Source organism: Paenirhodobacter sp., assembly GCF_041916475.1.
Taxonomy (GTDB): Bacteria; Pseudomonadota; Alphaproteobacteria; order Rhodobacterales; family Rhodobacteraceae; genus Rhodobacter.
This window is the reverse complement of record NZ_JAYRZN010000009.1, coordinates 1-54,661: the sequence shown is the minus strand read 5'-3', so window position 1 is coordinate 54,661 and position 54,661 is coordinate 1. Positions and strand designations below refer to the sequence as shown.

Sequence of the window (54,661 nt, the reverse complement as noted above, 5' to 3'; positions counted from 1 at the left end):
CGCGCAATGGAGGATCATGGCCGCACCCGTTCGAGCGGCTGGAAGATCACGCCTTCCGGGGTGATGCCCAGATGCGCGCGGATGCCGAAGACGCCGGACAGGAGCTCCGGCGTGAGCACCGCGCGCGGCGCGCCATCGGCCACGATCCGGCCGCCATGGAGCACCACCAGCCGGGTGCAGAAGCGCGCGGCCAGCCCCAGATCGTGCAGCGAGACGAGGACCGAGCGCCCCTCGCGCGCAAGCTCGGCGAACAGCCCCATCACCGCCAGCTGCTGCGCCGGATCGAGCCCCGCGGTAGGCTCGTCGGCGATCAGGAGCGGCGTTTCCTGCGCGAGGGCGCGCGCGATCAGCACCCGCGCCTGTTCGCCGCCCGAAAGCGCGGTGGCGGGCCGGTCGCGGTAGGCCTCGAGCCCGAGCCGCGCGATGGCGCGCTCCACCGCGGCGCGGTCCTCGGCGCGGGCGGCGCCGGTATGCGGGATCCGGCCGAGCGCCACCACCGCCGCCACCGGCATCGGCCAGGCGATCTCGCGGCCCTGGGGCACGAAGGCCACCGCGCGGGCGCGCCCGGCGGCGGGGAGGGCTGCGAGGCTCGCATAGCCGCTGGCCCGGATCAGGCCCTGCGCCGCGCGCAGAAGCGTGGTCTTGCCCGCGCCATTCGGCCCAAGCAGCCCCACGCATTCGCCGGGGCCAATCCGGAGGTCGATCCCCTCCAGCACCTGCCGGGCGCCCAGGCGCGCGCCGAACTGCCGCAGCTCCAGCATCAGATCCCCTCCTTGCGGGTGCGCAGGATCATGTGCAGGAAGAAGGGCGTACCGACAAGGGCGGTGAGCACGCCGAGCTTCAGGTCCCTGTCGGGCGCGATCAGCCGCACCGCCACATCGGCCGCGAGCACCATCGCGGCGCCGCCCATTGCGGAGGCCGCCATCAGCCGCCCCGGCCGCGCCGCCACCGCCCGGCGCAGCAGATGCGGCACCACCAGGCCCACGAAGCCGATCGCGCCCGCCATTGCCGTAGACGTGCCGACCAGCGCCGCGCAGGAGAGCACCGCCAGGATCCGCACCCGCCGCACATCCACCCCCATGGAGGCCGCGGCATCTTCGCCGAGCGTCAGGGCATCGAGGCTGCGCCCGACGGGCCAGGCGAGCAGCGCGCCCGCGGCGAGGAAGGGCGCCGCCAGCCAGACCTGCGGCATCGAGCGATCCGCGAGCGAGCCCATCAGCCAGAACACGATCTCGCTCGCGGCGAAGGGGTTGGGCGAGAGGTTCAGCACCAGCGCAGTAACGGCCGAGGCCAGCGCCGAGATCGCCACCCCGGCGAGGATCAGCGTGAGGGTGGTGCCGCGCGGGCCTGCCAGCACGAGGATCAGCACGACCGAAACCGCCGCGCCCGAAAGCCCCGCCAGCGGCAGCGCCAGCGCGAAGGCCGCGGCCAGCCCGCTTTGCAGCGCCAGCACCGCGCCGAGCGCGGCCGAGGCCGAGGTGCCGATCAGGCCCGGCTCCGCCAGCGGGTTGCGCAGGAGGCCCTGCATCATCGCGCCCGCGAGCCCGAGCGCGCCGCCCACCGCCGCACCCAGGAGCGCGCGCGGCAGGCGGATTTCGCGCATCACCAGCGTAACGGCCTCGCCGCGGCCTTCGAGCAGCGCGTGGAGGCTCTCGCCAAGCCCGATCGCCGCCGGGCCGATCAGCAGCGAGGCGCAGATGAGCAGCGCCACCAGCGCCCCGAGCAGGGCAAGCAGGAGGGGATTGGGCAGGTGTCTCACGGCGTCAGCGCTCTCAGCTCTTGCAGCGCCCTGAGAACATAGGGCGTGCCGCAAATCCAGTCCCGATCCGCCATCGCGGCGCGGCGCGGCGCGGCCAGCCCAAGCGCGGGATGGCTCAGAACCTCCTCCGAGCGCGCGGCGCCGGGATAGGGCTGGCCCTCCACGATCAGGTCCGGGCGCGCCATCACCAGCACTTCGAGCGGCAAGGTGCCGCCGCTGCGCAGCCCGGCTTCCGCGGCCACGTTGCGATAGCCCGCGGCGGCGAGGATCTGGCCGGAAAGGGTCGCGTCGCCGAGGCTGTAGCTGTTGGCATAATAGAGTGCTGCGCGCGGCCCGGCGGCCGGATCGCGGCGCAGCCGGGCGAGATCGGCCTCAAAAGCCCGCGCCATCGCCTCCGCTTCGGCCGCGCGCCCGAGCGCCCGGCCCACGGCGCGCATTTCGGCGGCCACATCGGCCATGCTCTGCGCGGGGGCGAAGGTCTCCACCGGCACGCCCAGCCGGCGCAGGAGCGCCACCGTGGCCGGGCTGGTGTAGGTGCCGGCCAGAACCAGATCGGGGCGGAGCGCAAAGACCTCCTCGGCCTGGCCGTGGTTCTCGGGCCAGGCCCGCGCCTCTCCGGCCATGGCCGAAGAGAGCGGGTCGCGCGCCACATGCGAGACCGACAGGAGCTGCCCCGGCGCTGCCAGCAGCATCGCCAGCTGATCGGTGCACAGGTTGATCGACACCACCCGCCCGGGGCCAGCCCAGGCGGGGGCGCAGAGCATCAGCCCCGCAAGCAGCAGGCTAGAAAGCCGTGCGCAGGCCGACATAGAGCGAGCGCCCGGGCTGGCGGTAGTTGCGCACCGTCTGGTAATCCTCGTCGAACAGGTTCTCCACCCGCAGATAGGCCTGGGTCGCATCGCTCACGGCATAGGTGAGCGACACATCCACCACCGTATAATCGGGCATCGGCGTCGGGCCGTCCGGATAGGTGGTATCCACCCGGTCCGCCGCATATGTGGCGGCGAGCCGGCCCGTCCATTGCGGCGCAAGCACCCCCTCCACCCCAGCGTTCAGGCTCTGCCGCGGCACCCGGATCAGGCGCCCGTCGGGGCCCTTCGCATCGGTGTAGGTGTAATTGCCGAACAGGCTCCAGCCGGGGCGGAGCTCGGCGGTGCCGCTCAGCTCCAGCCCGCGGGTTTTCGCGGTGCCGTCGATCTGCTCGTAGCAGTAATAGCCCTCGATGCAGGAAAACCCGGTCGCCTGGATCAGGTTCTCGATCCGGGTGTCGAACAGGGTCGCCTGCACCGAGCCGCCCGCGAACAGCCGCTCCACGCCCAGCTCGTAGCTGCGCGAGGTCTCGGGGCGCAGGTCCGGGTCGCCGTAGCTGCTGTGCAGCTCATAGAGCGAGGGCGCGCGGAAGCCGGTCGCGGCCACGGCGCGCAGCACCCAGTCCTCGGCCGGGCGCCAGGCGGCGGCGAGCCGCCCCGTGGTGCGCGCGCCGAAATCGCTGTGCACGTCATGGCGCAGCGCGAAGGACAGGTCCACCGCCCCGGCCGGCGCATAGCGCAGCTCGCCGAAGACGGAGTTGGTGCTGGCCGCGCCCGAGGCGTCGCTGTGATACGCGCCCCAGACCGGATCGACACTGTCGTAGCTGGTGGCGAAATCCTCGCGCGTGCGCTCGGCGCCCCAGTCCAGCTGCAGCTGCTCCGAAGTGGCCCAGCTGCCCGCATAGCGGTAATGGGTGCGGGTGCCGTCGAAGGGGCTGAAGGCGTTGCTGGCGGGGTAGGTATAGGCGCGCTCGGTCTTGCTGCGGCCGAGGCTGATCTCGTGGCTGACGGCGCCGGTCTCGAATTGCGCGAACAGGCGGGCGCCGCGCAGGGTGCTGTCGCTGTCGTTCGCGGCATCGGCGGTGCTGTCGTCGAATTCGGCGTGGCTCTGGCGCCAGAAGCCGTTGGCGCCGATGCGGAAAGTCTCGGTCAGGTCGTAGGCGCCGTAGAAGTTCAGCGCATTGCTGCGCAGGCCGTCGGCCTCGCGCCCGTCGGCATAGGCGGAGAAGCCGCTTGTCACGGTGCGGCTCGCGGTCAGGGCGAATTCGCCGCGCGCGCCCTTCACCCCGGCCGAGGCCTGGCCGCTGAGCGTGCCATAGGTGCCGGCCTCCACCGCGGCGGTGCCACTGCTGCCTTCGCGCGTGGGGCGCCAGGTGGCGATGTCGATCACGCCGCCCACGGCATTCGCGCCGTAGAGCGCCGATTGCGCCCCGCGCAGCACCTCCACCCGCGACAGGCCGGAGGTGCTCAGGGGGCCGAAATCGAGCTGGGTCTGGGTGCTGGAGGGGTCGGTGATGTCGATCCCGTCCATGCGCACGCCGATATAGGCGCCGCCAAGGCCGCGCAGCCGCAGGGCGGCCGTCTGCCCGAGTCCGCCGTTGCGGGTAAATGAGACGCCGGGCGCGCGGGCCAGCTGCTCGGCAAGCGAGAGCCCGCCTGCGGATTGCAGATCCTGTGCGGTGAGGACGCTGACGCTCGCCCCGGTGCGGCTGAGCGCGACGGGGGTGCTGCTGGCCGAGACGGTCATGGTCTCGAGCTCGATTTCTTCCTGCGCATGGGCGGGCAGGGCGGCGAGCGCGGTGGAAAGAAGGATGAGTGCGCGGAACGGGCGCATGATGGGTATCCTGAACTGCCGGATGGGCTCCGGATGTGGCGGTGGGCCGGGGTATGCGCCCGGTCTGCGAAATCACCACTGCGGAAGGCCGCTGCCCTGGCGCGCCCCGCACCGGACAAGGGTGAGCGCCACGGCAGGTCTCCTGGCTCGCGGGTCGTCGCTCTGGCAGGCCTTCCCGGTTTCCCAGTGGCACCGATCCGCCATCGCTCGCCGCCTACAGTTGCGGGGGCAGCCGCGGCATTGCCCGAAGGCGCACCGCATTCCCTATTGTCCGGAGGTCCGGAACCGGGGCGCGTTCTCTGTGCGGGGCCGGGCGCCCTTCTGTCAAGCCCGGAGCCTGCCCACCCATGCAAAAAGCCGCATGAAGGGCCGGGCGCGCAGGAAAATTCAGCCGCAGCGCAGAAAGGGGATTCACACCCCGAATCACCCATGTTAGGGAAGGGGCAATCAAGGGCCACAAGGCTCCTACCTGCAAAGACAGGTTCATACAGGCAAGCACAGGATACGGGCCCTTCGGGGCCCGTTTCGCTTTGCGGGGCCGGCTCCGGCGGCCTGTGTGGATGCGGCGTTGACACCGGCGCGCGGCTCTGTATAAGCCCGCCATCCCGGGGTTCGCGCCCCGGTTTGGTGTTGGTGGCCCCCGCAAGGGGAAGCCTGTCGCCCCTCGGGGAAAGGACAACGCCCTTCGCCGGGCATCCGCCCAGACAAGAACGGCCGCAAGGCCAACGAAGGAGATCAGCCGTGACCAAACGCACGTCTGCCAAGTACAAGATCGACCGCCGCATGGGCGAGAACATCTGGGGCCGCGCCAAGTCGCCGCTCAACAAGCGTGAATACGGCCCGGGCCAGCACGGCCAGCGCCGCAAGAACAAGCTGTCGGACTTCGGTACCCAGCTGCGCGCCAAGCAGAAGCTCAAGGGCTACTATGGCGACCTGACCGAAAAGCAGTTCCGCCGCATCTACGCCGAAGCCGAACGGGTGAAGGGCGACACCGGCGAGAACCTGATCGGCCTGCTGGAGCGCCGGCTGGACGCGATCGTGTATCGCGCGAAATTCGTGCCGACCATCTTTGCCGCCCGTCAGTTCGTGAACCACGGCCACGTGACCGTGAACGGCCAGCGCGTGAACATCGCGTCCTACCGCGTCAAGGAAGGCGACGTCGTCGCGATCCGCGACAAGTCGCGTCAGCTGGCGCTGGTGCTCGAAGCCGCGCAATCGGGCGAGCGTGACGTTCCGGATTACCTGGAAGTCGACCATGGCAAGATGACCGCGACCTTCGTGCGCACCCCGGCTCTGGGCGACGTGCCCTATCCGGTGGTGATGGAGCCGAACCTGGTCGTCGAATTCTACGCGAAGAACTGATTTCAGACTGAAATCATGCAAAGGGCCGGGGTTTCCCGGCCCTTTTGTCATACCGGCAAGATCATGCTGGCCAAGTTCCTGCCCGCCCGCTAGAAAGCCCGCGAACTGTGAGGACATGGCCCATGAACGACTTCATCCGTCCGCAGCCCGGCATTCTGGAGATTGCGCTCTATGAGGGCGGGCAGTCGCATGTGGCGGGTCTGAGCGACGCGATCAAGCTCAGCTCCAACGAAAATCCTTTCGGCCCCTCGGACAAGGCGAAGGAAGCCTTCTCCCGCGCCGTGCACAAGCTGCACCGCTATCCGTCCACCGACCATGCCGCGCTGCGCCAGGCGATCGGCGAGGTGCATGGCCTCGATCCGGACCGGATCATCTGTGGCGTGGGCTCGGATGAGATCATCAATTTCCTCTGCCAGGCCTATGCCGGGCCGAAGGACGAGGTCGTGTTCACCGAGCATGGCTTCCTGATGTACCGCATCTATACCCATGCGGCGGGGGCGGTTCCGGTGCAGGTGCCCGAGCGCGAGCGCACCACCGATGTGGATGCGATCCTGAAGGCCTGCACCAAGAAGACGAAGCTCGTGTTCCTGGCCAATCCGAACAACCCGACCGGCACGATGATCGGCCTGTCGGAACTGGAGCGGCTGGCGGCGGGCCTGCCGAAGCAGGCGCTGCTGGTGATCGACGGGGCCTATGCCGAATATGTGGAGGGCTATGACGGGGGCGCGGAGCTCGCGACCCGGTTGCCCAACGTGTTCATGACCCGGACCTTCTCCAAGATCTACGGTCTGGGCGGGCTGCGCATCGGCTGGGGCTATGGGCCGCGCGCGATCATCGACGTGCTGAACCGGGTGCGGGGGCCGTTCAACCTCTCGACCGCGCAACTGGAGACCGCCGAAGCCGCCGTGCGCGACCAGGACTGGATCGCGCGGTGCCGCACGGACAATGCCCGCCTGCGCGGATGGCTCGCGGATTCTCTGGCGGAAAAGGGTGTTCCGTCAGATGTTTCCACGGCGAACTTCATCCTTGCGCGGTTCGGCTCCGAAGAAGAGGCCGTGGCCTGTGACGAGTTCCTGAAGAAGGACGGGCTGATCGTGCGCCGGGTGGCGGGCTATGGCTTGCCGAACTGCCTGCGGATCACGGTGGGCGATGAGCCCTCCTGCCGTCGCGTGGCGCATCTGATCGGGCTGTTCAAATCGGGTGGCGGCCAATGACCGGCTACAAGCGTGTGGCGCTGATCGGGCTCGGCCTGATCGCGTCGTCGATGGCCCATGCCATCCGCCAGCATCGGCTCGCGGACGAGATCGTCGGCCATGCGAAATCGGCCGGGACCCGGGAGACCGCGCTGGAGATCCGTCTCGTCGACCGGGTTTGTGAAACTGCGGCCGAGGCGGTGCAGGGCGCCGATCTGGTGGTGCTCTGTGTGCCGGTGGGGGCGATGGGCGCGATTGCGGCCGAAATCGCCCCGCATCTGGAGCCGGGCGCCACGGTGACCGATGTGGGCTCGGTCAAGCAGGCGGTGATCGCGGCGGTCGCGCCGCATCTGCCGGGCCATGTGCATTTCATCCCCGGCCACCCGCTGGCGGGGACCGAGCATTCCGGCCCGCGCTCGGGCTTTGCCACGCTGTTCGTGAACCGCTGGTGGCTGCTCACGCCGCTGGAGGCCACGCCGCCGGAGCCGGTGGCGCGGCTGCGCGGCTTCCTTGAAACACTGGGCGCGAATGTCGATCTGATGGATGCGCACCGCCACGATCTGGTGCTGGCGGTGGTGTCGCATACGCCGCACCTGATCGCCTATACGATGGTGGGGGTGGCGGATCATCTTCGCCGCGTAACGCACGAGGAAGTCATCAAATATTCCGCATCCGGGTTTCGCGATTTCACCCGGATCGCGGCCTCCGACCCGACCATGTGGCGCGACGTCTTCCTGACCAACAAGGAAGCGACGCTCGATATTCTCGGCCGCTTCACCGAGGAGCTGTTCATCCTGCAGCGGGCGATCCGGATGGGCGATGGCGATCAGCTGTTCGATTATTTCACCCGCACCCGTGCGATCCGGCGCGGCATCATCGAAGCCGGCCAGGACACGGCGGCGCCCGATTTCGGGCGCGGCGGGCCGGAGCGCGGCTGATGCGGGCGGGGCTGGCTGCCATCCTGATCGCGCTCGCCGCCACCGCGCAGGCGGCGCCGATGGAGGAATCGCCGCGCCCACAGGCCCGCCCCGATGCGCTCGCGGGCAGCCTGGCGCCACTGCTTCCCCCGGGCCGCGCCACCGCGCAGCCCCGTGCCGATGTTCTGGCGCAGATGGTGCCTGCGGTGCCGGTTGGCGCGGGTGTGATGCCGCGCGGCGATGCGCGTCTGGCCGGTGTCCGGCCGGTGCCGCGCCCGGCCCAGCCCGAGGCGGTGCTGCGCGTGGCCGCGGCGCCGGCGCCGCGCCTTGCCGCTCCGGGCAAGCTGGCCAAGGGCTCGGTCTGCGGTATTCCCGGGCTCACGGGCCATCCGATCCCGGCCATTTCGTCGCGTGTGGCGGGCTGCGGGCTGGCGGACGGGGTGGAGATCACCCATGTCTCGGGGATCCCGCTCTCGCTCCCGGCGCAGGTGGATTGCGGCACGGCGGCGGCGCTGAAAAGCTGGGTCGATGGAGGCATCCTGCCCGCCGTCGGCAATCGCGGCGGCGGTGTGGCGCAGCTGCAGATCGCGGGCTCCTATGCCTGCCGCCCGCGCAACAATCAGAAGGGATCGCAGGTCTCCGAACACGGCCGCGGCCGGGCGGTGGACCTCTCGGGGATCCGCCTGCGCTCGGGAGAGGTGATCACCGTCGCCCAGGGGTGGGGCTCACGCGCCGGCGGGCCGATCCTGGAGCGGATCCACCGCGCCGCCTGCGGCCCCTTCGGCACGGTTCTGGGCCCGCGGTCGGATCGGTTCCATCAGGACCATATCCACGTCGATACCGCGCGCAACCGGGGCGGCGCCTATTGCCGCTAGGCGCTAGCGCAGCCGCGGCGCCGGCCCGAGCGGCACTGGCCCGAGGCTCATCATCCCCTCGTTGAAGCTCAGCGGCAGCTGCAGCGACCCGTCGGACGACTGCGCCGCCAGATAGGTCGCGAAGCTGGTCATCACCTGCTCGAGATCGGGGGCGACGATGCCGGAGCCGATCAGGAAATCCAGCCAGTTGCGCCAGTCCTTGGTGCTCAGGAGGATGCGCCCCTGCGGCTGGCCGTTGGCATCCAGCGTGACGGTGCCGGAGGCGGTCAGCCCGCTGTCACCCCAGATGATGCGGCTCGGCGTCAGCGTGATTTCCCGCAAATCCGCCGGGGCGCCCGCCAGGCTCGGCGCCGGATCGAAGGCCAGATCCGCGCTGAGCAGGATGTCCTCGATCGTATCCGGCAGGCCGGAGCGCGGTGCCAGCGCCGCGGCAACCCCCTGCGGCAAGGTCAGGCCCGTGATCCGGAGTGTCATACGGTACGTCTGCGCCTTCCCTGCATCGAGGCTCGCGGAAACGGCGCGCGCGTTCAGCACGGTGGCGCCGGTCGCATCATAGCTCAGCGCCGGGGCTTCCAGCTGAGCCGCCGCAGCCTGCAGCGGCAGGACCGGGCGCGACGCCAGCGAGACCGCGCCCGCGGCCTTTGCGGCGGTGAGGGTGAAATGCATGCCTCCGAGCGTCAGCTGCTGCGGCAGGCTAGGCGCCAGCGTCCAGTGCAGCGGCGCCCGGAGCGGAGCCGAGGCGCGCAGCTCCGGGGCGAACCAATGGCCCTCAGCGCCGATCGGCACCATCAGATGGCCGATATCGAGCCCGAACCGGGCCGGGAAGCCCGCCGCCTCCACGGTTTCGGCCCGGGCAAATCCTGCGCCCGAAAGAGCCAGCCGGGCCCTTTGCGCCATGACCTGTCCGAGCCCCCAGCCGGCCGCCGGGACCGCCAGTGCCGCAACTACAACCCAGCCCACAAACCGCATGGCAACCCCTTCCCCGAAACACCCGCCCGATGTAATCCCTCCGGGACAGGAGGGCCAGAGCATGCGCCGACCACTTTGGATCTTTGGCTATGGTTCGCTGATCTGGGACCCCGGTTTCGTTCCGGCCGAGCGTCGCCGGGCCACGCTGGCGGGATGGCGGCGCAGCTTCTGCATGCGCTCGATCCATTTCCGCGGGACCGAGGCCGCGCCCGGGCTGGTGCTGGCGCTGGACGCAGAGGCCGGGGCGGAGTGTGCCGGACTGGCGCTGCGGGTGCCGGAGGCTGAGGCCGAGCGCGTGCTGGCCGAGGTGCGCGCGCGTGAGCTGATTTCCTATGCCTATCTGGAGCAGACGGTGACGCTGCGCTGCGAGCGCGGCGAGCGGATCGAGGCGCTGGCCTATGTCATCAACCGCGAGGGGCCGCAGTATTGCGCGCTTGGGGCCGAGGAGCAGGCGCGCATCATCGCCGCGGCCAGCGGCGCGCGCGGGCCGAACCGGGACTACCTGTGGAACACCGCGCAGCATCTGGCCGATCTCGGCCTCGCCGATCCGGAACTCGATGCACTCGCCGTCCGCGTGCGCGAATTGACCGCCGGGGGCTTCACACAGGCGCTGGCGCCGCCTATCGTGGCGCATAACAACAAACGATGAGGCAGCCCATGCGCGCGCCGGTCCGGCAGCCCGAACCGCATTTCTCCCAGCCGGTCCGTCAGATCGTGATGATGCTGATCGTTCTGGGCTTCGTGGTGGCAGGCGGCGTGCTCGCCTATGCGCCGATCTATTCCATCTTCCATATCAACCCATGGTTGAATGGCGCGATCTTCACGGTGTTCGTGCTCGGCGTGCTGGCCTGCTTCTGGCAGGTGGTGCAGCTGATCCGCGCAGTGGTCTGGATCGAGAATTTCGCGGCCGACCGGCCGGGGCGGCCGCAGTACCGCGCGCCGGTGCTGCTCGCGCCGCTGGCGGCGCTGCTGGGGGCGCGGGGCGGGCGGCGCACGATCGCGACCTCGGCGGGGCGATCGATCCTCGAATCCGTCGCGACCCGGATCGACGAGGGGCGCGACATTACCCGCTACCTCTCGAGCCTCCTTATCTTCCTCGGGCTGCTGGGCACGTTTTATGGCCTGGCCACCACGGTGCCGGGGGTGGTCGATACCATCCGCGCGCTGGCGCCGAAGAACGGAGAAAGCGCGGCGGAGGTGTTCTCCAACCTGATGACCGGGCTTGAATCCCAGCTGGGCGGCATGGGCACGGCCTTCTCCTCCTCGCTGATCGGCCTCGCCGGATCGCTGGTGGTGGGCCTGCTGGAGCTGTTTGCCAGCCATGGCCAGAACCGGTTCTACCGCGAGCTGGAGGAATGGATCTCCTCGATCTCCCGGCTCAGCTTCGCGGCCGGGGATGGCGAGGGCGGGGAATCTTCGGCCATGGTCGGGATCCTTGACCATATGGCCGAGCAGATGGACGAGCTGAAGATGCTGTTCGCGCAATCCGAAGCCGCGCGCAGCCAGACCGAGGCGCGGCTGTCGCAGCTCGCGCAGGCCTTCGAGGGCTTCGCGAACCGCGCCGCCGCCGCCGACGAGGATCGCGCCCGGCAGATCAGCACCTTCGCGCATCTGGCCGCCGGGCAGGACCGGCTGGTGAGCGTGCTCGATGCGCTCAATGACCGGATTGCCATGCGCGAGGCCAGCGAGACCGAGGCCGAGGTGCGCATGCGCCTGCGCTCGATCGACGTGCAGCTGCCGCGCCTGCTGGAGGAAATCTCCGCCGGGCGACAGGAGAGCATGGCCGAGATGCGCACCGGCCTTGCGGCGCTGACCCGGGCGGTGCTCGCCGGGAAGCAGCAGCGCGGGGAGGGCTGAGATGGGCCTCGCGCGCCGCGGATCCAACCGCTTCGCGGTCAATGTCTGGCCGGGGTTCGTCGATGCCATGGGCGCGCTGCTGATGGTGCTGATCTTCGTGCTGTCGATCTTCATGATCGTGCAGTCGGTGATGCGCGATACGCTCTCGAGCAAGGATCAGGAGCTGACCGACCTGCATGGGCAGCTTTCGAGCCTCGCGCAGGCGCTCTCGCTCGAACGCGCCAAGACCGACAGCCTCACCGGCGCGCTCGATAGCGCCAAGGCGCAGGCGGATGCGCAGCAGGCGCTGATCGCCTCGCTGGGCGCGCAGCTGAGCGAACGGCAGGCGGCGCTCGACAGCGCGAACCAGAAGATCACCGCCTTCGAGGCGCAGGTGGCCTCGCTCGTGGGCGAAGCGAGCCTGCGCACGGACGAGATCCGCCTCGACAAGCAGACGATCGAGGAGCTGCGCGCGAAGCTTTCCAGTTCGGGCGATGAGCTTGCCGCGATGACGCTGCAGCTGGAGGCGGCGCGCAAGCGGGCCGATGAAACGCTGCTGCTGCTGGCGGCGGCCGAGGCTGCGAAGCAGGGCATGCAGCAGCAGCTGGCTGAGCAGATGAGCGAGGCCGAACGCGCGGCGCTGCTGAAAAGCACGGCGCAGAAGGCGCTGGAGAACCAGAAGCAGATCTCCGACCGCAATGCCGAGAAGGTCGCGCTGCTGAACCAGCAGGTGCTGGCGCTGCGCGCGCAGCTCAACGAGCTGCAGGCGATCCTCGATGCCGCGCAATCGCGCGATGCCGATGCCAAGGTGCAGGTGGAGGCGATGGGCGCGCAGCTGAACGCCGCGCTGGCGCAGGTCGCGGCGGAGCAGAAGCGCCGCGCGCAGCTGGAGGAGGCGGCGCGCCGGAAGGCCGAGGCCGAGAAGCAGGACCTGGAGAAATACCGCTCCGAATTCTTCGGCCGGATGTCGGAGCTCCTGAGCGGGAGGGCAGGGGTGCGGGTGGTCGGGGACCGCTTCGTATTCTCCTCCGAAGTGCTGTTCCAGCCCGGCAATGCGGATCTGTCCGCCGAAGGCCGGGCGCAGATCGCGCGCGTGGCGCAGACCTTCCGCGACCTGTCGTCCGAGATCCCGCGCGAGATCGACTGGGTGCTGGAGGTCGATGGCTTCACCGACGACACGCCGCTGTCCGGCACCGGGCTCTACCGCGACAACTGGGAGCTGAGCCAGGCGCGCGCGCTTTCGGTGGTGCGGTTCATGATTTCCGATCTGGGCTTCCCGCCCACCCGGCTGAAAGCCGCGGGCTTCGGCGAATTCAGCCCCGTGGCCGCAGGCAGCAGCGCCGAGGCCCGCGCCGCGAACCGCCGCATCGAGCTGAAGCTCACAGAGCGCTGAGCACCTGCGCCGCGATCCGGCCGAGCTGCTCGGACAGCGGGTTGGATTTGCGCCAGACCATGCCGATGGTGCGGCGCGGCTGGGGCGCGGGCAGGCGGGCGACGGAGACCTCGGCCGAGCGGGTCTCGATCCCGATCGCCATCTCCGGGATCAGGGTGACGCCGATGCCCGCGCCCACCATCTGCACCAGGGTGGTGAGCGAGCTGCCCTCCATCATGTCGCGCGCGACGGCAGGGGACATGTGGCAGAAGGACAGCGCCTGATCGCGGAAGCAATGGCCCTCCTCGAGCAGCAGGAGCCGCATCGCGCGCAGCCCTTCGGCCCCCGGAACCGGCTTGTCGGCATCGCGCGCGGGCCGCACCAGCAGGAATTCCTCCTCGAACAGCGGCTGCTCCGCCAGCCCCGGCTCCGATACCGGCAGCGCCACCAGAGCCGCATCCAGCGCGCCTTCCATCAGCCCCTCGATCAGCTTGCCCGTCACCGCCTCGCGCGGGCGCAGGTCCAGCCCCGGGTCGCTCTCGCCCAGCACTCGGATCAGCCGCGGCAAGAGATAGGGCGCGACCGTCGGGATCACCCCGATCCGCAGCGGGCCGCTGAAGCTGCCGCCGGCGATGCGGGCCAGATCGGCGAGCTCATCGACCGAGCGCAGGATCGCGCGCGCACGCTGCGCGAGCTCCTCTCCGAGTGCGGTGAGCCGGATCTGCCGCGGGCCGCGCTCGATCAGCGGTGCGCCGAGGATCTCCTCCAGCTCCTTCATCTGCAGCGAGAGCGCCGGCTGCGAAATCGCCGAAGCCTCGGCCGCGCGTCCGAAGTGCCGGTGCCGGGCCAAAGCCTCGAAATAGCGCAGATGTTTCATCGAGATGTTCGTCATAAGCCCGTCATATCACCGCAATTGGAAAATGAAAATTTATCTTATGAAGTGCTTCGGCTACCCTGATCCGGACCCGACGTGACGGCCGCGGCCGCCGCGTCACATGCAGCCGAGTGAGGAGAGCGACATGGACGGAAATGATGTGAGGGGCGCGGGCAAATGCCCGGTCATGCACGGCGCCAATACCGCGATGGGCAAGGGGGTGATGGACTGGTGGCCGAATGCCCTGAACCTCGACATCCTGCACCAGCACGACACCAAGACCAATCCGCTCGGGCCAGCGTTCAGCTACCGCGAGGAGTTCCGCAAGCTGGACGTGGAGGCGCTGAAGGCCGATCTGCGCGCGCTGCTGGCCGATAGCCAGGACTGGTGGCCCGCGGACTGGGGCACCTATATGGGGATGATGGCGCGCGTGTCCTGGCATGCGGCCGGGTCCTATCGCAACACCGATGGCCGCGGCGGCGGCAGCACCGGCAACCAGCGCTTCGCGCCACTGAACAGCTGGCCCGACAACGTCAACACCGACAAGGGCCGCCGCCTGCTGTGGCCGATCAAGAAGAAATACGGCAACAAGATCAGCTGGGCCGATCTGCTGCAGCTCGCGGGCACCATCGGCTATGAGCAGGCCGGGCTGAAGACCTTCGGCTTCGCCTTCGGGCGCGAGGATATCTGGGCGCCGGAGAAAGACACCTATTGGGGCGACGAGAAGGAATGGCTCGCGCCTTCTGATGCGCGCTATGGCGATGTGAACGATCCGGCGACGCTGGAAAACCCGCTGGCGGCGGTGCAGATGGGGCTGATCTATGTGAACCCCGAAGGGGTGAACGGCCAGCCCGACCCGCTGAAGACCGCCCAGCAGATGCGCGAGACCTTCGCCCGCATGGGCATGAACGACGAGGAGACCGTGGCCCTGACTGCGGGCGGTCACACCATCGGCAAGTGCCACGGCAACGGCAATCCGGCCGACCTGAGCCCCGATCCGGAGGCCGCGGGGCCGGAGTATCAGGGCCTGGGCTGGTTCAACACCCAGCATCGCGGCATCGGGCGCAACACGCTGGTGGGCGGCCCCGAAGGCGCCTGGACCACGAACCCGACGAAATGGGACAATGGCTTCTTCGAGATGCTGTTCGGCCATGAGTGGCATCTGGTGAAATCGCCCGCGGGTGCGAACCAGTGGGCGCCGGTTTCGATTGCCGAGGCCGACAAGCCGGTGGATGTGGAGGATCCGTCGATCCGCACCATGCCGATGATGACCGATGCCGATATGGCGCTGAAGGTGGACCCGGGCTACCGCGAGATTGCGCTGCGCTTCCGCGATGATTTCGAGGCCTTCTCCGATGCGTTTGCCCGCGCCTGGTTCAAGCTGACGCACCGCGATATGGGGCCGAAATCCGTCTATCTCGGCCCGGATATCCCGCAAGAAGACCTGATCTGGCAAGATCCGATCCCGGCGGGCAGCACGGGCTACGATGTGGCGGCGCTGAAGGCGGCGATCGCGGCCTCGGGGCTGAGCATCGCCGACAGGGTGGCCACCGCCTGGGACAGCGCGCGCACCTTCCGCGGCTCCGACAAGCGCGGCGGTGCGAATGGCGCCCGGATCCGGCTGACGCCGCAGAAGGACTGGGCTGGCAACGAGCCCGAGCGTCTGGCGCGGGTGCTGTCGGTGCTGGAGCCGCTGGCGGCGGCTGCGGGGGCGAGCATTGCCGATACCATCGTGCTGGCGGGCAGCCTCGGGGTAGAGCAGGCGGCGCAGGCCGCGGGTGTGGCGATCGAGGTACCCTTCGCTCCGGGGTGTGGCGATGCGCTGCCGGAGATGACCGATGTGCATGGCCTTTCCGTGCTGGAGCCGATCCACGATGGCTACCGGAACTGGCTGAAGAAGGACTATGCCGTCAGCCCGGAGGAGCTGATGCTCGACCGCACGCAGCTGATGGGCCTGACCGCGCCGGAGATGACGGTTCTGGTCGGGGGGATGCGGGTGCTCGGGACGAACCATGGCGGCGCCGCGCATGGGGTGTTCACCGACCGGGTCGGCGTGCTGAGCACGGATTTCTTCACCACGCTGACCGATATGGCCTATCGCTGGGTGCCGAAGGCCGGCGGGCTCTATGATATCGTGGAGCGCAAGACCGGCGCGGTGAAATATGCCGCGACGCGGGTGGATCTGGTGTTCGGCTCGAACTCCATCCTGCGGGCCTATGCCGAAGTCTATGCCCAGGACGATGCGCAGGAGAAATTCGTGCGCGATTTCGTTGCCGCCTGGACCAAGGTGATGAACGCGGATCGCTTCGATCTGCTCTGAGCATAAGACATCAGGCCCGCAACCGCGGGCCTGATGGTGTATTTTCAGTGACTTATGCGATGATCCTCGCCTGATGGGTGAGGTTCTGGCGCGGGGTGGCGCCTGATTAGCCTCACTGGTTCGGCGTGATCACGAATTCCACACGGCGGTTTTTCGCGCGGCCTTCCGGGGTCAGGTTCGAGGCGATCGGCTGGTCCTCGCCGCGCCCGACCGGCACCAGCCGGTATTCCGGCACGCCTGCGCCGATCAGCACCTGCGTGACCGAATTCGCGCGCTGGCGCGAGAGGTTCTGGTTGTAGCTGGCGGTGCCGGTATTGTCGGTGTGGCCCACGACCTGCACCGTGGTGTTGGGGTAGCGGTTCAGGCTGCCCGCGAGGGTCTGCAGGTCGCGCTGCAGATCGGCGCGCACGACGGCGCTGTCGGTGGCGAAGAGCACGTCCTGCGGCATGGTCACGACGAGGTTGGTTCCGTTGTTCACGACCGAGACCCCGTTCGTGGTCAGGTCGCGCTGCAGCTCCTGAGCCTGGCGGTCCAGCTGGGTGCCGATGGCGCCGCCGAGCAGGCCGCCGATGACGGCCCCGGCCGCGGCCTTGGTGAGGCGCTCGTCTCCGCCGCTGGTTGCGCCGAGCACGCCGCCGAGGATGGCGCCGGTGGCGGCACCCGCATTGCGCCGCGCGTTGGGCTCCGTTCCGAAGGAGCCGTTCGGGTCGGCGCAAGCCGTCAGCCCGATCACGCCCGTCATCGCCAGCAGCAGGGGAATGTTCTTTTTCATGACCAATTGCTCTCGTCAGTGCCCCGGTGCCCGGGTGGTTCGCCCCTCTTCTACGCGAAGGCGGGGGCATTGTTCCATCCCTCGCGCGCTTTGGGCGACGCTCCGCCCATCACAACTGGGCGAGAGGTGCCATGCCGGCCTGTGCGTACGCGGTGTGTGGAATGGCGTGGGGCGCCTGAGGCGAAGAATGCCAGAAAAGGCCCCGGAGATGCCCAAAGGGCCCCGGGGTGCCGGAGCCCTTTGCAGGCGAGGGAAAGACAGTATCGCTTCTTGGCGTGCAGCGATCGCCGCGCGCACAGGCCGCACCGGGGTGGACCGGGCGGCTTGTGCGAAGGGTCAGCTTCCGGAGACGATCCGGAACAGAGCCCGCCGGGCCTCGGGGCTCGGGGCGGCTTCGAAGGCGGCGGCCTTTTCGGCGAAGCCCTGGGCCAATGCGAATTCATCGCCGGGCTCGGCAATGCGAATGGCATCGCGTCCGATCGGGCAGACGGTGAGCGCGCGGACATCGAAGCGCCGCGGCACCCGGCAGACCGCGCCTTCGGCCACCAGGCAGCCGAGCGCGCGGGTGATATCTCCAAGGTCCGAACGCAGCGGCAGGAGCAGCAGGCGCGCCGTCAGCTCCGGCCGGCCGGGGCCGGGCTCGGAGACGAGCTCCGCCTCCACGATGGCCGGCTCGCGGAACATCTCCTCGCAGCCATCGGCGATGGTCTTGCGGGCGGCGGAGGTGAAGAAGGCCGTCAGCGGCATTCCGCGGACTTCCATGCCCATCAGGTCGTTCAGGTGCATGCCCGCCAACCGGAAGCGCCCCATGCCGGGGGCGACCCGCTCCAGCACGAAGGAAAATTCGAGGGCGCGTTCGATCCCGCGCGGATCGATCTCGGAGCGGGCGGGCACCAGGCGGTTACGCCGGACGCCATCCCAGTAGGCCCGCAGCTCGGAGGCCACACGCAGGCCGAGACCCGCGCGTTTTTCCATGCTGACGACCTTGTCCATCTTACCGTCTTCGCGTTCCATACTGTCCATCCGTGGCGGATTTACCCGCCTTTAAACTCACTACCAAAACGGGTGCCGGAGAGATTGGGTTCCTGGGCGATTGACCCGGCAGCCAAATAATTCTTAGTGACCCCTTAATACTGCAGTTTTGTCCCTTACAGAGAATTAAGTGATCAAATGGTTAAGCCCCTGACCTCCCTCCGAACGATCTCCATGACCGGCTTCGCGGCACGCCAGGGGGCGGGCGCCGGGCACAGCTGGACCTGGGACATGCGCGCGGTCAATGGCCGCGGACTGGACCTGCGCTTGCGTCTGCCGGAGATAGAGGGGCTGGAAGCGCCGGTGCGCGCGGCCGTGGCGAAGGCCGTAAGCCGCGGAAACATCACGCTTTCCCTGAGGCTGACCGGCGCCGAGCGGGGCGAAGGGCTGCGCCTGTCGTCGCCGGGGCTGGGGGCGGCGCTGGTCGCCTTGCGCGAGGTGGAGGCGGCGGCCCAGGCGGCCGGGCTCACGCTGGCCCCGACCCGCGCCTCCGACATTCTGGCGCTGCGCTCCGTTACGGAACAGGTGCTGACCGAGTCGGCCGATATGGCCGATTTGCGCGCCCTGCTGCTGCGCGATCTCGATCTCCTTCTGCGCGAGTTCGCGGCGATGCGGCAGGCCGAAGGGGCGCAGATCGGCGCGGTGGTGGCGGCGCAGGCCGCGCTGATGGCCGCGCTCGGGAGGGTGATGGGGGGCGCGGCCGGAGCCGATCCGCAGCGCGTCGCGCAGGAGCTGGCCCTGCTCGCGGTGAAGGCCGACGTGACCGAGGAGATCGACCGGCTGCGCGCCCATGCCGTCGCGGCGCGGGCGCTGCTGGCGGCGGAGGGGCCGGTGGGCCGCAAGCTCGATTTCCTGACCCAGGAATTCGTGCGCGAGGCCAATACGCTGTGCTCGAAATCCGGCTCGGCCCGGTTGACCGCGATCGGGCTTGACCTCAAGCATGTCATCGACCAGATGCGCGAACAGGTCCAGAACTTGGAGTAACCCATGTCCATTCGCCGCCGCGGCTTGCTGATCATCCTGTCCTCGCCCTCGGGAGCGGGCAAGTCGACGCTCTCGAAGCGGCTGATGAACTGGGATCCGACGCTGCGCTTCTCCGTCTCCGCGACGACGCGCGCGCCGCGCCCCGGCGAGGAGCATGGGCGCGACTATTACTTCTCCACCCCCGAGGAATTCCGCGGCCTCGTCGGCGCGGGGCAGATGCTGGAGCATGCCGAGGTCTTCGGCAATTTCTACGGCACGCCGCGGGCCCCGGTGGAGGCCGCAATGGCGGAGGGCCGCGATACGCTCTTTGACGTGGACTGGCAGGGCGGCCAGCAGATCCGCCGCTCCGCCCTGGGCAAGGATGTGGTCTCGATCTTCATCCTGCCGCCCTCCATCGCCGCGCTGGAGAGCCGCCTGCGCGGCCGGGGCCAGGACAGCGAGGAGGTGATCGCGAAGCGCATGGCGAAATCGCGTGACGAGATCAGCCATTGGGCCGAATATGATTATGTCGTGGTCAATCATGATCTGGACCGGGCGGAGGCGGAGTTGCGCACGATCCTGACGGCGGAGCGCGCCCGGGCGGACCGGCAGCCGGGCCTGAACGACATCGTGCGCGGGCTGAACGAGGAGTTTGAGGCCAGATGATTTACGAACTGGACGGCATTGCGCCAGTGCTGGGGCAGGGCGCATGGGTCGCGCCCGATGCGAACCTGATCGGCAAGGTGGTGTTGGAGGATGCGGCATCGGTCTGGTTCGGGGCGACGCTGCGCGGCGACAACGAGGAGATCCGGGTCGGCCGCGGCTCCAACATCCAGGAGAATGTGATCTGCCACACCGACATGGGCTATCCGCTGGTGATCGGCCCGGACTGCACCATCGGGCACAAGGCGATGCTGCATGGCTGCATCATCGGTGCGGGCACGCTGATCGGCATGGGGGCGACGGTGCTGAACGGCGCCCGGATCGGGGCGGGCTGCCTGATCGGCGCGGGGGCGCTGATCACCGAGGGCAAGGAGATCCCTGATGGTTCGCTGGTGATGGGCGCGCCGGGCAAGGTCGTGCGCGTGCTCGATGCCGAGGCGCGCGAGCGGCTGCTGAAATCGGCCGCGCATTACCGGGCGAATGCCGCCCGCTTCGCGCGGGGCCTGCGCGCGGTCTAGGAGGCGCCGGGGCATTGGCGGGCCTCGTCCTGAAGGATTTCGAAGGGGCGCGGCGCCCAGACGGCATGCACCTCGCGCAGGACCATCTCCAGCCGCGGGAGCGGTGCCGAGAGCGCGATCAGCGGTCCGGCATAGCCGAGCCGGATCAGCCGCTGCGCCACATCCAGAATGTCGTGGCGCTCCGCGACCAGCGGGGTCACCACGACGTCCGGCCGGGTGCGCAAAAGCAGCTCCGCGGTGAGCGCAGGCAGGGCGGCATGGAAGAGGGAGGCGGTATCGGGCAGTGCGCGCAGCGCCTCCGGGGGCGCCGGGGCGGGATCGACGAGCAGGATCCGCCGTCCCGCAAGCCCTGCGCATGCGTCCTCCTTGCCCGCGCAACCGCGGCCTGTCGAGGGGGTGCTGTCCATGCCATCATCCTGATACAGCGACGGAGGTGTGAGCTAAATCGTGGTGTACAATTTATTATAGTAAGAACGATTGACACATTAACTGTGGACAATGCTCAGGGCAACGCTTTCCTGACACGTCATCAGAACTTTACATGGACGTGGTCCTCAGACCATGTGATCGGACCGTCTGGATCAACGCTATGCCCGAAACCTTGACAACTGCCCTGCTCGACGCCCTTCCTTTCGCCATTTTGCTGGTCAACCGGATGGAGAAGGTCGCCTGGGCCAATCCTGTGGCCCGTTCGATGTTCGGCCCGGACCTGCCGGGGCGCCCCTTCGTGACGGTGCTGCGACAGCCCTCGATCGGCGAAGCGCTCGAAGCGGCGCTCGCTCAGGGCGCGCCGGGGCAGGTGCGCGCGCGGTTGACGGCGGGCGGGCGCGAGATCGCGGCGCTGGCCACGGTAGCCCCCTTGCCGCAGGATGCGGATCTGCGGATGCCCGAGGGCGGCGCGATGGTGGTGATCGAGGATGTCACGGCCGTCGAGGATGCGGAGGCGATGCGGCGCGATTTCGTCGCGAATGTCAGCCACGAGCTGCGCACGCCGCTGACCGCATTGATGGGTTTCATCGAGACGCTGCGCGGCGCGGCGCGCGACGACCCCGCCGCGCGGGACCGGTTCTTGTCGATCATGGAGCGCGAGGCCGCGCGGATGAACCGCCTGGTGGGCGATCTGCTGTCGCTGAGCCGGGTGGAGGCCGAGGAGCGGCGCCGGCCGACGGCGGAGGTCGATCTGACGGCGGTGCTGAAAGGGGCGGTCCAGACCCTGCAACCGGCTGCGGAGGCGCAGAAGGTGGCGCTGATCCGCGAGGGCGCCGAGGGCCGCCTGCCGGTACAGGGCGACCCCGATCAGCTGACCCAGGTCTTTGCCAACCTCGTGGAAAACGCGATCAAATACGGCGGCGCCGGGGGCGAGGTGCGCATCAATGTCTCGCGGATCGCGCATGAGCCGGTGTTGCGGGGGGCGGCGCTGAAGGTCGAGGTGATCGACCGGGGCGAGGGGATCGAGGAGATCCACCTGCCGCGCCTGACCGAGCGCTTCTACCGGGTGGATACCCACCGCTCGCGCGAGCAGGGGGGCACGGGGCTGGGGCTTGCCATTGTGAAACACATCGTCGCGCGCCATCGCGGCCGGCTGAAGATCGAGAGCGAGAAGGGCAAGGGGTCGCGCTTCATCGTCCTGCTGCCGGCGATCTGAGGATCAGTTCGACGCGGTCCGGTAGATGAAGCCATAGGTCGGGTAGACGTCGCCGAGCGTATTCGGCAGCGTTTCCACGCGCACGGCCGACCAGTCGTTCTTGGCCGAGACATCGACCACGGCCATGTTCTGCGAGACCTTGTTGCGGTGCCAGTTCGCATGGTCGATCAGGATCTTGCGCGGGCTGACCACGCGCGACACAACGGCGACATGGCCCATCGGCATCTTGCGGGTGCCGCGGAAATTCAGCACCGAGCCGACCACGGGCCGCTTGCCCTTGGCATAGACGCCCTCTGCCTTGTCCCACCAGGTCTTGGCATTGCCGCTCAGGTTGATGCCGCTGACTTCACGGGCGAAGGGCACGCACCAGATGCGGCCGCTGCGCTGGTTCACGGCGGAGCTGCGCGCGACGGCGGCTTTCAGATCCGAAGGATCGAGCGAAGCGAGGCGGAGTTCATCCTCCCGCGCGGCGGCCTTTTTCGGCGCGACGAAGGTCGACTGCGCGAAAACGGGGCTGACATGCGCGATGGTTGCAAGGCCGATGAACGATGCGACGAGCTGCGCTTTGAAACCCATTCCTGTCCCTCTTGGATCCATTCTGGACGCCGTTATCCCGGGAATGTGTTTCAGATTTCGTGAACGTTGCAAACGGGCCACGGTCTGCCTGCGCGGGTTTCGGCCAGTGCATTGCAACCGTCGGCAGAAACCCGCCGACAATCGCCGTCAGAAGCTGTTCCGCTCGTGATAGGTGCGCAGGAAAGACTGGATCCGGGGGTCCTCCGGGTGCTGGAGAATCGCTGCGGGTGCATCTATCCCCACCAGCTCGCCCTTTTCCATGAAGGCGACGGAATCGGCCACATGGGCGGCAAAGCCCATTTCATGGGTCACGACCACCATGGTCATGCCCTCGGCCGCCAGCGCCTTCATCACGTTCAGCACCTCGCCCACCAGTTCCGGGTCCAGTGCCGAGGTCGGCTCATCGAACAGCATCAGCTTCGGCTCCATCGCGATCGCGCGCGCGATCGCTACCCGTTGCTGCTGCCCGCCCGAAAGCCGCGAGGGGTGGTTCTGCATCCGGTCCGCGAGGCCCACCTTGGTGAGCGCCTGGGCGGCGCGGGCCTCGGCCTCGGCCCGCGCCATGCCGCGCACCCGGATCAGCCCCTCGGCCACATTGCCAAGCGCGGTCATGTGCGGCCACAGGTTGAATTGCTGGAACACCATGCCGATGCCGCGGCGCATCTCGCGCAAGCGGCGGGCCGACATCTTCTTGCCGGGGGTATCGTAGCCGATCAGCTGGCCGTCGATCCGAACCTCGCCGGAATCGTATTCCTCCAGGAAATTGATGCAGCGCAGCAAGGTGGACTTGCCCGAACCGGAGGGCCCGATCAGGCAGGTGACCTTCCCGGGCGCGATCGACATGTCGATGTCTTTCAGCGCGTGAAACGGGCCGTAATACTTGTTTACTTTTCGGATCTCGACAGCGGAGGCGGTGGAGGCGGCGTCAGCCATGTCAGGTCCTCGGGGTCAGGTGTTGGGTAATATGCGCCTCCAGCCGGCGGCCGGTGCGCGAGATGGCCTCGACCAGCAGCCAGAAGAACAGCGCCAGCGCGAGATTGGTTTCGACGTAGCGGAAGGTCTCCGCCCCCATCCGGCCGACCTGATACATCAGCTCGGGGACGGTGATGATCGACAAGATCACGGTTTCCTTGGTCAGGATGATCGAGAAATTCACCAGCGCGGGCAGCGCCGAGACCAGCCCCACCGGCAGCAGGATGCGCCGCACGATGGTGGGCTCGGTCATGCCGATGGCGCGGGCGGCCTCGATCTGGCCTTTGGGCACGGCGTTGAAGGCCGAGCGGAAGATTTCGGCATAATAGGGCGAGCCATAGAGCGTCAGCCCGAGGATCCCCGCCGGGATCGGATCGAGCAGCAGCCCGATCATCGGGCCGCCGTAATACAGCACGAACAGCTGCACCAGGAACGGCGTGCCCCGGATCACCTCGATATAGGCGCGCAAGAGCCACAGCACCGGGCGCGGCGCGTGGCGCTGGATCAGCGCGATCACCAGCCCGAGCGCCATCGACAGCACTGCCCCCATCGCCCAGCAGAATACCGTCATGGCAAAGCCCTGCAGCAGCGCGGGGCCGTATTGGCGGAAGGTCTCGATCATCACACGGTCATCCTGCGTTCGAGGAAGCGCCCCAGTGCTGCCAGGCACAGGTTGATCGCCAGATAGAGGCAGGCGGCGGCGAGATAGACTTCCAGCGGGCGGAAAGTGGTGGCGGCTTCGGCCTGGCTCGCGCGGGTGATCTCCATGATCCCCACCACGGAGACGAGCGACGACGCCTTCACCAGCAAGATCAGCTCGTTCACCAGCGCGGGCAGCGACATCACCACCGCCTGCGGCAGGATGATCCGCATCCATTGGGTGACGGGCGCCATGCCGATGGCGGCGGCGGCTTCCGTCTGGCCCTTCGGCAGGGCGGCGATGGCGCCGCGCCAGATTTCGGAGATATAGGCGCTGGCGCAGATCCCCACCGTGACCACGGCCGCGACCATGGCGGGCACATCCACGCCCACCACCGGCAGCAGGTAATACACCAGCAGAAGTTGCACCAGCAGCGGCACGCCGCGCAGGAAGCTGACCCACAGAGCGGCGAAGCGGCGCAGCGCGGGGGCGGGCGAGAGGCGCGCGGCGCAGATCAGCGTGCCGATCACGAGGCCAAGCGCGATGCCCAGCACCGAAACCGCCAGCGTGAAATGCGCAGCCCCCAGCAGCGGGCCGAAGCTGTTCAGGAAGGTCGTCCAGGAAAACATCGCGAGGGTCCTTCGGAGGCGGGCGGGTTGCCCCGCCCGCGGCCGGTCATTTCGCCGGAACGTCGAGCGGCAGTTCGGTGTAGCTGCCCAGCCATTTCTCCTGGATCGCCTTCACGCGGCCATCGGCGGTCATCTTCTTCAGCGCGTCATTGACGGCCGCGACGAAGGAGGCGCTTTCGGCATCCTTGCGCATCACCCAGGCGAAATACTTGTGCTCGCCGAAGGTCGCGGGCTGGAGCAGCGCGAAGGTCTCGCCGCGTTGCTTGACCAGGTAGGACAGGTTCGGCAGCGAGCCCGCCACCGCATCGAGCCGCCCGGCCGCGAGGTCCGCATAGGCCTCGTCGGTGGTGCCGTATTCCTTGACGGTGGCGCCACCGAGGCCATCGGCAAAGGCGCTCAGCGCGCGGAACTGCGCAGTGCCCTGCTGCACGCCGACGCGCTTGCCCTTGATGTCCTCGGGCTTCTGGATCGCGTCCGAGCGGGTGGAGCGCACCAGCGCCACCGTCGCATCGGCGATCGGCAGGCCGAAGGAATAGCGCTCGAGCCGCTCGGAGGTGATGGTCACCGGGGCGATGATGATGTCGAATTTCTTCACTTCCAGCCCGGGCAGTTCGGCCGTCCAGGGGATGTCCTGATAGACCGGGGTCAGGCCGAGCTCTTTGGAAACTTCGTCGAACAGGTCCTTGGTGATGCCCTGGTAGGTGCCGTCGACGACCATGTCGAAGGGCGCGTAATGCATGTCCGTCGCGGTGACGATCTTGCCCGCGGCTTTCATGTCGGCCAGCTGGTCGGCCATCGCCGGGGAGGCGAGCGCGAGGCCGAAGAGCGCGGCCTTGAGCGTGGTGCGGATGTTCATGTCTTTCTCCTGTTGGTCGGGTTGTCGTATCAGGCCTTGCCCTCAAGCCCTGCCGCGGCGGCGGCAGAGGCTCCGGGAATGCGCATCTCGAAGGTCTCCGAAATGGCGGTGTAATCGTAATAGCCCATCCGCGCGAGGGGGCGGATGCGGGCGTAATCGAGCTTGCCCTCCGGGGTCAGCACGCTGTCGCGGACATGGATATGCACCACCTCGCCATAGACGATATCGACCCAGCCGTGGTGCGACCGGCCGGGCAGGCGGTGAGTGCTGAGGTAGCGGCATTCGAAATGCGCGGGGCTTTCGGCCACGCGCGGCCCCGGGGCCTCGATGCAGGGCTCCGCCCTGACGCCCGCGCGCAGGAATTCGTCGTCGCCCTCGGGCCATTCTGCGGCCGAAATGTTCACCGCCTCGCGCAGGTCCCAGGTGGCCATGTTCCACACGAACCAGCCGGTTTCTTCGGCGTTCACCACGCTGTGCTTGCGGCGCCCGTCGGAATAGGGATTCGCGGCAAACATCACCATCGGCGGATCGAAGGTCAGGTTCTGCCACTGGCTGTAGGGCGCCAGATTGGGCACGCCCGAGGGCGAGAGGGTGGAAATCCAGCCGATCGGCCGGGGCACGGTGCAGGCCTTGAACGGCGAATAGGGCAGCGGGCAGGCCTCACGGCCAGGGGCATAATGCATAGTTCTCTCCTGTTGGATGGCGGCCGGGGTCATGCCCGGCCGGTCGTTCGCTCTTGTCAGCCGAGGATGCCGGGCAGGTTCAGCCCGTGCTCCCGCGCGCAATCGATCGCAATCTGGTAGCCCGCATCGGCATGGCGCATCACGCCGGTGGCCGGGTCGTTCCACAGCACGCGGGCGATGCGGGCATCGGCCTCTTCGGTGCCGTCGCAGCAGATCACCATGCCCGAATGCTGGCTGAAGCCCATGCCCACGCCGCCGCCGTGATGCAGGCTCACCCAGGTCGCGCCGGAGGCCGTGTTCAGCAGCGCATTCAGCAAGGGCCAGTCCGATACGGCATCGGAGCCGTCGCGCATGGCTTCGGTTTCGCGGTTCGGGCTCGCGACGGAGCCGCTGTCGAGGTGGTCGCGCCCGATCACGATCGGCGCCTTCAACTCACCGTTGCGCACCATTTCGTTGAACGCAAGGCCCAGCTTGTGGCGCAGCCCGAGGCCCACCCAGCAGATCCGCGCGGGCAAGCCCTGGAACGAGATGCGCTCGCGCGCCATGTCGAGCCAGTTGTGCAGATGCGGATCGGCGATCAGCTCCTTCACCTTGGCGTCGGTCTTGTAGATGTCTTCCGGGTCGCCCGAGAGCGCGGCCCAGCGGAACGGCCCGATCCCGCGGCAGAACAGCGGCCGGATGCAGGCCGGCACGAAGCCCGGGAAGGCGAAGGCGCGCTCGAAGCCCTCTTCCAGAGCCATCTGGCGGATGTTGTTGCCATAGTCGATCGTGGGCACGCCCATGTCGTGGAAGGCGACCATCGCCTCCACCTGGTTGCGCATCGAGGCCCGGGCGGCCTTTGCCACGCCTTTCGGATCGCTCTCCTGCTTCGCGCGCCATTCGGCCACGGTCCAGCCCTGCGGCAGATAGCCATGCACCGGATCGTGCGCGGAGGTCTGGTCGGTCACGATATCGGGGCGGATGCCGCGCTTCAGCAGATCGTTGAACACATCGGCCGCATTCGCGATCAGCGCGACGGATTTCGCCACGCCCGCCTTGGTCCAGCCGTCGATCATGTCCAGCGCCTCGTCGAGGCTGTGGGTCTTCTCGTCCACATAGCGGGTGCGCAGGCGGAAATCGGCGCGGGTCTCGTCGCATTCCACGGCGAGGCAGCTCGCCCCCGCCATCACCGCCGCCAGCGGCTGCGCGCCGCCCATGCCGCCGAGGCCGCCGGTGAGGATCCACTTGCCCTTCAGGTTGCCCTCGTAATGCTGGCGCCCCGCCTCCACGAAGGTCTCGTAGGTGCCCTGCACGATGCCCTGCGCACCGATATAGATCCACGAGCCGGCCGTCATCTGGCCGTACATGGCCAGACCCTTCTTATCCAGCTCGTTGAAATGGTCCCAGTTGGCCCAGTTTGGTACCAGGTTCGAGTTCGCAATCAACACGCGCGGCGCGTCCTTGTGGGTGCGGAACACGCCCACCGGCTTGCCCGATTGCACCAGCAGCGTCTCGTCCGCCTCCAGCTTCTTCAGCGTCTCGACGATCAGGTCGAAGTCCTTCCACGTCCGCGCGGCGCGGCCGATGCCGCCATAGACCACCAGCTCATGCGGGCGCTCGGCCACGTCGGGGTGCAGGTTGTTCATCAGCATGCGCAGCGGCGCTTCGGTGAGCCAGCTTTTCGCATTCAGCTCGGTGCCGGTCGGCGGGTAGATGTCGCGGCTGTTGTGGCGCGGGTTGTCCATGATGTCTCCCTTCGGTCAGGCCAGCATCTGGCCGGAAATGATGATGCGCTGGATCTCGGAGGATCCTTCGTAGATGCGCATGATGCGCAGGTCCCGGACGATCCTCTCCACGGGAAAGTCTCGGGTATAGCCATAGCCGCCGTGGATCTGCAGCGCGGTATCGGCGATTTTCCCGGCGGCTTCGGAGGCCGCGAGCTTCGCCATCGCCGAAGCCAGGCTGAACCGCGCGCCGGTGTGATGGGCCAGGTCGCGCTGCCGGGCCGCGTCTTGGGCGAGGAGCAGCGCCTGCTGCCAGGCCAGGCCCATATCGGCGATCATCCAGCGGATGCCCTGCCTGTCGGCGAGCGCCGCGCCGCCTATGACGCGCTCCTTCGCATAATTGATCGCGGCCTTCATCGCGGCTTCGGCAAGGCCGAGGCACTGCGCCGCGACCTCGATCCGGCCGTTGTCCAGCACCTTCATCGCGGTGCGGAACCCGGTGCCTTCCGCGCCCAGCAGGGCGCCTTCGGGCAGCGTGATGTCGATGTTCAGCGTGAACACATGGCCGCCCTTCAGGCCCATGGTGCGCTCGGGCTGGCCCGGCTCGAGCCCCGGCGTGCCCTTCGGCACGATGAAGGCCGAGATGCCGCGGTGGCCCTTGTCCGGGTCCGTCACCGCATAGAGCACGATGAAATCCGCCACTCCCCCGTTGGAGATGAAGCACTTCGTGCCGCGGATGTGCCAGCCGGTTTCGGTGCGGCGGGCGCGGGTTTTCATGTCGGCCGGGTCCGAGCCTGCCGTGGGCTCGGTGAGGGCGAAGGCACCGAGAAGCCCCTCGGCGGCCTTGGGCAGCCATTCGGCCTTTTGCGCCTCGGTGCCGCCCAGCAGGATGGAATCCGTCGCGAGGTAATGCGCGGTGAGTGCCGAGGCGGTGGAGCCGCAGGCCCCCGCCACGATCGCCACCGCCCGGAGCAGCGCCTGCGCCGAAATGCCGGAGCCGCCGTAGCTTTCGGGCAGGTTCGCGCCCAGCATCCCCGCCTCGGTCAGAACGCCGAGCTGGCTGTGCACGAAGGCTGCGGTCTCATCCGTGCGCGCGGCTTCGGGCGCGATCTTCTCGGCCGCGATGCGCTCCAGCACCTCGCAGAACAGCGCCTCTTCCTCGCTCAGCATATGCCAGGGGGTCATGCCGGGATCTCCAGTCCGAATTCTGCCGCCACCGCCGCCAGATCCGCGCCGAGGGCGGGGGCGGGGGCCGTGGCCACGGGTTTTTCGCCATCGAAACGCACCGGCTGGCCCACCACCGGGGTGCCGGCCAGATCGCTCACGAGGCCGCGCGCCTGCGCCTGCGGGCTCGCCGCCGCTTCGGCGATGCTCAGGATCGGGGACGCAGGCAGGCCCGCGCCGCTCAGCGCCGCCACCGCCACCGCCGTGGATTGCCCGCGCGACCAGGCCTCGATCATCGCCTTCACCGCGGGCTCATGCGCGGTGCGGCTCTCATCGGTGGCATAGCGCGGGTCCTCGGCCGCCTCCGGCGCCCCGATCAGCGCGCACAGCCGGGCGAACTGGCGGTCGTTGAGCACGCAGATTACCACCTGGCCATCCTGCGTGGCATAGCAGCCGAAGGGGGTGGAGAGCGGGTGGCGGTTGCCCACCCGCTGCGGCAGCACGCCCGCATACATCTGCAGCGCATGGCTGGTGGTGAGCATGGAGAACAGCGCGTCATGCATCGCCACGTCCAGCGTCGCGCCCACGCCGGTACGGGCGCGGTTCACCAGCGCCGCCATGATCGACCAGCTGCCGAACAGGCCCGCGATCAGGTCTGCGACGCTCTCGCCGGTTTTCAGCGGCGCGCCGCCTTCCTCGCCGGTCGCGGCCATCAGCCCCGACATCGCCTGCACCACGATGTCATAGGCGGGCAGGTCGCGGCAGGGGCCATCCTGGCCGAAGCCGGAGATGGAGCAATAGATCAGGCCCGGGTTCGCTGCGCGCAGAGTGGCGGCGCCGAGGCCCAGCCGCTCCGCCACGCCGGGGCGGAAATTCTCGACCACCACATCCACCTGCGCCGCGATCGCCTGCGCCATCGCCAGATGCGCGGGCTCTTTCAGATCCAGCGCGACGGAGCGCTTGCCGCGGTTGTTGAGCGTGAAGAGCGCGCTCTCGCCTGCGCGGAACGGGCCGACATGGCGGTAATCATCGCCCGCGGGCGGCTCCAGCTTGATCACCTCGGCGCCGAGGTCCGCCAGCAGCGCCGTGCAATAGGGGCCCGCCAGCACGCGCGACAGGTCCAGCACCCGGATCCCGGCCAGCGGCTTCATGCCAGCACCGGCGCCAGGGCTTCGAGCGCGCGCAGGATCTCGGCCAGCGGCTTGCGCAGCTTTGCGGCCTTGTCCTCGTCATAGGCGAAGGGGGGCGCCTCGGATGCCAGATGGGTCGCCTGTGCGAGCTCCATCTGGATCGCATGCACGCCGGTGCCGGGCTGGCCATAATGCCGCGTGGTCCAGCCGCCCTTGAAGCGCCCGTTCAGCACCGAGGAATAGGCCGTGGCCGCGCAGATGTCGCGCACGGTGGCCTCGATGCGCGGATCGCAGGTGGTGCCGAGATTGGTGCCGATGTTGAAATCGGGCAGCGTGCCCGGGAACAGGAACGGGATATGGCTGCGGATCGAATGGCAGTCATAGAGGATCGCCACACCATGGCGCGCCTTCACCCGGGCGATTTCAGCCGCGACGGCCGCATGATAGGGCGCATGACAGGCCGCCAGCCGCCGCTGCACCTCCGCCGCATCGGGGGCTTCGGTCCAGATCGGCTCGCCGTCAAAATCGGTGAGCGGCACCAGCCCGGTGGTGTTCTGGCCGGGATAGAGGCTCTCGTCCTCGGGGCCACGGTTCGCGTCGATCACATAGCGGTGGAAAGTCGCGCGGACGGTCGTCACCCCGGGCAGCAGCCCGGCATAGAGCCGCTCCACGTGCCAGTCGGTATCGGCGAGCATCTGGCCGCGCGCGTTCAGCCGCGCGAAGATTTCGGGCGGCAGCCAGGTGCCGGTATGCGGCAGGCCGAGGATGACGGGGCTGTCGCCCTGTTCGACGAGGACGGGTGTCATGCGACCTCCGGCAGAAGCTGGGCGGGCAGGGCTGCGAGCAGCGCGCCCGAATGGATCAGGCCGGCCGCGGCGGCGAGGTCCGGGGCCATGTAGCGGTCCTGGCCGAGGGCGGGGATATCGGCGCGCAGCCGCGCGATTACGGCCTGGAGCGGCGCCGAAGTTTGCAACGGCGCGCGGAACTCCACCCCTGCGCAGGCGCAGAGCGCCTCGATCCCGAGGATATGGGCGAGGTTCGCGTTCATCCGCCGCAGCCTGCGCGCGCCATGGGCGGCCATCGAGACATGGTCCTCCTGGTTCGCGGAGGTGGGGGTGGAATCGGTGGAGCAGGGCGTGGCGAGGTGCTTGTTCTCGCTCATCAGCGCGGCGGAGGTGACCTCGGCGATCATCAGGCCGGAGTTCAGCCCCGGCGCCGGGGTGAGGAAGGCGGGCAGGCAATGGTTCAGCGCCGGGTCCACCATCAGCGCCACGCGCCGCTGCGCGATCGCGCCGATTTCGGCAATGGCCAGCGCGATCTGGTCCGCGGCGAAGGCCACGGGCTCGGCATGGAAGTTGCCGCCCGAGACGATGCGGTCCTCGGAGGTCAGCACCAGCGGGTTGTCGGTCGCGGCATTGGCCTCGATCTCCAGCGTGCCGGCGGCCTGGCGCAGCAGGTCGATGCAGGCGCCGGTCACCTGCGGCTGGCAGCGGATGCAATAGGGGTCCTGCACGCGGGTATCGCCCTCGCGGTGGCTCTCGCGGATCTCGGATCCGGCCATCAGCGCGCGGATCGTGCGCGCGGCGAGGATCTGGCCGTGGTGGCCGCGCAGGGTGTGGATCTCGTCGAGGAAGGGCGCGGTGGAGCCCATGATCGCATCGGTCGAGAGCGCGGAGGTGACAAGCGCGTTCGAGGCCGCGCGCAGCGCCTCGAACAGGCCCGCCAGTGCGAAAGCGGTGGAGACCTGGGTGCCGTTGATGAGCGCGAGGCCTTCTTTGGCGGCCAGCGTCACCGGCGCGAGGCCCGCGGCCGCCAGCGCTTCGGCGCTTGGCATTTCCTGCCCGCGGTAGCTGGCGCGGCCCTCGCCGAGCATCGCTGCCGCCATATGCGCGAGCGGCGCGAGATCGCCCGAAGCCCCGACCGAACCCTGCGACGGGATCACCGGCAGCACGCCCTTTGCCAGCATCGCCTCCAGCAGCGCGACCACTTCGGGCCGCACGCCCGAGGCGCCGCGCCCGAGCGACAGCAGCTTCAGCACCAGGATCAACCGCACCGTCTCCGGCTCCACCGGCTCGCCCACGCCGCAGCAATGCGACAGGATCAGGTTGCGCTGCAGCGTTGCGGTATCTTCGGGGGCGATCTTGATCGAGGCGAGCTTGCCGAAGCCGGTGTTCACGCCATAGACAGGCTCCGATCCGGCGGCGGCCGCGGCGATGCGCGCGGCGGAGGCGGCGATGCCGGGGTGGGCGCTCTCGTGCAGCCGCACCGCCAGCCCTTCGCGCCAGACGCGCTCCAGCTGCGCGAGGGTGGTTTCTCCGGGGGTGAGGATCAGCTCAGACAAATTCGCCTCCAAGGACGCGGGCATGAAGCGGGTTGAAGCCGATGCGGTAAGACAGCTCGGCCGGATGGGTGACGTTCCAGATCGCCAGATCGGCGCGCAGGCCCGGGGCGAGCACGCCGCGATCGGCCAGCCCGAGCGCGCGGGCGGCCGTGCGGGTAACGCCGGTCAGGCATTCGGTGGGCGTCAGCCGGAACAGCGTGGCGCCCATGTTCAGCGTGAGCAGCAGCGAGGTCAGCGGCGAGGTGCCCGGGTTGCAATCGGTGGCGAGCGCAATCGGCACGCCGGCCGCGCGCATTTCGGCGATCGGGGGGAATTGCGTCTCGCGCAGCGTGTAGAAGGCGCCGGGCAGCAGCACGCCCACCGTCCCTGCGGCGGCCATGGCGGCCACGCCATCGGGCCCCAGATATTCGATATGGTCGCAGGAGAGCGCGCCATGCCGCGCCGCCATCGCCGCGCCGCCCAGATCGGAGAGCTGCTCGGCATGGAGCTTCACCGGCAGCCCGAGCGCCCGGGCATGGGCGAAGATCGCCTCCATCTCGGCCACCGAAAAGGCGATCCCCTCGCAGAAGCCGTCGACCGCGTCGATCAGCCCCTCGGCATGGGCGCGGTCCATGCCCGCGATCACCACGTCGCGGATATAGCCCGCGCGGTCAGCGGCATATTCGGGCGGCAGCGCATGGGCCGCGAGCCAGGTGGTGACAACGCTCACCTTCCGCACCCGGCCGATCTCGCGCGCCGCGCGCAGCATGCGCAGCTCGGTCTCGAGATCGAGGCCATAGCCCGATTTGATCTCCAGCGTGGTCACGCCCTCGGCCAGCAGCGCATCGACCCGGGGCAGGGCGGAGGCCACCATCTGCCCGAGATCGGCTGCGCGGGTGGCACGCACGGTGGACAGGATGCCGCCGCCTGCGCGGGCGATATCCTCATAGGAGGCGCCTTCGAGGCGCATCTCGAACTCGCGCGCGCGGTCTCCGCCGAAGATCACATGGGTGTGGCAATCGATCAGCCCCGGCGTCACCAGCCGCCCGCCCAGATCGGTGAAATCCGACCCGGGCGGCAGCGCCGACATCGGCCCGATGGCTGCGATTCTGTCGCCGTCGAGCGTGATGGCGGCCTGCTCCATGAGGCCATAACCGCCTGATTCCGCATCCATCCGCGCGATGGTCGCATTGCCGAGAATGTGCATCTCCATCAGCCCCGCATTGATTTTCGTGCGCTAATATGTTTAGACTTAGTTGTGCCGTATGTCTAAAGGTAATTGCGTCTGGCAAGCAAAATCCGGACGCACCGACAAGGAGAGCTGAGCGATGACTGTGCTGTGGGCGGAACGGGCGCTTTTGCCTGGTGGCTGGGCGGAAAATGTACGGGTGCGCCTGTCCGCGGCGGGGCGAATCGCGGACGTCATTGCAGGTGCCGCGCCGGAGGGGGAGCGAGTCGGGCTGCTGCTGCCGGCGATGGCGAACCTGCATTCGCATGCGTTCCAGCGCGCGATGGCGGGCCTGAGCGAGGCAAAGGGCCCCGAACCGCGCGACACGTTCTGGACCTGGCGGCAGATCATGTACCGCTTCCTCGATCACCTCACGCCCGAGGATGTGGAGGTGATTGCGGCGCTGGTGCAGATGGAGATGCTGGAGGCGGGCTATGCCACCAATGTGGAGTTCCACTACCTGCATCACCGCCCGGGCGGCGCGGTCTATGACAATATCGGCGAGATGAGCGCCCGGATCGCGGCGGCGGCGGCGCGCACCGGCATCGGCCTGACGCTCCTGCCCGTGCATTATCAGTTCGGCGGCTGCGACGGGCGCGCGCTCGGGCCCGGGCAGGCGCGCTTGGGCACCACGCCCGAGGCTTTCGCGCGGCTGGTGGAGGCGGCCGAAGCGGCCATTGCGGGGCTGCCCGATGCCGGGATCGGGATTGCGCCGCATTCGCTGCGTGCGGTCTCGCCCGAGGCGCTGGCCTTCTGCGCGGGGCTGCGCCCGGGCCGGCCGATGCATATGCACCTGGCCGAACAGGTGCCCGAGATCGAGGAAGTGCGCGCCGCCTATGGCCTGCGCCCGGTGGAATGGGTGCTGGAGACCCTGCGCCCCGATGCGCGCTGGACGTTCATCCACTTGACCCACATGACCGAGGACGAAACCCGGCGGCTGGCGCAGACGGGCGCGGTGGCGGGGCTGTGCCCGATCACGGAATCGAGCCTTGGCGACGGCATTTTCAACGGCACGCAATGGGCCGAAGCGGGCGGGCGGCTGGGCTTCGGCTCCGACAGCAACATCCGCATCAGCCTGACAGAGGAGCTGCGCACGCTGGAATACAGCCAGCGCCTGCGCGACCGCGCGCGCGCCATCTATGCCACGCGCGCTTCCTCCACCGGCCGGGTGATCTACGAGGCAGGCCTCGCGGGCGGGGCCGCTGCGGCGGGGCGCGAGACCGGGGCGATTGCGCCGGGGCTCTGGGCCGATCTCTGTGCCGTCGATCTGGCCAATCCGGTGATGGAGGGGCGGGCGGGCGACACGCTGCTCGACAGCCTGATCTTCGCCGGGCACGATGGCCTCGTGCGCGATGTCTGGGCGGCGGGGCGGCATGTGGTGCGCGACGGGCAGCATATGGACCGCGCCCGCATCATCGGCGATTATCGCGCCTGTATCCGCAGATTGCAGGAGAGGCTGTGACCGAACGTCCCGCACTTCCGGCTGCCGCGAAGGCGGTGTCGATCGCAACCGAGGTGCGCCGCCGCATCGTGGAGAAAGAGTGGCGCCAGGGCGACCGCATCCCCGATGAGGCGGAGCTGGCGGTGGAGTTCGGCGTGGCGCGGGCGACGGTGAACAAGGCGCTGCAACTGCTGGCGGAGGAGGGCCTGCTGGACCGCCGCCGCCGCGCGGGCACGCGTGTGGCGATAAACCCGGTGCGCAAGGCCACGCTCTCGATCCCGATCGTGCGCGAGCAGGTCGAGGGGGCGGGCATGACCTACAGCCACCGCGTCGTCGCGCAGCGCCGCAGCCCCGTGCCCGAAGCCATCGCCGCGCGGCTGCGGCTGCCGGAGGGCACGCCGCTGATCCATCTGCGCGAGGTGCACTACGGCGACCGCAAGCCGTTCCAGCTGGAGGACCGCTGGATCAACCCTGTCGCCGTGCCCGGGATCGAGGAGGTGGATTTCCACCATCTGAACGCCAATGAATGGCTGGTGCGCAACGCGCCCTACTTCCGCGCCGAGCTGGATTTTTCGGCCTGCAATGCGGATGGGCGCGATGCGCGGCTGCTGGAAATCCGGCAGGGGCAGGCGCTCCTGATCCTGAACCGGACCACCTGGAACGACCTTGGCGCGATCACCACGGTGCGGCTGGCGTTCCATCCCGGATATGTGCTGATGGCAGGTATCTGACTTTCCTTTGTGCGCGCAGGGGCTACATTGGCCCCGGTGCAACAGGAGGTTCCGATGCAAAAGCGTATTCTTGGCAACAGCGGCCTGACGATCGCGCCGCTGGTGTTCGGCGGCAATGTCTTTGGCTGGACCATCGACGAAAAGGCCAGCTTCGCGGTGCTGGATGCGTTCGTCGACCATGGGTTCGATACGATTGATACGGCCGATGTCTATTCGCGCTGGAAGCCGGGCAATGCGGGCGGCGAATCGGAAACGCTGATCGGACGCTGGCTCGCCGCGCGGCCGGGCATGCGCGAGCGGGTGAAGATTTTCACCAAGGTCGGCTCCGACATGGGCGCGGGCAAGGGGCTCTCGGCAGCCTGGATCGAGACCGCGGTGGAGGCCTCTCTGCGCCGGCTGGGCGTGGCGGAGATCGACCTCTATTTCTCGCACTGGCCCGATCCGGAGGTGACGCATGAAGAAACGCTCGGCGCCTATGCGCGGTTGCTGAAGGCGGGCAAGATCCGCGCGATCGGCGCGTCCAATTACGATGCGGCGCTGCTGGCGGAGGCGCTCGCGGCCTCGGGCGCGCAGGGGCTGCCGCGCTACAGCGTGCTGCAGCCCGAATACAACCTCTATGACCGTGACGCGTTCGAGGGCCCGCTGGCGGAGCTGTGCCGGCGCGAGAACATCGGCGTGGTCACCTATTTCAGCCTGGCCTCCGGGTTCCTCTCGGGCAAGTACCGCTCCACCGAGGACCTGATGGGCAAGGCCCGCAGCGAGCGCCTGGGCAAATACATGAACCCGCGCGGCATGGCGGTGCTGGATGCGCTCGATCATGTGGCGGGGGGGCATAATGTGCTTCCGGCCGAGGTCGCGCTGGCCTGGCTGATGGCAAAGCCTGCCGTCACCGCGCCGATCGCCTCGGCGACCTCGCCCGCGCAGGTGGAGAGCTTCGCCCGGGCGGCGGCGCTGCGCCTGAGCGCGGAGGATATCGCGGAGCTGGACCGGGCCGGGGCGGCCCTCGCCGTCTAGGCGATCAGCGGCCGCGCGAGGCCCCCGGTGAGCGTCAGCGCATCGCCGGGGGCGAGCACCACCATCATCCCGCGCTTGCCGCCATTGATGACCACGCGGTCATGGCCCATCGCGGTTTCCTCGAAGGCCGTGGGCGTGCGCGCACGCTGGCCGAAGGGGCTGATGCCGCCGGTGTGATAGCCGGTCAGGCGCTCCGCCTTCGGCGGCGGCATCATCTGCGCGGATTTCGCCCCGAAAGCCGCGGCCACCTTCTTCATCGACAGCGTCTGATCCGACGGGATCACGCAGCAGGCCGGTTTGCCGTCGACCTCCACCATCAGCGTCTTCAGCACCTTCTGCGGATCGGCGCCGATCGCCTCCGCGGCATGCAGCCCGATCTGGCTCTGCCCGGAGACATAGTCGTATTCGCGCGTCTCGAAGGCGATGCCGGCCTTCGTCAGGGCGTTGGTGGCGGGGGTCTTGGTGCTCATCGGTCAGGTCTCATCTGTGCGTCGATCCAGCGCAGGATCAGGCCCACGATCTGCGCCTGCTCCTGCGCCGTCAAGGCGCGCCCCTTCGGCAGGCGGTGCCAGCGCTGCAGGCAGCCGCGGCAGCAGGTGGCGGTGGCATGCTGCGCGACGAAAACGGGGTGGCCGCGCATCGGGGTCTGCTTGCCATCATTTGCCGGAGATGCCGGGGCGAGGCGCCGGGCCACGAAATCGGCGGCATGGGCGGCCAGCGTGGCGCGCCCCTTCGCGCAGGCATAGGCGCGTTCGCGTGGCCCAAGCCGGAACCGCGCGCGGAATGTCGAGCGCGCGAGGCGCTCCAGATCATCCATCGAGCCCCGCCAGATACAGGCGTACCGCATCCTGAATATGGCGGAACCTGTCTCCGCCCAGGTGCTTTCCGCCAAACCAGCGCGTGACCACGATGAGGTGCCCGCGCACTCCCGCGCGCTCCAGCATCCGCACGATGACCATCCCCGCACCCGATTCGCCGTCATCGCTCTTCACCGGGCCATCGGGGCCGAGGAAGGCCCAGCTGTTGTGGGTGGCCTTGGCGAATTTCTTCTGGCGGCACAGCTCTGCGAGCAGGGCGCGCGCCTCGGCTTCGGATCCGCAAGGGCCGCCTGAAACCGCATATTTCGAGCCCCGGTCGGAGATGATGTTGTCCAGAATGCGCATATTTCATGGGCTAGGGCGAACCGGGCCGCGGCGCAAGGCCCGGCTTTGCGGGATTTCGGCCGATGTCACGCGGCCGTGTATTGACCGGTTTTGCTCCGCCGGGGCATCAAAATCCTACCGACAACAAAAAGAACATCGGGCAGTGTTTCATGAAAGCAGGTTTTCAGACCTCCGGCGGAGGCTTCGATTTTCTCGTGATGCGCAGGCGGCAGGGCGCCGTGGAGATCGTCTATGACGATGGCGTTGCGCGTCGCATGGTGTGGCGGGTGTGCGCGCCGGCCAATGAGGGGCATATCAGCGAGGCGCTGACGCGGGCGGCGCGTGAGGTGCGGGTGCTTCCGGCACTGTTTGCGGAGCTGCGCAAGCGGGCCATCGCAATCGAGATGGTCGCGAGCTGAGCGGCGGCGTTCGCGCTATTGAAGCCGGGGCGCAAGAAAAAAGCCGGGTGCTGTGCACCCGGCCAGGAAGAGGGCCGACAGGGGACTGCGGCACCTATCTCAATGCCAGAGGCGTTTTTCCGCCTCAGAGCGCGCCAGCGCCGGAGTGATGCCCACATCCTCCAGCAGCCGGTCGTCCAGGTGCGACAGCGCGATGCGGGTGCGGCGGGTCTCGATCCAGGTCATGACGACACGCAGCAGGCCAAAGCCCTTGCGGTTCAGGAGAGACGAGCGGCGCAGCGACAGCGACGACATGGGGACACCTTTTCTGTATTGATACAATCCAATTGTTTCGGTAATGTATCTATAAATCCATGCGTACAAACAGCGCCAGAGAAACATTGTGCCAGATACAAGTTGGAAGCCCGACCTCTCGCAACTGAACGGTCCGAAGTATCTGTCGCTGGTGCGGGCGCTGCGCGAAGGGGTGCGGCGCGGCGATCTGGCTCCGGGTGCGCGCCTGCCCACGGTGCGCGATCTGGCCTGGCGGCTGGGGGTGACCCCGGGCACGGTGGCGCGGGCCTATCAGGTGGCCACGCAGGAGGGCCTGCTGGAGGCTGCCGTCGGGCGCGGAACCTTTGTGGCGACACAACTGCGGCGGCTGGGCCCGACCGAGCCGCTGTACCGCCAACCGCTGACCGACCCGAACGACGATGACGGGGTGGTGGACCTGCGCTCGCCGCAGCTGCCCGATGTCGGGCAGACGGCGGCGCTGGCGCGGGTAATGGCGGAGGCGGCGCAGGAGGTCGGCAGCAAGTACCTCGAATACCCCGGTCTGCGCCGGGACCGGGATTGCCGCGAGGCGGTGCTCGACTGGTTCATGCATTGCTCGGTGCGCCCGATGATCGATGCGGATGATCTGGTCCTTACGCTCGGCGGGCAGAACGGCATCAATATCGTCATGCAATGCTGCCTGCGCGGCGATCGGCCGGTGGTGCTGTGCGAGGAGCTGGCCTATCCGGGGTTTCGCCATGCGGCGCGGCTGAACCGGGCCGAGGTGGTCCCGGTCGCGCTCGACGAGCAGGGGATGGTGCCCGAGGCGCTGGATGCCGCCTGCCGCCGCCATGGCGGGCAGATGGTCTGCGTGACGCCCGATGCACAGAACCCGACCACGGTGCGGATGGGCCATGAGCGGCGGATGGCGCTGATCGAGGTGGCGCGGCGCCATGACCTGCAGATCATCGAGGACGATTGCTATACAGCCCCCGTTTCCGGGCTCGACAGCCTGCGCGCGCTGGCGCCGGAGCGGGCCTGGCATGTGACCTCGCTGTCGAAGACGATTTCGGCGGGAATGCGGTTCGGTATCGTCGTCGCACCCGAAGGCATGGGCGAGGCCGGGCGGCTGACGGCGCAGCACAGCTATTTCGGCCTGCCGCGCCCGGTGACGGACATCATCACCCGGCTGTTCCGTTCGGGTGATGCGATGCGGCTGCGCCAGGCGGCGCAGGAGGTGATGAGCCGCCGGCTGCAGATGGTGGTGCAGAGCTTCGGCGACCAGGACATCGCCTGGCAGCCGGGGCTGAGCTTCGTCTGGCTGAAGATGCCGGTGGGCTGGCGTGCCTCCACCTTCACCCGCGTGGCCGAGGCCGAGGGGGTTCTGCTGCGCTCGGCGGATGAATATGTCCTGCAAGACGGCCATGCCCCGAATGCGGTGCGCATCGCGCTGGCGGGCGGCGTGCCGGAGGAGCGGTTCCAGCGCGCCATCGCGCGGCTGGGCCGGCTGCTGGAGCGGCCTCCGGGAGACCTCCCCGTCTGAACCGGCCAGACAGAGACTGCCGCATTAGCGGTCAGGCGCCGGAATCTTGCGCAGAAATACCAGACATCAAACTCTCCGCCCCCTTCCCACGGCGGAAACCATGTGCAACCTTGGCGCCGGGCGTGCTGCAAAAGGCGCGGTGCAGGGGATGGTGATATGTCGGATTCGCCCTTGAAACGGCTTCGGAATTCCGAAGCCTTTAATGGCTATGTCATGATCAGCCCGACGCTGGTCTATGCGGTGCTGATGCTGGCGGCGCCGCTGGCGATGATCGTCGCCTATTCGTTCTTCAAGGACGGCTATCTGGAGGTGATCCACGAATTCACCGTGGAAAACTACGTCCAGGCCTGGTCCGACCCGATCTTCCGGACGATCCTGCTCCGCTCGGTTATCGTCTCGGCGCTGGTGACGCTGACGACCGTGGTCCTGGCCTTCCCGATCGCCTATTTCATCTCCTTCGTGCTGCCGCCGTCGAAGAAATCGCTGTGGCTTTTCCTGATCACCATCCCGTTCTGGACCTCGTATCTGATCCGGGTGTTCCAGTGGAAGGTGATCCTGAACTTCAACGGGGTGATCAATTCGATCCTCACCGGGCTCGGCATCGTCGATCAGCCGCTGCAGATGCTGAATTCCGTGGGGGCCATCGCGATCACGCTGGCCCATGCCTATGCGCCCTTCGCGATCCTGCCGATCTTCGTGAGCCTGGAGAAGATCGACCGCTCCTTCCTGGAGGCGGGGCAGGATCTGGGGGAGAGCCGGTTCATGACCTTCTGGCGCGTCACCCTGCCGCTGGCCATGCCGGGTGTGATCGGCGCGGTGATGATCGTCTTCATTCCGACTATCGGCGATTACGTCACCCCCGAGCTGATCGGCGGCGGCAAGCTGCCGATGGTGGCCAACATGATCCAGCAGAACATGCTCAAGATCGACAACAAGCCGCTCGGCTCCGCCATCGCGGTTAGCGCCATGCTGGTGGTGGCGGCGATTGCGCTCGTGTTCCTGTTCCTCAACCGGCGCTTCCTGAAGGTGCAGAAATGAAGTCCCCCGGCCTGCGCATCTTCGCCTTCGCCTATCTGGTGTTCCTCTATGCGCCGATTGCGCTCCTGCCGATCTTCGCCTTCAACGACGGCACCATCATCGCATTCCCGCTGAAGGGCTTCACCACGAAATGGTTCGACGAGCTCTTCGCCAATGCAGCGCTCGGGCAGGCGCTGAAGAATTCGCTCATCATCGCGGTCTCCACCGCGATCCTCGCGACCACGCTCGGCGTTTTTGCGGCCCGCGCCTCCACGCGCTATAATTTCCCGGGAAAGCCCGGGATCATGGGGCTGATCATGCTGCCTCTGGTGCTGCCCGAAATCATCGTCGCGGTTTCGCTGCTGATCGTGCTGCTCGGCATCGGGATGCCGCTGTCGCTGTTCACGGTGATCCTGGGCCATGTGCTGGCCGCGACGCCCTATGCGATTGCGGTGCTGAACGCGGCCTTTTCCTCGCTTGACAAATCCTTCGAGGAGGCCGCCTATGACCTCGGCGAAACCAAGCTCAACACCTTCCGGCTGATCACCCTGCCGCTGGTGATGCCCGGGATCATTTCGTCTTTCCTGATGGCCTTCACCATCTCGCTCGACGAATTCATCATCGCCTTCTTCCTCGCGGGCGAGCAGACCACCTTGCCCACCTATATCTTCTCGCAGCTGCGTTTCCCCAAGCAGATCCCGATGATCATGGCGCTCGGCACCTGCCTCGTGGTCGCCTCGATCGTGCTTCTCACCATTGCCGAATACTTCCGCCGTCGCGGCATCGCGAAGACGGGCGGGAAAGACACCGGAGGTTTCCTGTGACCATCAAGACCGCCAACGATCGTCCGGCGATGATCGAATTCCGTGACGTGCAGAAATATTATGGCGATTACCACGCCCTGCGCGGCATCACGGCGCAGATCCGGACGGGGGAGTTCTTCTCTCTGCTCGGGCCGTCGGGCTGCGGCAAGACCACGCTTCTGCGCACCATCGCGGGCTTTGAGGATATTTCTTCGGGTGCTGTCCTGATCGATGGCAAGGACATGTCGGATGTGCCGGCCAACAAGCGCCCCACCAACATGGTGTTCCAGAGCTACGCGATCTTCCCGCATCTGACCGTGGCGCAGAACGTGGGCTTCGGCCTGCGCCGCGATCCGCGGTCGGGCGCCGAGAAGGCCAGGGCGGTGGAAGAGGCCTTGGAGCTGGTCGGGCTGAAGGGCTACGGCCCGCGCGCGGCGCATGCGATGTCGGGCGGGCAGCGGCAGCGGGTGGCGCTGGCGCGGGCGCTGATCCTGAAGCCGAAGGTGCTGCTGCTGGACGAGCCGATGTCGGCGCTGGACAAGAAGATCCGCGAGCAGATGCAGGTGGAGCTGATCAAGCTGCAGCGCGAGCTGGGCATCACCTTCGTTCTGGTCACCCACGACCAGGAGGAGGCGCTGGTGATGTCGGACCGGATCGCGGTGATGTTCGAGGGCGAAATTGCGCAGCTGGCCGATCCGGAAACGCTCTACCGGCGGCCGAATTCGCGCCGCGTGGCCGAATTCATCGGCGTGATGAACTTCCTTCCCGCGAAGCCGACGGGCGAAGCGGGTGGCAAGGTCGGGCTGGAGGTCGCGGGGCTCGGTGCGCTGGAGGTCAGCCCGGATCAGATCGCCGCGCAGAATGCGGGGGGGGAGGCTTCGGTCGGCTTCCGGCCGGAAACGCTGACCATCCTCTATGAGGGGCAGAAGGGAGCGGACCGCGAGGCGCCGGGGACGATCGACGAAGTCGTCTACTACGGCGACATGACCTATTACGACGTCAAGCTCGACGGGTTCGACAAGCCGGTCCGGATCTCCATGCGCAATGTGTTCGGCCGGCCGGTGCTGGATGTGGGGACGCGCACCCGCGTGGCCTGGGCGCCCGGGGCGATGGTTCTGTTCCGCTGATCCTTCGTGCCGGCGGGGCGCGGCTAGTTCTCGCGGTCGATGCGGTTTGGCGGCGGCTCGCGCCCGGGCGTTAAGCCTCTGGTGACGGGACGTGCCTTCTGCGCGCATGCCAGAGAGTGCAGGCCACGGCATGGGGGTTGCTTCGGCTGCCTGGCCGACGACTTCGGGTCACGAGTGGTCCAATCCGTCGGTTTCTGCCGTGAATTCGGGGCGTTCGGCATTGTGTGGCATAACGCCGAGAGCGAGACCTGCCCCGCCTGAGGTTGGAACAATTTTGGGCGACCGCGCGCACCTTCAGCCGGCCACATCGCTTCAGCGCTGCTACGTCAGACTGCCTGAGTCGCCGGGGTCCTGCGCGCCGGTTCGGCTGTGCTCAATGCCGGGCGGCGGGATGCGTCTCGTTCTCGCTGCTCTGTCAGCTCGTATCGTCTTCCTCAGATCGCTGAGGGCGTCGAGAGACAGGGCGATGGGATTGCCTGGGTACGCCAGTTGTACCGTGGCTTGCTGGAAGTCTGACGTGACATTCTGAACAGGAGTTTGCTCTCGTCCTCTGATTTTGCGGGTTTGGGGCCAGTTTCCGGAGCTATTTCAAAATATGTCTCGGCAGGTTGCCGAGGGATCCCGGTTGGCTCTGTCTGTCGACGATTGATGAACTGGCAGGCCCATTCGAGGCAGATTGCAACGATTTCGATCTGGCGCCGATTCCTGCGTCCGAAGTTGACCCTGCCTTGAAGAGCTTGTCCCGCGCCTCCGCGCGCCATGGCGACAGCTGCCGACGGTGCTGTTGTGCGTTCCTGAACCGGGGGCGCAATGGGCCTTCACAAAGCTATGCGCCACGCCCGCCGCCGCGATTTTTGCACATTTCGTCGAGAGGCAACCGCATCGCAGGGCCCTGCTTTTCAAGGGAATATGCTCTTTCTGGGGTCCAGAACGCCCAAATCTGCTTCGGAGTGAGCCGACAGAGAGCCGGAGGCCGTTCAAATTCAATCAATGAAAATGCGAAGGGCCCCGTGCTTTACACGGGGCCCTCGCTAGGAATGGTTTCTTCCGACCGCTTGACGTTCTGTCAAGCCGCGTGAACCTGTGTCATCGCAGTAGATCGAGGCTTTGCCCCTGCGCGATGGTGTCCAGCGTTTGCCATTCTGCTGTAGTCTTGGCGGCTGCCCGGTCGTCACCAGCCTCCGCCTGCGAAGCATCCTGCTTCGCATCGCCTTCCTCTCCGGCCGCTGTCGCGTCCGGTCTCGTGCTCGCATTTTCCTCGGTCTTGGCCTTCATGTGCTCCGGGTTGCTCAATTCGGCAACCTTCGCTTCGAGCGGAGATACATCAAATGTGGGCGGAGGACCCGCGGGGGCATCGGGGTCAATCTTCTCGCTTTTGGCAAGGATGGTGGATTCCGCGCTGGTGCCGGTGTTGCGCAGCATCGCCGCGATCTGTGCTGCGCGGTTCTCGCCGGTTTGCGTGTCGACATTGGCCTGCATACCGCTTTGCGCGCTCGAGCTTGCCGAGAGCGCTTCGACGGTCGTTGCTGGCGCCTTCTCTGCCGTCACCGGTGCCATTGCCGGAGACCAGCCGATCTGAGGTAAAATCCCAGAAATCCGGTCCATCCCACTCACTCCTTACCCAACCACAGCCCGACTGTAGGAGGACGAGGTTACGCAACCGTAAATCCCTGTGGGAATTTTGGTGGCATTTTATGGATAATTACTTTCAATAAAAACAATGAGTTGCGAGGATTTCGCCCTCGCATCCATTCCGCGATTGATTCGATCAGCGGGCGAGCAGGCGCCGGAACAGCAGCTCCAGAAAGTCCTGCGCCTCTGCGAAGGGGTCGCGTCCGGGCCCGAGCACCGAGCGCACCTGCACTTCGAAATCGGCATAATGCTGGGTCAGCGCCCAGATCGAAAAGATCAGATGGTAGGGATCCACGGCCGCGAGGCGCCCGGCGGCGCTCCAGTCCGCGATCACACGGGCCTTCTCGTCCACCAGGTCTTTCAGCTCCGAGGACAGGGTTTCGGCCATCCGCGGGGCGCCCTGAAGCACCTCATTGGCAAAGAGCCGGCTCTCCCGCGGCATTTCGCGGCTCATCTCGAGCTTGCGATGCATGTAGGTCATGATCTCGCGCTCGGGCTCTCCGGCGGGGTCGAGGCTGCGCAGCGGCGCAAGCCATGTATCCAGCAGGCCGGACAGGAGCTCCTTGTGGATCGCTTCCTTGGAGGGGAAATAATACAGCAGGTTGGGCTTTGAGAGGCCCGCCGCCTGTGCGATCTGATCGAGGGTCGAGCCGCGGAACCCCTGCGACGAGAACACATCGAGCGCCGCTTCCAGGATCGCCTCGGTATTGCGGCGCTGGATCCGGGTCATCGGTCTGGGCTGGGGCTCTTCGTCCAAGGCGGTCCTCCTGAATTGGCCTTAACGCAGAGGTCAGCCTGTTTCAACCGCTCCCGCCGCGCCGATGCCGCGCAGGATGATCTGCTTCACGGAGGCCTTCGCCGCCTCCCAATCGGCATCCGTCAGGGGGCCCCCGTTCAGCACCTCGATCTGATGGCCGAAATCCGCATAATGCTGGGTCGTGGCCCAGAGCATGTAGAGCAGCCGCTCCGGATCCACCGGCGCCATCTTGCCCTCGGCAATCCAGCGCCGGATCACCTCGGCACGGCCGGCCGTCCAGCCGCGCAGGGTGGTTTCCAGATAATCCTGGATCACCGGCGCGCCATGCATGACCTCCGAAGCCCAGACTTTGGAGCCATTCGGGTGCTGCCGCGAAATCTCCATCTTCGCATCTATATAGGCGCCGATCCCCTCGGCGGGGCCGGGCGCGCCATCCATCGCCGTCGCGGCATCGAGCCAGATCAGGAAGATCCGCTCCACCACCTTGCGATAGAGCTCCTCTTTGGTGGCGAAATAATAATGCAGGTTCGCCTTCGGCAGGCCCGCCATATCGGCGATGAGCTGCATCGTCGCGCCGCCGAAGCCCGCCTCGGCAAAGACGGTCTCGGCCGCTTTCAGGATGGTGTCTTCGTTCGCCTGGCGGTTGGCCCTGCGGCGCCCGGTTTTTGGGCGGCTTTCGGTGGGGATGTCGTTCATTCAGGCCCCTGCGACAGAATTTTCGTTGACCGGATGGTCAGAACGTGGCTCCCTTAACCTGACCATACGGTCAGAAAAAGATTCGTCGCAAGAGGGTGATGATGCCCCGAAGCCGACAGGGAGTTTGAAAGATGTCTGCACCCGGAGAGAACCTCCGCACCAATTCCGCACGCCTGTGGGACAGCCTGATGGATATGGCCAAGGTCGGCCCGGGCGTCGCGGGGGGCAACAATCGTCAGACCCTGACCGACGCGGACGCCGAAGGCCGCGCCCTGTTCCAGAGCTGGTGCGAGGCGGCCGGGATGACGATGGGCGTGGATGCCATGGGCACCATGTTCGCGACGCGGCCGGGCGAGGACCCGGAGGCGCTGCCGGTCTATATCGGCTCGCATCTCGATACGCAGCCCACGGGCGGGAAATATGATGGCGTGCTGGGCGTGCTGGCCGGGCTCGAGGTGATCCGCTCGATGAACGATCTCGGGATCAGGACTAAGCACCCGGTCGTGGTGACCAACTGGGCGAACGAGGAGGGCGCACGCTTCGCCCCGGCGATGCTGGCCTCGGGCGTGTTCGCGGGCGAGATCGGGCTCGACTATGCCTATGCGCGCAAGGACCTTGAGGGCAAGACCTACGGCGCCGAGCTGGAGCGGATCGGCTGGAAGGGCTCGGAGCCCGTCGGCGCGCGCAAGATGCATGCCTACTTCGAATACCACATCGAACAGGGCCCGATCCTGGAAGCGCAGGAAAAGGCGATCGGCGTGGTGACCCATGTGCAGGGCCTGTGGTGGCTCGAATTCACCCTGACCGGCAAGGAAGCCCATACCGGCTCGACGCCGATGGCGATGCGGGTGAACGCGGGCCTCGCGATGGCGCGGATCTTCGAGATGGTGCAGGAGGTCACGATGGCCGCGCAGCCCGATGCGGTGGGCGGCGTGGGGCAGGTGACCTTCAGCCCCAATTCGCGCAACGTGCTGCCGGGCACGGTGGTGTTCACGGTGGATATCCGCACCGTGGATCAGGCGAAGCTGGACCGGATGCGCGCCGAGATCGAAAGCCGCGCCGCCGCGATCTGCGCCGAGATCGGTGTCGGCTGCGCGGTGGAGGCGGTGGGTCATTTCGACCCGGTGACCTTCGATCCGGTGCTGGTCGGGCGGGTGCGCGCGGCGGCGGAGAATCTGGGCTACAGCCATATGGATATCGTCTCGGGCGCGGGCCACGATGCCTGCTGGACGGCCAAGGTCGCGCCGACGACGATGATCTTCTGCCCCTGCGTTGGCGGGCTGAGCCACAACGAGGCCGAGGAGATCAGCCCGGAATGGGCCGGGGCCGGGGCGGATGTCCTGCTGCATGCGGTTCTCGAAACCGCCGAAGTCGTGCGCTGAGGAGTGAGTAGGAAATTGCTCTGACCCTAGGGATAAGAACGGCATAAGTAGATGACTCTCGAAGAATTCGTTAAACGGACGCTTTTAGAAATCACCAACGGCGTCAGCGCAGCCCAACTAGAATCGCTGGTGTACATAGCTCCGGGCCCCGTCGAAAATGAGACCGTCCTTGAACCGTCTCTTGTTAACTTTGAGGTGAGCGTGACGGTGAATAAAGACGCTGGCGGCGCCATCACTATTTGGACAGTTGGCGATCTTAAGGCCGGTGCTTCATCAGAACACACAAACCGCGTATCCTTTGGAGTCCCTGTCTATTTTCAGGCTCCAACCGCAAGAAATCCTAAGCATTTCTCACTTAAAGAGAAACAGGGAGACCGCTGATGTCCACCACCGTCATCAAGAACGGAACCATCGTTACCGCCGATCTGACCTACAAGGCCGATGTGCTGATCGAGGACGGCAAGATCGCCGCGATCGGGCAGGGCCTCGATGGCGACAAGGTGCTCGATGCCACCGGCTGCTACATCATGCCCGGCGGGATCGACCCGCATACCCATCTGGAGATGCCCTTCATGGGCACCTATTCGGCGGATGATTTCGAATCCGGCACCCGCGGCGCGCTGGCGGGCGGCACCACCATGGTGATCGACTTCGCGCTGCCCGCGCCGGGCGAGGGGCTGCTCGATGCGCTGAAGAAATGGGACAACAAGGCCGGGCGCGCGAGCTGCGACTACAGCTTCCACATGGCCATCACCTGGTGGAGCGAGCAGGTCTTCGACGAGATGAAGGCCGTGACCGGGCGCGGCATCAATTCGTTCAAGCATTTCATGGCCTACAAGGGCAGCCTGATGGTGAATGACGAGGAGCTGTTTGCCTCGTTCAAGCGCTGCGCGGAGCTGGGCGCGATTCCGATGGTCCATGCCGAGAACGGCGACATCGTGGCCAGCATGTCGGCGAAGCTGCTGGCGGAGGGAAATACCGGGCCCGAGGGCCATGCCTACAGCCGCCCCTCGCAGGTGGAGGGCGAGGCCACCAACCGCGCGATCATGATCGCCGACATGGCGGGCGTGCCGCTCTATGTGGTGCATACCTCCTGCGAGGAGAGCCACGAGGCGATCCGGCGCGCGCGGATGCAGGGCAAGCGCGTCTATGGCGAGCCGCTGATCCAGCACCTGACGCTCGACGAGAGCGAATATTTCGACAAGGACTGGGACCATGCCGCCCGGCGCGTGATGAGCCCGCCGTTCCGCAACAAGAAGCATCAGGACAGCCTCTGGGCGGGTCTCGCCTCGGGCTCGCTCTCCTGCGTGGCCACGGACCATTGCGCCTTCACCACGGCGCAGAAGCGCTATGGCGTGGGCGATTTCACCAAGATCCCGAATGGCACCGGCGGGCTCGAGGAGCGCCTGCCGATGCTCTGGACGGAAGGGGTGCGCACCGGGCGGATCACCATGAACGAATTCGTGGCCGTCACCTCCACCAATATCGCCAAGATCATGAACATGTATCCGCAGAAGGGCGCGGTTCTGGTCGGCTCCGATGCCGATCTGGTCGTGTGGGATCCGGAGGCCAGCAAGACCATCACCGCCTCGGCGCAGCAATCGGCCATCGATTACAACGTGTTCGAGGGCCGCACCGTGACCGGCCTGCCGCGCTTCACCCTGACGCGGGGCCATGTGGCGGTGACCGAGGGCAAGCTCGACGCGCGCGAGGGCCATGGCCGCTTCGTCGCGCGCGAGCCGAATGGCGCCGTCAGCCGCGCGCTCAGCACCTGGAAGGCGCTGACCGAGCCGCGCCCGGTCCCGCGCAGCGGCATCCCCGCAAGCGGGGTGTGACGTGACGGCGGCACCGGTCATCGAGGCCAGGCACCTCAACCTCACGTTCCAGACCGGCGACGGCCCGGTGCAGGCGCTGAAAGACGTGAACCTGACGATCGACAAGGGCGATTTCGTCAGCTTCATCGGGCCTTCGGGCTGCGGCAAGACCACCTTCCTGCGCTGCATCGCGGCGCTGGAAACGCCCACCGACGGCGTGCTCACGGTGCGCGGCGTCTCGGCCGACGAGGCCCGGCGCGCGCGCAGCTATGGCTATGTGTTCCAGGCGGCGGGGCTTTATCCGTGGCGCACCATCGCAGGCAACATCCGCCTGCCGCTGGAGATCATGGGCTATACCCGGGCCGAACAGGAGACGCGGGTCCAGAAAGTGCTCGATCTGGTCGAGCTCGGCCAGTTCGGCAAGAAATTCCCCTGGCAGCTCTCGGGCGGGATGCAGCAGCGCGCCTCCATCGCGCGGGCGCTGGCGTTCGACGCCGAGATCCTGCTGATGGACGAGCCTTTCGGCGCGCTCGATGAAATCGTCCGCGACCGGCTCAACGAGGAGCTTCTGCGCCTCTGGGAGCGCACCGGCAAGACCATTGGCTTCGTCACCCATTCGATCCCGGAGGCGGTCTATCTCTCCACCAAGATCGTGGTGATGAGCCCGCGCCCGGGGCGGATCACCGATGTGATCGAAAGCCCGCTGCCGCGCGGCCACCGCCCGCTGGAAATCCGCGAGAGCCGCGAATTCCTCGATATCGCCCACCGGGTGCGCGAGGGCCTGCACGCAGGCCACGCCTTCGACTGAGGCCGGATCATGCGCAATATCCTTCCGGTTCTCACCGTCGTCGCCGTGATCGTCGCGCTCTGGTACGGCGCGGCGGTCTGGCTGAACAGCGCCTGGGTGCAGGATCAGGCGGCCAGGGCGGGCGCGAGCGTCAGCCTGCAGCAGCTCCTGCATGACACGATGGTACAGGAGCGCCCGGTGCTGCCCGCGCCGCATCAGGTGCTGGCCGGGCTCTGGGACGGCGTGGCGGGCCAGGCGCTCACCTCGAAGCGCAGCCTCGTCTATCATGGCTGGATCACGCTTTCGGCCACTCTGGCGGGCTTTGCCCTCGGCACGGCGGCGGGGCTGCTGCTCGCGGTGGGCATCGTACACAGCCGCGCGATGGACATGAGCGTGATGCCCTGGGCCATCGCCTCGCAGACGATCCCGATCCTCGCGATTGCGCCGATGGTGATCGTGGTGCTGGCCTCGCTCGGCATCAAGGGGCTGCTGCCGAAGGCGCTGATTGCGGCCTATCTGAGCTTCTTTCCGGTGCTCGTTGGCATGGTGAAGGGGCTGCGCGCGCCCGACGGCATGCAGCTCGATCTGCTGCGCACCTATAATGCCTCGCGCGCGCAGACCTTCTTCCGGCTGCGGCTGCCGTCCGCGATGCCCTATCTGTTCGCCTCGCTGAAGGTGGGGATCGCGGCGGCGCTGGTGGGCACCATCGTGGCGGAGCTGCCCGCGGGCGCCACCGCAGGCCTCGGCGCGCGGCTGCTGTCGGGCAGCTATTACGGCCAGACGATCCAGATCTGGGCCGCGCTGTTTGCGGCGGCGCTGCTGGCGGCGGTCCTGGTGGCGCTGGTGGGCGTGGCCGAGCGCGTGGTTCTCAAACGCATGGGGATGGCGCGATGAGCTGGCAGGGCTGGGCGGCCATCGCCTTCTGGATCGTGGCGACGCTGGTCAACGCGCGCGTCGCCAACAGCGGCGCCCGCTGGGCGCGGCCCTTCGTGGCGGTGCTGTTCGGGGTCACGCTGCTGGTGCTCTGGCAGGGGCTGGTGACGGGGCTGGGCGTCAGCCCGGTGATCCTGCCCGCGCCCTCGTCGATTGCGGCGCGCTTCGCCGAAAGCCTGCCGCTCCTGTGGGGGGATTTCAGCCAGACCATCCTGAAGGGCGCGCTGGCGGGCTATGTCATCGGCTGTGCTGCGGCCGTGCTCACCGCGATCGCGGTGGACCGTTCGCCCTTCCTGCAGCGTGGGCTGCTGCCGGTGGGCAATTTCGTCGCGGCCCTGCCGATCGTGGGCATCGCGCCGATCCTCGTGATGTGGTTCGGCTTCGACTGGCAATCGAAGGCGGCGGTGGTGGTGGTCATGGTGTTCTTCCCGGTGCTGGTGAACATGGTGGCCGGCCTCGCCGCGACCGATCACCTGCAGCGGGACCTGATGCACACCTATTCGGCCAGCTATCGCCAGACGCTGCTGAAGCTGCGCCTGCCCGCGGCGATGCCCTTCCTGTTCAACGGGCTGAAGATCGCCACCACGCTGGCGCTGATCGGGGCGATCGTGGCGGAGTTCTTCGGCTCTCCCACCCGCGGCATGGGCTTTCGCATTTCCACCGCCGTCGGGCAGCTTGATCTGCCGCTCGTCTGGGCGGAGATTACCGTCGCGGCGCTCGCGGGCAGCGGCTTCTTCGGCCTCATGGTGCTGATCGAGAAAGCGGTGACCTTCTGGCATCCTTCGCAACGCAATTGACCAATCCGGAGCAACCGGAACCAACAGTGGAGACGACGATGAAGAAATACCTGATGGGCGTGGCCCTTGCGGCTCTGGCGGCGGGCGCGGCCTCGGCCGAGGAGGTGAAGCTGCAGCTGAAATGGGTCACCCAGGCCCAGTTCGCGGGCTATTATGTGGCCAAGGACAAGGGCTTCTATAAAGAAGAGGGGCTCGATGTCGATATCATGCCGGGCGGGCCGGACATTTCGCCCACCCAGGTGATGGCGGGCGGCGGCGCCGATGTGACGGTGGACTGGATGCCCTCGGCGCTGGCCGCGCGCGAGAAGGGGCTCGGGCTGGTGAATATCGCGCAGCCGTTCAAATCCTCGGGCATGATGCTGACCTGCCTGAAGGAAACCGGGATCAAGGGGCCGGAGGATTTCAAGGGCAAGACGCTGGGCGTGTGGTTCGGCGGCAACGAATATCCGTTCCTGAGCTGGATGGCGACGCTGAAGATCCCGACCGATGGCTCTGCGGGCGGCATCACCGTGCTGAAGCAGGGCTTCAACGTCGATCCGCTGCTGCAGAAGCAGGCGGCCTGCATTTCCACCATGACCTATAACGAATACTGGCAGGTGATCGACGCAGGCCTCAAGCCCGACGAGCTGGTGACCTTCAAATACGAGGATGAGGGCGTCGCCACGCTGGAGGACGGGCTCTATGTGATGCAGGACAAGCTCAAGGACCCGGCCTTCAAGGAGAAGATGGTCAAGTTCGTGCGCGCCTCGATGAAGGGCTGGAAATATGCCGAGGCGCATCCGGACGAAGCGGCCGGGATCGTGCTCGAGAACGACGAATCCGGTGCGCAGACGGAAACCCATCAGAAGCGGATGATGGGCGAAATCGCGAAGCTGACGGCCGGCTCGAACGGCGCGCTGGATCCGGCGGATTATGAGCGCACGGTGAAAATCCTGCTCGGCGGCGGCTCGGACCCGGTGATCTCGAAGGCGCCGGAGGGGGCCTATACGCTCGATATCACCAATGCGGCGCTGAAATAGGCCCGGCGCGGGCGCCCTCCGGGGCGCCCATTCTCCATAGCCAGTTGTTAACTCTCCCGCGCTAGGCTTGGCGATACGAGCTGAACAGGGGGGTATCATGGCTCATGTGAATGCGCATCGCCCGCCGCGCACCGGAATGTCGCCCGCGGCGGCTTATGGATTGGGCGTGCTGGGGCTTCTGGCCGTGGCCGCGATGTTCTATGGCGTCTACCGCAGCCAGTTCGCGGCGCCGCCCGGATATCTGTTCGGCACGCCGACGCAGCCGGTCGAGGCGGGCTATTGCCTGATCGTGGCGCAGGATGTCATTCCCTCGGGCGCCCCGATCGGCAGCTATGTCGATGAGGCGGCGCAATTCTGGATCAAGCGGCTGCGGCAGCTGGGCGCCGATATGGGGCCTGCCATTGCCAAGGCCCGCGAAAGGCTCGGCCGCGATCTGTCGGCCTCTGGTGGCGACAGCGAGATCTGGCTGCGCAATGCGATGGAGCTTTGTTCCAACCGCGCGGTGATGTACGGCGCGCGTTTCCGCGCTTTCGACTGAAGGCGGTACCGGCGGCCGCTCTGCTCTCCCGGCGCTATGGCGCGCGGCAATCGGTGGGGGGCGTTGTGGCCCTCCGCCCTGCCGATCGGCCCCTCGCTGGAAACCTGGGCCGTAAAAACCTTGTGGTGTCAGGCTCTTCCCTTGTAAACTCGCGGCAAGGGAGACGCATGCGATGGTCAGATCCGCACTCACCGGGACCCGTATCCGCGAGCGGCGGACGACGCTTCGGATCCGCCAGGCGGATCTCGCGCGCAGCGTCGGCGTCTCGGCGGCCTATCTGAACCTGATCGAACACAATCGCCGCCGGGTGGGCGAGGCCCTGCTTGAGGAAATCGCCCGCGCGCTCGGGACCGATGTCATCGCCCTGTCGGAGGGGGCGGAAAGCGCCCTGTTCGACGGGCTGCGCGAGGCTGCGGCCGGGACCGGGCAGGAGAGCGCCAGCCCCGAACTCGACCGGATTGAGGAATTCGTCGGCCGGTTTCCGGGCTGGGCGGGCCTTCTGGCGGAGCGGCAGGCGCGCGTGGGCACGCTGGAGCGGCTGGTCGAGACCTATGCAGACCGTCTGGCGCAGGATCCGTTCCTGCTCGATGCGCTGCATGAGGTGCTCTCGGTCGTGACCTCGCTGCGCTCCAGCGCCGCGATCCTGACCGAGACCGAGGATCTCGAGGCAGAATGGCGCAACCGGTTCCTGAACGCGATCGGCGCCGAGAGCGAGCGCCTGACCGGCACGGCCGAAGGGCTGGTGCGGCATCTGGAGGCGATGGGCACGGCGGAAACCGGGCCTGTGGCGGCGCTCGATCAACTCGAGGCCTGGCTCGCCGCGCGCGACTGGGTCCTGCCGGAGCCGGGCGCGGAGGCCGATCCGCTGGCGGGGGCGGATCTCGGGCCGGCGGCCCGCACGCTCGCGCGCGATTACGCCGCGCGGGCCGCAGAAGATGCCCGGCTGCTGCCGCTCGGGCCGTTTCTCGCGGCGCTGACGCAGCTCGGGCCGGAGCCCGCCTTGCTCGCCGCGCGCTTCGGCGCGCCCATGGGGGCGGTGTTCCGGCGGCTGGCGACGCTGCCGCCCGGGGCCGCGGCGGAGCTGCCCGGAGGGCGCATTTCTGCGGGCCTCGTCGTCTGTGACGGATCGGGCACGCTGACCTTGCGCCGTGGCGTCGCCGGCTTCGCGCCGCCGCGTTTCGGGGCGGGCTGCCCGCTCTGGCC

Annotated in this window: 58 protein-coding genes and 1 riboswitch (1 of these 59 cut by a window edge); of the genes, 29 read left to right on the top strand and 29 right to left on the bottom strand. The window is 67.6% G+C overall.

Translation table 11 applies throughout. From position 1 onward, the window contains the following. The 5 genes in view from ACOMG5_RS05570 to ACOMG5_RS05550 are tightly spaced (at most 5 nt apart) and all read right to left on the bottom strand, a layout consistent with a single transcriptional unit that may run on beyond the window. Positions 1-18: the 5' end (the start) of an adenosylcobinamide amidohydrolase gene (locus tag ACOMG5_RS05570; RefSeq protein ID WP_420342798.1), read on the bottom strand. It extends 654 nt beyond the left edge of the window; 18 of the gene's 672 nt are visible here — the first part of the coding sequence; its start codon is at positions 16-18; its stop codon lies beyond the left edge, outside the window. Further along, positions 15-761, bottom strand: coding sequence for an ABC transporter ATP-binding protein (locus ACOMG5_RS05565; RefSeq protein ID WP_420342797.1), 747 nt, complete (start codon positions 759-761; stop codon positions 15-17). The genes ACOMG5_RS05570 and ACOMG5_RS05565 overlap by 4 nt, the downstream gene beginning before the upstream one ends. Beyond that, positions 761-1,750 (bottom strand): FecCD family ABC transporter permease, encoded by a 990-nt coding sequence (locus ACOMG5_RS05560; protein ID WP_420342843.1) that lies wholly within the window; start codon positions 1,748-1,750, stop codon positions 761-763. Before ACOMG5_RS05560 ends, ACOMG5_RS05565 begins: the two co-directional genes overlap by 1 nt. Before the next feature lie 5 nt (positions 1,751-1,755). Beyond that, positions 1,756-2,568, bottom strand: a complete 813-nt coding sequence (locus ACOMG5_RS05555; RefSeq protein ID WP_420342796.1) for an ABC transporter substrate-binding protein — start codon at positions 2,566-2,568, stop codon at positions 1,756-1,758. After that, positions 2,543-4,402: a TonB-dependent receptor plug domain-containing protein gene (locus ACOMG5_RS05550; protein WP_420342795.1), complete on the bottom strand. Its 1,860-nt coding sequence runs from the start codon at positions 4,400-4,402 to the stop codon at positions 2,543-2,545. Before ACOMG5_RS05550 ends, ACOMG5_RS05555 begins: the two co-directional genes overlap by 26 nt. A gap of 114 nt (positions 4,403-4,516) precedes the next feature. Beyond that, positions 4,517-4,707: riboswitch (cobalamin riboswitch) on the bottom strand. Between the two features lie 436 nt (positions 4,708-5,143). On the opposite strand from ACOMG5_RS05550, the gene rpsD reads away from it, so the two are divergent. From rpsD to ACOMG5_RS05530, 4 genes are all read left to right on the top strand, one after another. Beyond that, a complete protein-coding gene (gene rpsD, locus ACOMG5_RS05545; RefSeq protein ID WP_420342794.1) occupies positions 5,144-5,764 on the top strand; it encodes a 30S ribosomal protein S4 in 621 nt (206 codons plus the stop codon). Positions 5,765-5,886: 122 nt separating this feature from the next. Further along, positions 5,887-6,978 carry a histidinol-phosphate transaminase gene (hisC, locus tag ACOMG5_RS05540; RefSeq protein ID WP_420342793.1) on the top strand — a complete coding sequence of 364 codons (1,092 nt, stop codon included), beginning with the start codon at positions 5,887-5,889 and terminating at the stop codon, positions 6,976-6,978. Continuing rightward, complete coding sequence (locus tag ACOMG5_RS05535) at positions 6,975-7,895, top strand: prephenate/arogenate dehydrogenase family protein (protein ID WP_420342792.1); 921 nt, start codon at positions 6,975-6,977, stop codon at positions 7,893-7,895. Before hisC ends, ACOMG5_RS05535 begins: the two co-directional genes overlap by 4 nt. Then, on the top strand, positions 7,895-8,749 hold the full coding sequence (locus tag ACOMG5_RS05530) for an extensin family protein (protein WP_420342791.1): 855 nt from the start codon (positions 7,895-7,897) through the stop codon (positions 8,747-8,749). The genes ACOMG5_RS05535 and ACOMG5_RS05530 overlap by 1 nt, the downstream gene beginning before the upstream one ends. Positions 8,750-8,752: 3 nt before the next feature. On the opposite strand, the gene ACOMG5_RS05525 is transcribed toward ACOMG5_RS05530, so the two are convergent. Next, complete coding sequence (locus ACOMG5_RS05525; protein WP_420342790.1) at positions 8,753-9,646, bottom strand: DUF2125 domain-containing protein; 894 nt, start codon at positions 9,644-9,646, stop codon at positions 8,753-8,755. A gap of 133 nt (positions 9,647-9,779) precedes the next feature. On the opposite strand from ACOMG5_RS05525, the gene ACOMG5_RS05520 reads away from it, so the two are divergent. From ACOMG5_RS05520 to ACOMG5_RS05510, 3 genes are read left to right on the top strand one after another with little or no spacing between them, the layout of a single operon-like run. After that, positions 9,780-10,367: a gamma-glutamylcyclotransferase gene (locus tag ACOMG5_RS05520; RefSeq protein WP_420342789.1), complete on the top strand. Its 588-nt coding sequence runs from the start codon at positions 9,780-9,782 to the stop codon at positions 10,365-10,367. 8 nt (positions 10,368-10,375) lie between these two features. Beyond that, entirely contained in the window at positions 10,376-11,575 is a 1,200-nt protein-coding gene (locus ACOMG5_RS05515) for a biopolymer transporter ExbB (protein WP_420342788.1), read from the top strand. Position 11,576: 1 nt separating this feature from the next. Next, a complete protein-coding gene (locus ACOMG5_RS05510) occupies positions 11,577-12,947 on the top strand; it encodes a peptidoglycan -binding protein (protein ID WP_420342787.1) in 1,371 nt (456 codons plus the stop codon). Here ACOMG5_RS05510 and ACOMG5_RS05505 read toward each other — a convergent pair. Beyond that, positions 12,934-13,818, bottom strand: coding sequence for a LysR substrate-binding domain-containing protein (locus ACOMG5_RS05505; RefSeq protein ID WP_420342786.1), 885 nt, complete (start codon positions 13,816-13,818; stop codon positions 12,934-12,936). The genes ACOMG5_RS05510 and ACOMG5_RS05505 overlap by 14 nt on opposite strands. 127 nt (positions 13,819-13,945) lie before the next feature. On the opposite strand from ACOMG5_RS05505, the gene katG reads away from it, so the two are divergent. Then, on the top strand, positions 13,946-16,120 hold the full coding sequence (gene katG, locus ACOMG5_RS05500; protein WP_420342785.1) for a catalase/peroxidase HPI: 2,175 nt from the start codon (positions 13,946-13,948) through the stop codon (positions 16,118-16,120). A 112-nt stretch (positions 16,121-16,232) separates the two neighbouring features. On the opposite strand, the gene ACOMG5_RS05495 is transcribed toward katG, so the two are convergent. Together ACOMG5_RS05495 and ACOMG5_RS05490 are read right to left on the bottom strand one after the other, a co-directional pair. Next, on the bottom strand, positions 16,233-16,892 hold the full coding sequence (locus ACOMG5_RS05495) for an OmpA family protein (protein WP_420342784.1): 660 nt from the start codon (positions 16,890-16,892) through the stop codon (positions 16,233-16,235). A 336-nt stretch (positions 16,893-17,228) separates the two neighbouring features. Next, on the bottom strand, positions 17,229-17,906 hold the full coding sequence (locus tag ACOMG5_RS05490; RefSeq protein WP_420342783.1) for a PAS domain-containing protein: 678 nt from the start codon (positions 17,904-17,906) through the stop codon (positions 17,229-17,231). Between the two features lie 192 nt (positions 17,907-18,098). Between ACOMG5_RS05490 and ACOMG5_RS05485 the strand changes: the two genes are divergently transcribed. The 3 genes from ACOMG5_RS05485 to ACOMG5_RS05475 are packed head-to-tail and all read left to right on the top strand — an operon-like array spanning position 18,099 to position 20,068. Then, complete coding sequence (locus ACOMG5_RS05485) at positions 18,099-18,908, top strand: YicC family protein (protein ID WP_420342782.1); 810 nt, start codon at positions 18,099-18,101, stop codon at positions 18,906-18,908. A gap of 9 nt (positions 18,909-18,917) precedes the next feature. Then, a complete protein-coding gene (gene gmk / locus ACOMG5_RS05480) occupies positions 18,918-19,553 on the top strand; it encodes a guanylate kinase (RefSeq protein WP_420342842.1) in 636 nt (211 codons plus the stop codon). Further along, positions 19,550-20,068, top strand: coding sequence for a gamma carbonic anhydrase family protein (locus ACOMG5_RS05475; RefSeq protein ID WP_420342781.1), 519 nt, complete (start codon positions 19,550-19,552; stop codon positions 20,066-20,068). The genes gmk and ACOMG5_RS05475 overlap by 4 nt, the downstream gene beginning before the upstream one ends. Here ACOMG5_RS05475 and ACOMG5_RS05470 read toward each other — a convergent pair. Next, the gene (locus ACOMG5_RS05470; RefSeq protein WP_420342780.1) at positions 20,065-20,475 is read right to left on the bottom strand and encodes a hypothetical protein; all 411 of its coding nucleotides are present in this window, start codon (positions 20,473-20,475) and stop codon (positions 20,065-20,067) included. The two genes, ACOMG5_RS05475 and ACOMG5_RS05470, sit on opposite strands and share 4 nt — an antisense overlap. Before the next feature lie 182 nt (positions 20,476-20,657). Here ACOMG5_RS05470 and ACOMG5_RS05465 point away from each other — a divergent pair, with 182 nt between their 5' ends. Further along, positions 20,658-21,713, top strand: a complete 1,056-nt coding sequence (locus ACOMG5_RS05465; RefSeq protein ID WP_420342779.1) for a sensor histidine kinase — start codon at positions 20,658-20,660, stop codon at positions 21,711-21,713. Between the two features lie 3 nt (positions 21,714-21,716). On the opposite strand, the gene ACOMG5_RS05460 is transcribed toward ACOMG5_RS05465, so the two are convergent. The 12 genes from ACOMG5_RS05460 to hutI form a co-directional block, all read right to left on the bottom strand. Then, a complete protein-coding gene (locus ACOMG5_RS05460) occupies positions 21,717-22,289 on the bottom strand; it encodes a CHAP domain-containing protein (RefSeq protein WP_420342778.1) in 573 nt (190 codons plus the stop codon). 147 nt (positions 22,290-22,436) lie between these two features. Continuing rightward, on the bottom strand, positions 22,437-23,222 hold the full coding sequence (locus ACOMG5_RS05455; RefSeq protein WP_420342777.1) for an amino acid ABC transporter ATP-binding protein: 786 nt from the start codon (positions 23,220-23,222) through the stop codon (positions 22,437-22,439). 1 nt (position 23,223) lies between these two features. Next, positions 23,224-23,883, bottom strand: coding sequence for an amino acid ABC transporter permease (locus ACOMG5_RS05450; protein ID WP_420342776.1), 660 nt, complete (start codon positions 23,881-23,883; stop codon positions 23,224-23,226). Further along, complete coding sequence (locus ACOMG5_RS05445; RefSeq protein WP_420342775.1) at positions 23,883-24,530, bottom strand: amino acid ABC transporter permease; 648 nt, start codon at positions 24,528-24,530, stop codon at positions 23,883-23,885. The genes ACOMG5_RS05450 and ACOMG5_RS05445 overlap by 1 nt, the downstream gene beginning before the upstream one ends. 46 nt (positions 24,531-24,576) lie before the next feature. Continuing rightward, the gene (locus tag ACOMG5_RS05440) at positions 24,577-25,386 is read right to left on the bottom strand and encodes a transporter substrate-binding domain-containing protein (RefSeq protein WP_420342774.1); all 810 of its coding nucleotides are present in this window, start codon (positions 25,384-25,386) and stop codon (positions 24,577-24,579) included. Positions 25,387-25,415: 29 nt separating this feature from the next. Next, complete coding sequence (locus ACOMG5_RS05435) at positions 25,416-26,069, bottom strand: flavin reductase family protein (RefSeq protein WP_420342773.1); 654 nt, start codon at positions 26,067-26,069, stop codon at positions 25,416-25,418. 56 nt (positions 26,070-26,125) lie between these two features. Then, complete coding sequence (gene hutU / locus ACOMG5_RS05430; RefSeq protein ID WP_420342772.1) at positions 26,126-27,793, bottom strand: urocanate hydratase; 1,668 nt, start codon at positions 27,791-27,793, stop codon at positions 26,126-26,128. Between the two features lie 15 nt (positions 27,794-27,808). Continuing rightward, a complete protein-coding gene (locus tag ACOMG5_RS05425; protein ID WP_420342771.1) occupies positions 27,809-28,957 on the bottom strand; it encodes an acyl-CoA dehydrogenase family protein in 1,149 nt (382 codons plus the stop codon). Further along, on the bottom strand, positions 28,954-30,087 hold the full coding sequence (locus tag ACOMG5_RS05420; RefSeq protein ID WP_420342770.1) for a CaiB/BaiF CoA transferase family protein: 1,134 nt from the start codon (positions 30,085-30,087) through the stop codon (positions 28,954-28,956). The genes ACOMG5_RS05425 and ACOMG5_RS05420 overlap by 4 nt, the downstream gene beginning before the upstream one ends. Further along, positions 30,084-30,872 carry an N-formylglutamate deformylase gene (gene hutG, locus ACOMG5_RS05415; protein WP_420342769.1) on the bottom strand — a complete coding sequence of 263 codons (789 nt, stop codon included), beginning with the start codon at positions 30,870-30,872 and terminating at the stop codon, positions 30,084-30,086. The genes ACOMG5_RS05420 and hutG overlap by 4 nt, the downstream gene beginning before the upstream one ends. Continuing rightward, positions 30,869-32,431 (bottom strand): histidine ammonia-lyase, encoded by a 1,563-nt coding sequence (gene hutH, locus ACOMG5_RS05410; RefSeq protein WP_420342768.1) that lies wholly within the window; start codon positions 32,429-32,431, stop codon positions 30,869-30,871. The genes hutG and hutH overlap by 4 nt, the downstream gene beginning before the upstream one ends. Next, on the bottom strand, positions 32,400-33,593 hold the full coding sequence (hutI, locus tag ACOMG5_RS05405; RefSeq protein ID WP_420342841.1) for an imidazolonepropionase: 1,194 nt from the start codon (positions 33,591-33,593) through the stop codon (positions 32,400-32,402). The genes hutH and hutI overlap by 32 nt, the downstream gene beginning before the upstream one ends. 121 nt (positions 33,594-33,714) lie before the next feature. Here hutI and ACOMG5_RS05400 point away from each other — a divergent pair, with 121 nt between their 5' ends. From ACOMG5_RS05400 to ACOMG5_RS05390, 3 genes are read left to right on the top strand one after another with little or no spacing between them, the layout of a single operon-like run. Then, positions 33,715-35,076, top strand: a complete 1,362-nt coding sequence (locus ACOMG5_RS05400) for a formimidoylglutamate deiminase (protein ID WP_420342767.1) — start codon at positions 33,715-33,717, stop codon at positions 35,074-35,076. Further along, positions 35,073-35,786, top strand: a complete 714-nt coding sequence (locus ACOMG5_RS05395; protein WP_420342766.1) for a GntR family transcriptional regulator — start codon at positions 35,073-35,075, stop codon at positions 35,784-35,786. The genes ACOMG5_RS05400 and ACOMG5_RS05395 overlap by 4 nt, the downstream gene beginning before the upstream one ends. Before the next feature lie 54 nt (positions 35,787-35,840). Then, a complete protein-coding gene (locus ACOMG5_RS05390; RefSeq protein ID WP_420342765.1) occupies positions 35,841-36,800 on the top strand; it encodes an aldo/keto reductase in 960 nt (319 codons plus the stop codon). Here ACOMG5_RS05390 and ybaK read toward each other — a convergent pair. The 3 genes from ybaK to ACOMG5_RS05375 are packed head-to-tail and all read right to left on the bottom strand — an operon-like array spanning position 36,797 to position 37,963. Then, positions 36,797-37,270, bottom strand: a complete 474-nt coding sequence (ybaK, locus tag ACOMG5_RS05385; protein WP_420342764.1) for a Cys-tRNA(Pro) deacylase — start codon at positions 37,268-37,270, stop codon at positions 36,797-36,799. The genes ACOMG5_RS05390 and ybaK overlap by 4 nt on opposite strands. Then, positions 37,267-37,617 carry a DUF4186 domain-containing protein gene (locus tag ACOMG5_RS05380; RefSeq protein ID WP_420342763.1) on the bottom strand — a complete coding sequence of 117 codons (351 nt, stop codon included), beginning with the start codon at positions 37,615-37,617 and terminating at the stop codon, positions 37,267-37,269. The genes ybaK and ACOMG5_RS05380 overlap by 4 nt, the downstream gene beginning before the upstream one ends. Continuing rightward, positions 37,610-37,963 carry a YigZ family protein gene (locus ACOMG5_RS05375; RefSeq protein WP_420342762.1) on the bottom strand — a complete coding sequence of 118 codons (354 nt, stop codon included), beginning with the start codon at positions 37,961-37,963 and terminating at the stop codon, positions 37,610-37,612. Before ACOMG5_RS05375 ends, ACOMG5_RS05380 begins: the two co-directional genes overlap by 8 nt. A 62-nt stretch (positions 37,964-38,025) precedes the next feature. On the opposite strand from ACOMG5_RS05375, the gene ACOMG5_RS05370 reads away from it, so the two are divergent. Beyond that, on the top strand, positions 38,026-38,361 hold the full coding sequence (locus ACOMG5_RS05370; protein WP_420342761.1) for a hypothetical protein: 336 nt from the start codon (positions 38,026-38,028) through the stop codon (positions 38,359-38,361). Between the two features lie 99 nt (positions 38,362-38,460). On the opposite strand, the gene ACOMG5_RS05365 is transcribed toward ACOMG5_RS05370, so the two are convergent. Then, positions 38,461-38,655 (bottom strand): DUF1127 domain-containing protein, encoded by a 195-nt coding sequence (locus ACOMG5_RS05365; RefSeq protein ID WP_420342760.1) that lies wholly within the window; start codon positions 38,653-38,655, stop codon positions 38,461-38,463. A gap of 88 nt (positions 38,656-38,743) precedes the next feature. Between ACOMG5_RS05365 and ACOMG5_RS05360 the strand changes: the two genes are divergently transcribed. The 4 genes from ACOMG5_RS05360 (at position 38,744) to ACOMG5_RS05345 (ending at position 43,103) form a co-directional block, all read left to right on the top strand. Next, entirely contained in the window at positions 38,744-40,156 is a 1,413-nt protein-coding gene (locus tag ACOMG5_RS05360; RefSeq protein ID WP_420342759.1) for a PLP-dependent aminotransferase family protein, read from the top strand. A gap of 156 nt (positions 40,157-40,312) precedes the next feature. Further along, entirely contained in the window at positions 40,313-41,194 is an 882-nt protein-coding gene (locus ACOMG5_RS05355; protein WP_420342758.1) for an ABC transporter permease, read from the top strand. Beyond that, on the top strand, positions 41,191-41,997 hold the full coding sequence (locus ACOMG5_RS05350; RefSeq protein ID WP_420342757.1) for an ABC transporter permease: 807 nt from the start codon (positions 41,191-41,193) through the stop codon (positions 41,995-41,997). Before ACOMG5_RS05355 ends, ACOMG5_RS05350 begins: the two co-directional genes overlap by 4 nt. Before the next feature lie 29 nt (positions 41,998-42,026). Further along, positions 42,027-43,103 (top strand): ABC transporter ATP-binding protein, encoded by a 1,077-nt coding sequence (locus ACOMG5_RS05345; RefSeq protein WP_420342840.1) that lies wholly within the window; start codon positions 42,027-42,029, stop codon positions 43,101-43,103. 1,086 nt (positions 43,104-44,189) lie between these two features. Here the strand turns inward: ACOMG5_RS05345 and ACOMG5_RS05340 are convergent. The 3 genes from ACOMG5_RS05340 to ACOMG5_RS05330 form a co-directional block, all read right to left on the bottom strand. After that, complete coding sequence (locus ACOMG5_RS05340) at positions 44,190-44,708, bottom strand: hypothetical protein (protein WP_420342756.1); 519 nt, start codon at positions 44,706-44,708, stop codon at positions 44,190-44,192. A 163-nt stretch (positions 44,709-44,871) separates the two neighbouring features. After that, positions 44,872-45,465 carry a TetR family transcriptional regulator C-terminal domain-containing protein gene (locus ACOMG5_RS05335; protein ID WP_420342839.1) on the bottom strand — a complete coding sequence of 198 codons (594 nt, stop codon included), beginning with the start codon at positions 45,463-45,465 and terminating at the stop codon, positions 44,872-44,874. Between the two features lie 60 nt (positions 45,466-45,525). Continuing rightward, positions 45,526-46,188 (bottom strand): TetR/AcrR family transcriptional regulator, encoded by a 663-nt coding sequence (locus ACOMG5_RS05330; protein ID WP_420342755.1) that lies wholly within the window; start codon positions 46,186-46,188, stop codon positions 45,526-45,528. Positions 46,189-46,319: 131 nt separating this feature from the next. On the opposite strand from ACOMG5_RS05330, the gene ACOMG5_RS05325 reads away from it, so the two are divergent. From ACOMG5_RS05325 to ACOMG5_RS05285, 9 genes are all read left to right on the top strand, one after another. Next, on the top strand, positions 46,320-47,570 hold the full coding sequence (locus ACOMG5_RS05325) for a Zn-dependent hydrolase (protein ID WP_420342754.1): 1,251 nt from the start codon (positions 46,320-46,322) through the stop codon (positions 47,568-47,570). A 51-nt stretch (positions 47,571-47,621) separates the two neighbouring features. Beyond that, positions 47,622-47,951 (top strand): hypothetical protein, encoded by a 330-nt coding sequence (locus tag ACOMG5_RS05320; protein WP_420342753.1) that lies wholly within the window; start codon positions 47,622-47,624, stop codon positions 47,949-47,951. Further along, the gene (gene hydA, locus ACOMG5_RS05315) at positions 47,951-49,405 is read left to right on the top strand and encodes a dihydropyrimidinase (RefSeq protein WP_420342752.1); all 1,455 of its coding nucleotides are present in this window, start codon (positions 47,951-47,953) and stop codon (positions 49,403-49,405) included. Before ACOMG5_RS05320 ends, hydA begins: the two co-directional genes overlap by 1 nt. A gap of 1 nt (position 49,406) precedes the next feature. Further along, the gene (locus tag ACOMG5_RS05310) at positions 49,407-50,192 is read left to right on the top strand and encodes an ABC transporter ATP-binding protein (protein WP_420342751.1); all 786 of its coding nucleotides are present in this window, start codon (positions 49,407-49,409) and stop codon (positions 50,190-50,192) included. A gap of 9 nt (positions 50,193-50,201) precedes the next feature. Beyond that, positions 50,202-51,065, top strand: coding sequence for an ABC transporter permease (locus tag ACOMG5_RS05305; RefSeq protein ID WP_420342750.1), 864 nt, complete (start codon positions 50,202-50,204; stop codon positions 51,063-51,065). Beyond that, positions 51,062-51,901, top strand: coding sequence for an ABC transporter permease (locus ACOMG5_RS05300; protein ID WP_420342749.1), 840 nt, complete (start codon positions 51,062-51,064; stop codon positions 51,899-51,901). Before ACOMG5_RS05305 ends, ACOMG5_RS05300 begins: the two co-directional genes overlap by 4 nt. Before the next feature lie 38 nt (positions 51,902-51,939). After that, the gene (locus ACOMG5_RS05295) at positions 51,940-52,920 is read left to right on the top strand and encodes an ABC transporter substrate-binding protein (RefSeq protein ID WP_420342748.1); all 981 of its coding nucleotides are present in this window, start codon (positions 51,940-51,942) and stop codon (positions 52,918-52,920) included. 97 nt (positions 52,921-53,017) lie between these two features. Further along, positions 53,018-53,458, top strand: a complete 441-nt coding sequence (locus tag ACOMG5_RS05290; protein WP_420342747.1) for a hypothetical protein — start codon at positions 53,018-53,020, stop codon at positions 53,456-53,458. 172 nt (positions 53,459-53,630) lie between these two features. Next, positions 53,631-54,661 (top strand): helix-turn-helix domain-containing protein (locus tag ACOMG5_RS05285; protein ID WP_420342746.1); only part of this gene is annotated, 1,031 nt, incomplete at its 3' end.

Coding starts and splice junctions, on each gene's coding strand:
- ACOMG5_RS05565 (WP_420342797.1), bottom strand. CDS start 761: ATGCTGGAGCTGCGGCAGTTCGGCGCGCGCCTGGGCGCCCGGCAGGTG.
- ACOMG5_RS05555 (WP_420342796.1), bottom strand. CDS start 2,568: ATGTCGGCCTGCGCACGGCTTTCTAGCCTGCTGCTTGCGGGGCTGATG.
- ACOMG5_RS05550 (WP_420342795.1), bottom strand. CDS start 4,402: ATGCGCCCGTTCCGCGCACTCATCCTTCTTTCCACCGCGCTCGCCGCC.
- hisC (WP_420342793.1), top strand. CDS start 5,887: ATGAACGACTTCATCCGTCCGCAGCCCGGCATTCTGGAGATTGCGCTC.
- ACOMG5_RS05535 (WP_420342792.1), top strand. CDS start 6,975: ATGACCGGCTACAAGCGTGTGGCGCTGATCGGGCTCGGCCTGATCGCG.
- ACOMG5_RS05530 (WP_420342791.1), top strand. CDS start 7,895: ATGCGGGCGGGGCTGGCTGCCATCCTGATCGCGCTCGCCGCCACCGCG.
- ACOMG5_RS05525 (WP_420342790.1), bottom strand. CDS start 9,646: ATGGCGCAAAGGGCCCGGCTGGCTCTTTCGGGCGCAGGATTTGCCCGG.
- ACOMG5_RS05520 (WP_420342789.1), top strand. CDS start 9,780: ATGCGCCGACCACTTTGGATCTTTGGCTATGGTTCGCTGATCTGGGAC.
- ACOMG5_RS05515 (WP_420342788.1), top strand. CDS start 10,376: ATGCGCGCGCCGGTCCGGCAGCCCGAACCGCATTTCTCCCAGCCGGTC.
- ACOMG5_RS05510 (WP_420342787.1), top strand. CDS start 11,577: ATGGGCCTCGCGCGCCGCGGATCCAACCGCTTCGCGGTCAATGTCTGG.
- ACOMG5_RS05505 (WP_420342786.1), bottom strand. CDS start 13,818: ATGACGAACATCTCGATGAAACATCTGCGCTATTTCGAGGCTTTGGCC.
- katG (WP_420342785.1), top strand. CDS start 13,946: ATGGACGGAAATGATGTGAGGGGCGCGGGCAAATGCCCGGTCATGCAC.
- ACOMG5_RS05495 (WP_420342784.1), bottom strand. CDS start 16,892: ATGAAAAAGAACATTCCCCTGCTGCTGGCGATGACGGGCGTGATCGGG.
- ACOMG5_RS05490 (WP_420342783.1), bottom strand. CDS start 17,906: ATGGAACGCGAAGACGGTAAGATGGACAAGGTCGTCAGCATGGAAAAA.
- ACOMG5_RS05485 (WP_420342782.1), top strand. CDS start 18,099: ATGACCGGCTTCGCGGCACGCCAGGGGGCGGGCGCCGGGCACAGCTGG.
- ACOMG5_RS05475 (WP_420342781.1), top strand. CDS start 19,550: ATGATTTACGAACTGGACGGCATTGCGCCAGTGCTGGGGCAGGGCGCA.
- ACOMG5_RS05470 (WP_420342780.1), bottom strand. CDS start 20,475: ATGGACAGCACCCCCTCGACAGGCCGCGGTTGCGCGGGCAAGGAGGAC.
- ACOMG5_RS05465 (WP_420342779.1), top strand. CDS start 20,658: ATGCCCGAAACCTTGACAACTGCCCTGCTCGACGCCCTTCCTTTCGCC.
- ACOMG5_RS05460 (WP_420342778.1), bottom strand. CDS start 22,289: ATGGGTTTCAAAGCGCAGCTCGTCGCATCGTTCATCGGCCTTGCAACC.
- ACOMG5_RS05455 (WP_420342777.1), bottom strand. CDS start 23,222: ATGGCTGACGCCGCCTCCACCGCCTCCGCTGTCGAGATCCGAAAAGTA.
- ACOMG5_RS05450 (WP_420342776.1), bottom strand. CDS start 23,883: ATGATCGAGACCTTCCGCCAATACGGCCCCGCGCTGCTGCAGGGCTTT.
- ACOMG5_RS05445 (WP_420342775.1), bottom strand. CDS start 24,530: ATGTTTTCCTGGACGACCTTCCTGAACAGCTTCGGCCCGCTGCTGGGG.
- ACOMG5_RS05440 (WP_420342774.1), bottom strand. CDS start 25,386: ATGAACATCCGCACCACGCTCAAGGCCGCGCTCTTCGGCCTCGCGCTC.
- ACOMG5_RS05435 (WP_420342773.1), bottom strand. CDS start 26,069: ATGCATTATGCCCCTGGCCGTGAGGCCTGCCCGCTGCCCTATTCGCCG.
- hutU (WP_420342772.1), bottom strand. CDS start 27,793: ATGGACAACCCGCGCCACAACAGCCGCGACATCTACCCGCCGACCGGC.
- ACOMG5_RS05425 (WP_420342771.1), bottom strand. CDS start 28,957: ATGACCCCCTGGCATATGCTGAGCGAGGAAGAGGCGCTGTTCTGCGAG.
- ACOMG5_RS05420 (WP_420342770.1), bottom strand. CDS start 30,087: ATGAAGCCGCTGGCCGGGATCCGGGTGCTGGACCTGTCGCGCGTGCTG.
- hutG (WP_420342769.1), bottom strand. CDS start 30,872: ATGACACCCGTCCTCGTCGAACAGGGCGACAGCCCCGTCATCCTCGGC.
- hutH (WP_420342768.1), bottom strand. CDS start 32,431: ATGCCCGCGTCCTTGGAGGCGAATTTGTCTGAGCTGATCCTCACCCCC.
- hutI (WP_420342841.1), bottom strand. CDS start 33,593: ATGCACATTCTCGGCAATGCGACCATCGCGCGGATGGATGCGGAATCA.
- ACOMG5_RS05400 (WP_420342767.1), top strand. CDS start 33,715: ATGACTGTGCTGTGGGCGGAACGGGCGCTTTTGCCTGGTGGCTGGGCG.
- ACOMG5_RS05390 (WP_420342765.1), top strand. CDS start 35,841: ATGCAAAAGCGTATTCTTGGCAACAGCGGCCTGACGATCGCGCCGCTG.
- ybaK (WP_420342764.1), bottom strand. CDS start 37,270: ATGAGCACCAAGACCCCCGCCACCAACGCCCTGACGAAGGCCGGCATC.
- ACOMG5_RS05380 (WP_420342763.1), bottom strand. CDS start 37,617: ATGGATGATCTGGAGCGCCTCGCGCGCTCGACATTCCGCGCGCGGTTC.
- ACOMG5_RS05375 (WP_420342762.1), bottom strand. CDS start 37,963: ATGCGCATTCTGGACAACATCATCTCCGACCGGGGCTCGAAATATGCG.
- ACOMG5_RS05370 (WP_420342761.1), top strand. CDS start 38,026: ATGTCACGCGGCCGTGTATTGACCGGTTTTGCTCCGCCGGGGCATCAA.
- ACOMG5_RS05365 (WP_420342760.1), bottom strand. CDS start 38,655: ATGTCGTCGCTGTCGCTGCGCCGCTCGTCTCTCCTGAACCGCAAGGGC.
- ACOMG5_RS05355 (WP_420342758.1), top strand. CDS start 40,313: ATGTCGGATTCGCCCTTGAAACGGCTTCGGAATTCCGAAGCCTTTAAT.
- ACOMG5_RS05350 (WP_420342757.1), top strand. CDS start 41,191: ATGAAGTCCCCCGGCCTGCGCATCTTCGCCTTCGCCTATCTGGTGTTC.
- ACOMG5_RS05345 (WP_420342840.1), top strand. CDS start 42,027: ATGATCGAATTCCGTGACGTGCAGAAATATTATGGCGATTACCACGCC.
- ACOMG5_RS05340 (WP_420342756.1), bottom strand. CDS start 44,708: ATGGACCGGATTTCTGGGATTTTACCTCAGATCGGCTGGTCTCCGGCA.
- ACOMG5_RS05335 (WP_420342839.1), bottom strand. CDS start 45,465: ATGACCCGGATCCAGCGCCGCAATACCGAGGCGATCCTGGAAGCGGCG.
- ACOMG5_RS05330 (WP_420342755.1), bottom strand. CDS start 46,188: ATGAACGACATCCCCACCGAAAGCCGCCCAAAAACCGGGCGCCGCAGG.
- ACOMG5_RS05325 (WP_420342754.1), top strand. CDS start 46,320: ATGTCTGCACCCGGAGAGAACCTCCGCACCAATTCCGCACGCCTGTGG.
- ACOMG5_RS05320 (WP_420342753.1), top strand. CDS start 47,622: ATGACTCTCGAAGAATTCGTTAAACGGACGCTTTTAGAAATCACCAAC.
- hydA (WP_420342752.1), top strand. CDS start 47,951: ATGTCCACCACCGTCATCAAGAACGGAACCATCGTTACCGCCGATCTG.
- ACOMG5_RS05305 (WP_420342750.1), top strand. CDS start 50,202: ATGCGCAATATCCTTCCGGTTCTCACCGTCGTCGCCGTGATCGTCGCG.
- ACOMG5_RS05300 (WP_420342749.1), top strand. CDS start 51,062: ATGAGCTGGCAGGGCTGGGCGGCCATCGCCTTCTGGATCGTGGCGACG.
- ACOMG5_RS05295 (WP_420342748.1), top strand. CDS start 51,940: ATGAAGAAATACCTGATGGGCGTGGCCCTTGCGGCTCTGGCGGCGGGC.
- ACOMG5_RS05290 (WP_420342747.1), top strand. CDS start 53,018: ATGGCTCATGTGAATGCGCATCGCCCGCCGCGCACCGGAATGTCGCCC.